We start from the raw sequence: 45598 nt of genomic DNA, 5'->3' as shown, positions 1-45598 counted from the left end.
CCGATCGCGGCATACGCCTTCCTCGGCGCGTCCGGAAGCACCGTCTACAGCCTTCCGCTCACGCAGGATCAGAACCTTCCGTGGCCGGGTTGGAGCACGGAGCGTCTCGTCGGCTCTTTGCCGTCGGGGACGGCGCTGCCGACTGCGGCGGACGCGGTGCAGTTGGTCGTCGAGGTCGACGGTCCGGGAGAGGTCTTCACCTGGATGACCAACGCCTTCGGGCAGCCGAACAACCGCTACATCGACACGACGACGCCAGCGGCGGATGTCATCCCGATCTCGCGCAGTGCTCACGTGCACACGGCGTGGGCGTTCACCGAGGTCGGCGACTATCGCCTGACGGTCACGCCGACGGCGACGACGACGGCGGGCGAGACGCTCACGGGAGCAGCGGTCACCTACCTCATCCACGTCGGACCGCTCGCGGATGCGGCACCGCGCGCGATTCAGGAACCCGTTCTCACCGGAGCGGCGGGCGTCGGCGAGACGCTCACCGTCGAGGCGGCGACCTGGTCGCCCACCCCGCACCGCGTCGAGACGACCTGGCTCGTCGATGGCGTGGTCATCCCGGGGGCGGCAGGCGCGAGCTACACGCCGACCTGGGCGGATCTCGGGCACGAGGTGTCGGCCCGCGTGTCGGCCACGATCTCGAACGCGAGGACGTCGGTCGAGACCACTCCGGTCGTGATCGTGCCGGGTACCGCTCCGCAGCACTCCGATGAGGAGCCCCTCACCGACGACGAGCTCGACGACGCCCCTCGGGGTTCGGTGACCGCTGGCGAGGACACGGTGACGTCGGGGACCCCGCTGAAGATCGGCGTCGGGATTGCGCGGGCGGGCGACTGGATGTCGGTCTGGCTGCACTCCGAACCGATCTGGCTCGGCTGGGCGCAGGCGGATGCCCAGGGTGATGTCACCGTCATGGTTCCGGCCGACGTCCCGCTCGGCGCGCACCGGATCGTGGTGAAGGACGAGTTGGGCGAGCCGGTCGGGTGGGCCCCGGTGACCATCGAGGCGCCCGTGGCCCCCCCGGGCGGCACGACGCCGATCGTGGCGCCGGCGAACCAGTGCGTCGCGGGAGCCACGATCCTCTCCTCCGGGCATGTCGACATCTCGTCACGCGTGGTCGGTGGCCGGTTGCAGACACTCGTCGGGGACGACACGACTGGTGCCCGGGTCTATCGGGAACCGTCAGGAACGGTGCTCTGGGTGAAGCCGAGCGCGGCGGTCCAGTTGCCCGCCGGGCTCTCCCAGGTCGGACCGGCCGGCTCGACGCAGTGGATCGCCCCGCAGTCTCAGACCCGCGATCTCGTCTGGCTGGGCTGGAGCACGGAGGCCCTCAACTCCGCGAACTCCGCGTCGCCGGTCACCTGGAGCATCACCGGCGTCTCAGGGCCCGGGGCGGTCAAGGTCTACACGACCGGCAGCTTCGGCGGCATCCAGTCGATGATCTTCAACGGCAGCGGCTCCACCGACATCCCCCTCGGCGTGCACGTGCACGCGAACTGGGCGTTCAGCGAGCCGGGGGTCTACCGCATCGCGATGACACAGTCGGTCGTGCTGGCGAGCGGGCAGCGCTCGTCCGACAGCGAGACCTTCACGATCGCCGTCGGTGACGTCGACCCGGCCTCGGCTGCGCGCGGCGGTTCCGGATGCGGCATCATCTCGGCGGCGCTTCTCGCCGACGACGAGATTGTCGACGGCGCGGCGGACGCCACGACGGCCGAGGCCGAAGCCGAGGGCGGAGTGCGTCCAGGGGCGAGAGACGGCGAGGAGCAGACCGGGGGAAGCATCCTGAGCGGCGACACCGCCGTGCCTGTTCTGCTCGGTGTGCTCGGCGGACTTCTCGTGCTCGCCACCGGTGCCGGCGGCTTCCTCCTGTGGCGACGGCGATCCGCCGCCGGCTGAGCTTCGCGATCGCGGCCGTGGCAGCAGTGGCTCTGCTGTCCGGCTGCGTCGCGAAGCCGGTCCTCTCGACTGCCGGTGACCGGTTGCGGGTGGTGACGACGACCGGGCTACTGGGTGACCTCGTCGCGCACGTCGGCGGGGACGAGGTAGAGGTCGCCGCGATCGTGCCCGATGGCGCGGATCCCCACAGTTATGAGCCGACGTTTCGGGATGCGCGGAACGTCGTCTACGCCGACGTGGCGTTCTCGAACTATGCGCTGCTCGAGGAACATTCGATCATCAAGACCCTCGACGCGAACCTGCGCGACGACGCGATGTCGGTGTCGCTCGCCGAGGAGGCCGTCAAATACGCCGCCGAGATCATCCCTCTCGTCGAGAACCTCAATCTCGACACGATCTGGCTCGGTCTGCGAGTGCGCGGCGAGGGTGGCCAGTACGGCGCGACGCGCGCCTCCGAGGTGGTGTTGACGGGCACCGACGTCGAGGGGCCGGGGGATCTTTTCGCCTACCTGACCGGCAGTTTCGGAGACACCGACATCTACCTCGACTCATCGGACGGGTTCGATGCCGCGAACGGATACCGCGACGACTCGGTGGCGTTGCCGGCCAACGCCCACACCCACCTATCGTGGGCATTCTCCGAGCCCGGCATCTACCGGCTCACGATGGAGGCGAATCTCAGGGTCGATGCCACCTCGCAGCCCATCCCGGTCGGGTCGGGCACCTACACGTTCGCGGTCGGAGTCGATCCCTCGCGCGCGGGCATCGATGACCCCGTCGTGCTCGAGTCGGGGCACGCCGACCTCTCTGTCGATCTCGACGACCGCGAACTCGTCGTCGTCCACGACCCGGAGGGCCATCACGGGCAATCGGTGCACGACAGCACTCAGGTGGTGATCTGGGTGCCGCCGAAGGCGCTCGACGAGATTCCGGCGGGGGCGCAGTTCCGTTTCCTCGGGCGTCCCGGCGACGACGTCTACCAACTGCCGCAGGCGGTCCTCGGCAAGCACGTCCACGGCGAGATCGACCCGCACCTGTGGCAGGACGTCCGCAATGCGATGGCCTACGTGCGCCTCATCCGCGACACGCTCGTCGGCGCCGATCCGGAGCACGCCCGGGAGTACACCGCGAACGCGGCCGCTTATCTCGCCGAGCTCGAGGCGACCGACGACTACGTGCGGGCGACGATCGCCGAGATCCCGGTGCCGTCGCGCCACTTGGTGACCACCCACGACGCCTTCGGCTACCTCGCCCACGCCTACGGGGTGAGCATCGCCGGCTTCGTCACCCCGAATCCCGCGACGGAACCGTCTCTCGCCGATCGCCGCAAGATCACCGAGACACTCCGCGCACTGGACATCCGCGCCGTCTTCTTGGAGCCCAACCTCGCCGCCCGGTCCTCGACCCTGGTGGAGGTGGCCACGCAGCTCGGGATCCAGGTGTGCTCCATCTACAGCGACACCTTCGACGAACGCGTCGACGGCTACGTCGAGATGATGCGCGCCAACGCCGAGTCCCTTCGCGACTGCCTCACCGAATAGGAGTCTCTTCATGCTCACTCGCCTTACCCCCGCGGTCGCCGCCGCGCTGACGGTCGTTCTCGTCGTCATCGGCCCGGCTGCGGCGCAAGACGATCCCGAACCCGACCCCAACCTCGACCAGCAGATCACCGACTCGCAGCCCATCGTCGACGGCGAAGCCGTGCTCGACGCGGGGCACGTCGATCTCGGCCCGCGGTACCTCGACGGCACCTGGACCCTCCTCGTGCATGACGATGTCGCCCGTGCCGAGGCGGGAGCGCAGAGTGTGTGGCGCCACCTCGAGCAGACGGTGCTGCAGGTCGCCGATGCCGCACGTCAGGTGGTTCCCGACGACGGGGCGTATGAATTCCTCGGTGTCGCGCCAGGGGACGAGGTCTTCGTGGTGCCGCAGTCTCAGAACCCGGATGTCATCTGGCTCGGCTGGAACACGCAGGATCCGGACGTGATGGCAACGATCGACCGCGGCGTGACACTCTCGCTCAGCGGAGTCGAGGGACCGGGCGACGTGCACGTGTTTCTGCAGTCGGGCGCCTTCGGAGACCCCGACCCGCTGTGGGATTCGCGGCTCGACGAGGCCCAGCCGCTCTGGGTCGATGTGAATACGCATACGCACGCCAACTGGGTCTTCACCGAGCCCGGGATCTACCTGATCCAGCTCACGGCCGAGGCGGACCTCCTCGACGGCAGCACCGTACGCGACACCCGCGAGTTGCGGTTCGCCGTGGGAAGCACCGACCCCTCGGATGCCCTCGCCGCGGTCTGGGCGGGTGGCGGGCCCACGATCGACGAGGATGCCGGAAGCGGGTCCGAGCCGGACGGCGCATCCGCTGACCCGCTCGTCGCGTTTCTCCTCGCCGCGATCGTGCTGGCTGCCGTGCTGGCTGCCGTGTTCATCGTGATCGCGGCGCGCTCGGGCGCGGCGAAGCGGCGTGGTCTCTCGCGCGAGTCGCAGTCGTGACGCCGGGCCAGGCAGCCCTCGTGATCGACGACGTGAGCGTCGAGCTGGCGGGCCGCCGAGTGCTGGAGCACGCGTCGCTGGGGGTGGCGCGCGGCGAGTTCGTAGGACTCCTGGGTCCTAACGGCGCCGGCAAGACGACACTGTTGCGCGCCGCGCTGGGGCTGATCCGGCCGGTGGGCGGTTCGGTGACGGTCGAAGGGCGGCCATCGCGACCCGGGCGCGCCGCCGTCGGGTACGTTCCGCAACGGCACGACGTCGCCTGGGACTTTCCGATCTCGGTGGCGGACACGGTGATGACCGGGCTCACCGGGCGCGTCGGGCTGTTCCGTCGCCCGGGCGCGACCGACTGGGAGGCGGTCGCAGACGCGCTCGATCGGGTCGCGATGTCCGACCTCGCCGATCGGCCCCTCGGGCAACTCTCCGGCGGTCAACGACAGCGTGTGCTTGTCGCACGCGCCCTGGCGCTTCGCCCGGCGGTCATGTTGCTCGACGAGCCGTTCACCGGGCTCGACGTGCCGACTCAGGAGCTGCTATCGGCGCTCTTCGCAGAGCTCGCCGCAGAAGGGCGAGCGGTGCTGATGACGACGCACGACATCGTCGGAGCTCTCGACGGCTGCGACCGCATCGTGCTGCTCAATCGCACCGTCGTTGCGAGCGGGACGCCGCGTGACCTCGCGCTCGACTCCGAGTTGTGGATGTCGACGTTCGGGGTCAACGCCGAGAGCTCGCTGCTGAAGGTACTGAGGGCCGTCGCGTGAACCCGATCGACTTCCTACTCGACCTGCTCAATCCCGACCTCGCCTTCCTGCCCAGGGCGCTTGCGATCGCTGTCATGTCGTCGGTCGTCTGCGGCGTCGTCGGATCGTTCGTCGTGCTGCGCGGAATGGCGTTCATCGGCGACGCCGTCGCCCATGCCGTTTTCCCCGGTCTCGCCGTCGCCTTCGTCGTCTCGGGCAACCTCGTGCTCGGCGGAACGATCGCGGGAGTCATCACCGCGGTACTCGTCGCGGTTCTCTCGCAGAACCGTCGACTGAAGGAGGATTCCGTGATCGGAGTGCTTTTCGTCGCCGCCTTCGCTCTCGGAATCGTCATCATCTCCCAAGCACCCGGATACGCCGGCAGTCTTCAGCAGTTCCTCTTCGGATCGATCACCGGCATCCCCGACAGCGACCTTGTCGTGGTCGCCGTCACCGGCATCCTCGTGCTCGGAATCGTCTTCTTGTTGCACAAGGAGTTCGTCACGATTGCGCTCGATCGGGAGTCGGCGCGCGCGCTCGGGGTTCCGGTGTTCGCACTCGACCTCGTGCTCTACGTCCTCGTCACCCTCGCGGTGGTGATCAGCGTGCAGACGATCGGCAACATCCTCGTACTCGCCCTCCTGATCGCTCCGGCGGCCACGGCCCGGCTGCTGACGGAACGGCTCGTCGTCATGATGGCGTTGGCGCCCGTCATCGGCGGCCTGGGCGCGCTGCTCGGGATCTATGTCTCCTGGTCATGGGATCTGCCGACCGGGGGCACGATCGTGCTCCTGCTCTCGGCGACCTTCCTCGCCGCGTGGCTTCTCTCTCCGCGGCACGGCCTTCTCTCACGTCGACTCAGGCGGCGAGTCCTCACGGCAGAAGTTCGGAACGTCGATGTAAGCGGCTAAGCGTCTCGACAGTCACTCGCACGCGATCCCGTCGTTGTCACGGTCGAGCTTCGGCGCGTAACCGGGTTCTCCTCGACGTATCGGCGCGGCCCCGGCGGCACGCGCGGCCGTGCAATTCTCGTAGTACGCGTAGCCTCCTCCCGCGACCGGTGCCGGACGGGGCTGCTCGGCGTAGAAGGTCGCGCCGCCCGCGGAGGTGAGCTTGGTTCCCGCGGCGGGCGATTGGCTCACGACGACGCCGCTTCCGCTCCCTGACGCTGTCACGCCCGCCGCGGCCAGTGTCGCTTCCGCGGACGTCGGGTCCATGCCGACGACACTGGGCATCACGAGTTCGGCAATGCAGGTCACCGCCGTGCCGATCGGCACGGGGTCACCCGCGGCGGGTGACTGGCTTGTCACAGTGCCTTTGCCGGAACATGTCGCCAAGAGCCCAACGGCTTCGAGAGCGGACGTCGTCGCGGTCACGGCCTGCGCGGTGCTTGGAGAGTGGAAGAGCCCCACAAGTCCAGGCATCACTGTCTTGGGCCAGATCAGATCGACGCGGATCGTCTGCTCGCACAGGATGGCCCGGCCGGATTCCGGCGTCAGTGACGCGACCGACCAGCCCGCCATCTGCTCCGCTGACGGCGGGCGCACGCCACGAAGCGCATCGGGGTTCTCGGGGAAGGTCGTCACGATCGTGGGATCGAGCGCGCATCCGTCTGCGGTCTCATCGAGCGCCTCGAGCACCGATACGAGCACCGGTGATTCAGGAGCGGGCACGGTGGTCAGGGGCGCGGTCAACACGAGTCCGACCTCGGATCCGGCATCGACACGTTGTGATGGATTCGTGAGCTGATCGCACACGATCCACGAGTCGTCGGGAGAGAGAGTCTCGTGCCGGAGTCGCGTGAAGATCGGGTCGAAGGTGAAGCCGGTGTCTTCCTCGAGCTCGGTCGCTCTCAGGGTCTCGGTATCGCCCGAGAATCCTTCGGGGACGCACCACACGTGAGCCTGCTTCTGGTGGAGGCAGTTCGCGCTCAGTGCCTGCCGAGCTTCCGAGAGCGTCATCCCGGTGAGGTCGGGGACGGTACGTCGAGCCGGCTCCACCTCGAGCCCGACCGCCGCTTCCGCAGGAACGACACGGTTCCCAGCGGTGGTCGACTGGTGGGAGATCACGTAGCAGTTCGGGTCCAGTGACGGATCCGGCGGCTCAGCGCCCTCGACGTGGATGTCCGATCGTTCCAGCTGCTCGATCCCGTCGGCGAGTGGCAGGCCGATCACATCGGGCATGACGACCCGGGTAGAGTCCCACGCCGCGTAGGCGCCGCCCATGCTGGAGAAGGCCAGGACGGGGACGAGGATCGCCGCAGGGAGAAACGCGCGGCTCCGGCGGAAGGCTCGCCACCGCCCGGTGATGACGGCGCCGGGGGTCGGAACCCGCGTGGCTGGCACGGAAGCCGTGGAGGCCGAGCGCGGGCGGCTCAAGAGTGGCGCCCGCGTCACAGGTCGCATTCGACGGATGCGACGCAGGACGGCCGTGAAACTCTGAACCAGGCGCGTCCGTCGCCCCCGCTCGAAGAAGGCAGCGACGAGCGGGGAAGGTCGGGCACCATGGTTGCATTCTGGCGGCGCCAAGCAGGATGCGATAGCGCTTCGCGCGGCTCTCCGGGCAGCTACCCCTGACGCTCAGGCGGAGGCGAGCACCTTCCGGGCGGTCGCCCGCGCCGAGATCGCGAACGCGATCAGCACGACACCGGCGATGATCGCGTAGATGCCGATGACGAGCACGAGCGCCGAGATCGCGTTCCCCGGACTCACCACTGCCATCACGGCGAGGGCGATGCCGAAGAGCACGCTCAGCGCGGCCGCCACGTACGCCCAGGTCTTGCGGCCGCCATCCGTCATCGCGTGGGCGGCGCGGAAACCGGCGACGCCGGTGACGATCGCCCAGAAGGCGATGAGGTAGATGACGATGAGGGCGCCGAAGACGCCGGTGAGCACGGGGAAGAGCGCGGCGACGATTCCGGCGAGCACCGAGAGGATGCCCTGCACGAGCAGCCAGCCCCAGCGCGACGAGCGGGAGCGCATCCGGATGGCGTGGGCGATGGTCGTGACGCCGTCGAGGATCGCGTAGACCGCGAACAGGATGGCGAGGGCGACGAGGGTCACGTCGGGGAAGGCGATCGCGAAGATGCCGAACAGCACGGCGAAGATGCCGCGCAGCAGGATCATCCACCAGATCGCTTTGCCGACGGCGGCGAATCCGGCGAGGTCGGGGGCGGCGTTCGTCGAGGAGCTCATAGCGCCGAGCCTAGCCACGCCCGTCCGGGGTGGTAAGACTCATCGCGTACTCGACGAAGGTGACTTTTCCGGGCGACGTGTCATCGACGTCGGCGTCGACCGACGCGCTCAACAGGTCGAAGAGTCCCTCGTTGACGAGGTCGAGTTGCGAGTGGGGCGCGGTGAGCGCGGCACCGGCCGACACCGCCGACAGCACCGCCGAGAGGTTGGCGGCATCCACGTGCGGGCGCACCATGCCGGCCTCCTTCATCTGTTCGATGAAGGAGGTCCGCATCCCGAACTCGGGGACGTAGGCGAAGCCGTGGGTCGAGCGCATGATCGTGTTGAGTCCGTCGCGGTCGGCGAGGTAGAGCGCGCGCACGAGGGGTCGCTCGTAGACGCCCGAGATCGTGTACCGATAGATGTGCGACAGCAGCCCGCCGCGCGGGTCGCGCTCGATGTCGTCGAGGATGTCGCGCCACAGCGCCATGAACTCGCGATTGAGCATCGACACGAGAAGATCCTCGAGGGATCCGAAGTGGGCGAGCACCTGATCCTCGGACATCGCCGCCTGCAGCGCGATCCGGGGGATCGACACCGCGTCGAAGCCGTCCTCGGTCACCAGATGGGATGCGGCGTCGAGAAGCTCGTCCAGCCCTGATTCGTCCACGTACGATCCTCTTCCCCCAACGCGTTTCACTCTACGGGTCGCCTCCTTCCCAGGCTGGCCTCAGAGGACGGGTCCACGGGTGGGGAGGCGGGTGATTCGCGGGTGTGGATATCTCGCAGAACGCCCGTGGTGCGTCGGTACGGTGGGGCCATGCGAAGGGTTGTCGGTGCGGTGGCGGTGCTCGGGATGCTCGCGCTCTCCGGATGCGGCGGCGGCGATCCGCTCCCCACGTTGCCGCCGACTCCCTCGTCCACCCCGGTGTTCGCGTCGGAGGAGGAAGCGCTTGCGGCGGCGGAAGCCGCATATTCGGCGTACTTGGAGATGTCGAACTTGATCTCCAGCGAAGGTGGAGTGGATCCGGAACGGATCGCGCCATTCGTGACGGCGGACCAGTTGTCTGACGAGCTAGACGGATTCGCATACTTCGCGGACAACGACATCCGTTCCGTCGGCAGTTCTCGCGTGACGCGAGTACTTCTCCAGCAGTATGGCGAGGTGCAGGGTGACGTGGAGATCACCTTCTACGCGTGCGTGGACGTCAGCAATGTCGTGATCGTGGATGGAGGCGGGAACGACGTAACGCCCGTAGATCGAGATTCGTTGGTCGCTCTCGAGGTTTCGATGACCGGAGACTCCGACCCTCTACTAGTTTCGGACAGCGACCAATGGTCAGATTCACAGTTCTGCTTCTCGTAGCGGCGGCTTTGGTCCTTGCGCCCGCGGGGTCTGCCGTCGCCGGGCCGAATGAGTGCGTGGGCTCTTCGGTCCTCGTCGGATGCCCGAACGTTGGCGGGAGTTCCAACGGCTCGTCCGTGACATTGACGGGTGACGCCTCCCAACCAGGACAACCCGGCAGCGGCTCCACGGGGAGCGGCGGAGCATCCGCTCCTCCCCAGATCCTCACTCCGGCGGCGCGCTGCTTCATCACCCATCAGGTCGACCCCTCCGCGTGCAACGCACCGGCAGAGGAGGAGGCGATCCCGACGATCACGATCCGCGACATCGCGACCTTCTTCCCGACCCCGGGGCGTCAGCGGATGGAACCCGACGGGTGGACGGTCGCCGGGCTCGACACGAACTTCTACGCGATCACCGGCGTGCACGTGGTGAATGGGACGCTGCTCGGGCGTCCGGCCGACGTGCGGTTCACCCCGACCTCCTACCGGTGGGCCTACGGCGATGGCACGGCGGCGACGAAGGGGACGAAGGGCGGCACCTGGGCGTCGCAGGGCGTCGCGGAGTTCGAGCCGACCCCGACCTCCCACGTGTACGAGCAGCTCGGGGATTACACGATCACCCTGTCGATCGTCTTCACCGCCGAGTACCGTTTCGCGGGCGGCCCGTGGCGGCCGGTCGTCGGCACCATCACGTTGCCGGCGAACGACCTGCACATCCGGGTCGGCACCGCGAAGACGGTGCTCGTCGAGCATGACTGTCTCGCCAACCCGTCGGGCCCGGGATGTTGACGCAACCGAAGTAGGCTCCCAGCGCGGCCATAACGGACGCACAGGATTCGGCGAGAAGCTGGCTCCGCCGAAAGGAGCACTCGATGTCCGAGTCAGACCCGAATTCCACCCCTCGCCCCGAAGCCGCTGCGCCCGAGGGAACCCCCGCGGCCACGCCCGCTACCCCCGCTCCGGACGCCTCCACGCCGACTCCGCCGGTCGCCTCGCCGCCCCTCGAGCCCCCGCAGGCCAGCACACCCCCGACCCCCTCCACCCCGGAGGCTGCCGCCCCCCGACGCATCGGAGCGGGCGCCCTCGTGGCCGTCGCCGCGGCCGCCGCGCTCGTCGGCGGCGCCTCCGGTGCCGGCATCGCCGCCTGGGCGGTCTCGACGAACGTCGCCGCCGACCAGAGCAGTGCCGAGCCGCAGACGATCACCGTCAACGACCCCGACTCGGTCAACGTCGTCAACGCCGTCGCCGCGAAGGCGGGACCCTCGGTCGTGACGATCGCGGTCAGCTCGCAGAGCGCCGCCGGTACCGGCTCCGGCGTCATCCTGAGCGAAGACGGCTACATCCTCACCAACAACCACGTCGTCACCCTCGACGGCGCATCGGGTGACGGCACGATCGAAGTCACCACCGCCGACGGTCACATCTACCAGGCCGAGATCGTCGGAACGGACCCGATCGTCGACCTCGCCGTGATCAAGCTCGTGGATGCCGACGGCCTCACCCCGATCGACTTCGGGGATGTCGACGCCCTCGACGTCGGCGACCGCGCCGTCGTGATCGGAGCCCCGCTCGGTCTGGCCAACACCGTCACCGACGGCATCATCAGCGTGCTCAACCGCAGCATCCAGATCGCCTCCTCCGCCGTCCCTGACGACGGAACCGACGACGGAACCGACGACGAGGGGTCGCAGGGGGGCCCGTTCAACTTCGACATCCCCGGGCAGGACACCACCACCAGCAGCGGCACGATCTCACTCCCGGTGATCCAGACCGACGCGTCGATCAACCCCGGCAACTCCGGAGGCGCGCTCGTCAACGACTCCGGCGAACTGATCGGGATCGTCGTCGCGATCGCCAGCGCCGGCGGGACGAGCACCACCGCCGGATCCATCGGGGTGGGCTTCGCCATCCCCGCCGACCTCGCGCAGCGCGTCGCCACCGAAATCATCGAGAACGGCACCGCGACCCACGGCCTGCTGGGGGCGACCGTGCGCGACGCGTCGAGCGCCGACGGCTCCACCGTCGGCGCCGTGATCGACGAGGTCACCGCCGGAGGTGCCGGAGCCGAAGCGGGCCTGCAAAAGGGCGACATCGTCACCGAACTCGACGGCGTGCAGATCACCGGAAGCGTCGACCTCACCGCCCAGGTGCGCCTCCACGGCGCCGGCGACGAGGCCGAACTGGTCTTCATCCGCAACGGCCAGGAGCAGACCGTGACGGTCACCCTCGGCGAGTATCAGGCGCAGTAGGTCGCACCATCGCGCGGGTCGACCAGGAGACGGGTCGGCCCGCGCGATAGGCTCGCGCCATGCCGAGCCGCCCGTCGTCCGGTGACTCGCCCACGCCCGTCTCCTACGTGATGCCCGTCCTCAACGAGGCGGGATACCTCGAGGCCGCCGTGGCGAGCATCGTCGCCCAAGACCACCCGGGCGAGTTCGAGATCGTGCTCGCCGTCGGCCCGTCGACGGATGGCACGGCCGACATCGTCGCCCGTCTCGCGAACGACGACCCCCGCATCCGTCTCGTCGAGAACGCGGGCATGGACATTCCGATCGGGCTGAACCTCGCGATCGCGGCGAGCCGGTATCCGATCATCGTGCGCGTCGACGCGCATACCGAGCTGGCGCCCGGCTACACGAGCCGCGCCGTCGCGACCCTCACCCGCACCGACGCGGCCAGCCTCGGCGGCGTGATGATCGCCACCGGCAGGCCCGGGCTGCAGGCCGCCGTCGCCCGGGCGTACAACAGTCGCTACGGTCTGGGCGGTGGGGCCTACCACGGCGAACAGGCGGCCGAAGGGCCGGCGGAGTCCGCGTACATGGGCGTCATGAAAGCGGATGCGCTGCGCGAGATCGGCGGTTTCGACGAGACCCTGCGCCGCGGCGAGGACTGGGAGCTCAACTACCGCCTCCGCCAGGCGGGTCACATCGTCTGGCTCGACCCGCAGTTGCGGGTGAGCTACTGGCCGCGCGACACTCTGCGCAAACTCCACCGCCAGTTCTTCGCGACCGGAGTGTGGCGCGGTGAACTCGTGCGTCGGCTCGGCGCCAGCAACCCGCTGCGCTTCTTCGCGCCTCCGATTCTGCTGATCTCGGTCGTGCTGTCGGCGGTGCTCCTCCCGCTGCACCTCACGGGCGTGCTGAGCGGCATCCTCGGCTGGATCCTCGCGCTCGCCTACCTCGGGCCGCTCGCCTACCTCGGCCTGCTCGTGGTCGCGGCGATCACGACGCCCGGGTCGCTCGCCGACCGGTTGCGGCTGATGGTCGTGCTCGCGACGATGCATCTGAGCTGGGGTGCGGGGTTCCTCGTCGGAGTGCTGCGCGGGGCACGGGATGTCGTCGACCGCTCCCGCACGGAGTCCTAGGGCAGCCAGCCCTCCGCGAGCATCCGCTCGACCACGCGCTGCCCGGCGGCGCCGTCGTCGCGCGGGGTGAAGCGCTCCCGCCACGCGGCCCGGCGCGCGGCGTACGGGGGCTGCCCGTCGGCGGCGGCGAGGATCGCCTCGCGCAGCTCGTCGCGCGTCGTCACGACCGGCCCCGGCGCCGACTCGAGCAGGTCGAAGTAGAAGCCACGGAGGTCGGTGCTGTAGTGCGAGAGGTCGGGGGTGAAGAACACGATCGGCCGACCGGTGCCGGCGAAGTCGAACATCACCGACGAGTAGTCGGTGACGAGCACGTCGGCGACGAGCAGCAGGTCGGCCATGTCGGGGTAGCTGGTGACGTCGACGAGGTTCTCGCCGAGCAGATCCTTCCCGTGGGCGAGGGTGCGGGAGTGTCCGCGGGCGAGCACGACGAAGCCGCTGCTTCCGTCGGAATCGGCCAGGTCCCGGGCGAACGCCGCGAGGTCGACGAAGTCCACCATCTCGGTGCGGTCGTCGCGCCAGGTCGGCGCATACAGCACCACGCGGGCATCCGCCGGGATGCCGATCGCCGCCCGCACCGCCGCCGCGCGCTCCGGGTCGTGCAGCACGTCGTTGCGCGGATACCCCTCCTGCCAGATCGGCTTTCGCATCGCGTAGGCGGAACGGAAGATCTCGGCGGAGTAGGGGTTCTGCGCGAGCAGCGCATCCCAGCGGTCTCGTTCGCGCGTCACCGCGATGCGGGTGCGGAACCCCACCTTCCGGTCGAGGGCGAGCTTCTTCAGCATCGTGCCGTGCCAGGTCTGCAGAACCTTCTGGTGCCGACGGCGGCGGTAGCGCTTGCGCACCCAGTCGTTGACGACGAGGGCGCGTGCCGAGGCGCGCACCCGCCACCACTCCCGCGATCCCTCGATGAGCCGCACCGCGCCGTCGGGCACCGCGACCGAGCCGTCGACGACGCTCCAGTACCGCGTGATGCCGGGGCGCAGCGCGGCGAGGGCGCGGTCGATGCCCAGCGGATTGCAGGATGCCGACTGACCGTAGAAGCTCTCGAGGAACACGGCGTCCTCGGGCGCCGGTCGCGAGTGCCGGTATTCCTGCTCGAGTCGCCGTTGGGCCACCGGGCCGCGCTCGTCGACCGTCAGCGGAGGGGCGACCGCGACGACGACGCCGCCGGCCCGGGATTCGATCGTCGCGCGGAACAGCTCGTGGTCGAGCACCGTCGACCCCGTCATCACGGTGCGCGACGACCAGCCCTCGTCGGTGGCGAGTTGCAGGCGGTAGCCGTCCGACGGCAGCGCGAGGTCGATGGCGCCCCACCGCGGCGCGAGCAGATCGAACTCCGCGACGGTGAGGTCGCCGAGCGGGGAGAGGATGCCCTCCACCCGGGCCCGTCGGCCTTCGAGCCGCGCCGCCGTCACGGGGCCCGAGATCGTGAGGCGCACCCTCGGCCCGTCCGTCGACTGGATCGCGACGATCGGCCGCTCCCGTACGGCGACCGCCGGGGCGTCGGCGCCGCGCGTGCGCGCGAGGATCTCGTCGAGCACCCGACCCGTCGCGCCGCCCGAGACGTCGACGTATTCGTCGCGGAGCCACGCGCTGTGCCGCAGGGCGGCCGGGTCGCCGTCGAGGGCGGTGCCGAGCAACTCGAGTGCACCCTCCCAGCCCGTGGTGTGCCGGCCGCCGCTGAACTCCCGGTAGGCGTCGTAGAGTCCGCGCCGCTTCGCATACGGTTCGAGGTCGGCGGCGAGGAACACGATCGGCCGGTCGAGCAGCGCGAAGTCGAACGCGATCGAGGAGTAGTCGGTGACGAGCACGTCGATCTCGGGCAGCACGGCGTTCACGTCGCGCACCCGGTCGGAGCCCAGCATCCGGATGCGGTCGCTGAGCGCCGGGCCGGCCGCGTAGTCGCCGGCACCGAGCGGATGGGCCCGCACGTAGAGCACGGCGTCTCGCGCGTCGAGCCACGCGGCGAGGGCCCGCCACTGCTCGGGCGTCGGGGTGGCGGGATCGGGATCGCCGTCGCGCCAGGTGGGTGCGTAGAGGATCGTGCGGGATCCCCCCGCCTCCAGCAGCGGCGCGGCCGGCGTCGTGAGGGCGTCGTCACGGGGATCGCCGGTCACGACGATGCGGTCGCGCGGCACCCCGAACGCCGACGAGATCCGGGCGGCGACCAGCTCCGAGGCGACCGGGAACAACCGGATGCCGCGGCCGGCGGCTCGGTACGCCCGGGCCACGACGGCGCGCACCAGGCGATGGTCGGGCAGGAACGAGACGCGCAGCGTCGCGGGGGAGTCGAGGTGCAGGCGCTTGAGCGGGATGCCGTGCCAGAGCTGCACCACGAAGCCGCCGCGCGTCGCGAAGCGGTTCACGTCGCCGAACCCGTGCGTGACGACGAGCACCCGGGCGCGGAGAGTCAGCCGGAAGCCGCGCCATCCGCTCTTCGGTGCGGCGTCGAGCCCGAGATCCTGCGCCTCGGCCAGTTCGGCGTCGGTCGTCGCGAGCCAGACCAGCCGGGTGCCGTCGTCGAGCCGTTCCCGCGCCGCCCGGTAGAGCGGCAGGGCGCCCTCACCCAGACCGATACCGGAGCCGAACACCCACAGCCGGTCGGTGCGGGGCACGACCAGGGTCGCGAGCGCCCCGAGCGCATACAGGGGGAGTCGCAGCAACTTGCGCGCGTTGCCGACTCCGAATGTGAATCTCGCCATGGCGGGAGTGCGGGACCCCTTCTCACCGCGCCATCGGCGGCACGGTCACGATTCTGTCACGGCGGCCCGGTGGTCCGGGGCCAGGGCGGACCGCGCGAGGTCGTGCTGGTTAGATCGACGGGGGAGGTTCCGATGGGACTGTTCGGTCGGCTGCTCAGCGACGCTCGCACGGCGATCAAGGTGCTCCGCAACGGGCTCCGCACCCGGCGGCGGCGCAACGAGGCGAACCGCTTCGCCGCCACCGACCCGCGGCCGATCCCCGGCAGCATCCAGATCGGCGTGTACTTCGCCGACACCCGGGTGAACCTGTACCAGATCCGCCAGTGGTACGCGCCGCTCGCCGAACTGGCGAAGCACCGCGGCGTCGCGATCATCGCCCGCAGCCCCGGGGCGTACCTCACCCTCCGCGAGGAGTCGCCGGTGCCGGTGCTGTACCTCCGCACGGTCACCGACATCGAGGGCTTCCTCGAGCAGCAGGACCTCGCGACGATGCTCTACGTCAACCAGAACATCAAGAACTTCCAGATGTTCCGCTACGGCCGGATGTGGCACGTCTTCATCAACCACGGCGAGTCCGACAAGATCTACATGACGTCGAACCAGTACAAGGCGTACGACTACGCCTTCGTCGCCGGTCAGGCCGCACTCGACCGGCTCGCGAAGAAGCTGTGGAACTACGACGTCGCGAACCGGGTGATCGCGATCGGACGTCCGCAGTCCGACCACCTCGTGGATCACGTGCCGTTCGCCGGCAACGGTCGCACCGTCGTGTTCTACGCGCCCACCTGGGAGGGCGACCGGCCGACGATGGCGTACGGCTCGATCGCGTCGCACGGCGTCGCGCTCGCCGAAGCGGTGATCGCCTCGCCCGGTCATCGGCTGATCTATCGGCCGCACCCGCGCAGCGGCGTGAACTCGCGCGAGTACCGCGAGGCGAATCAGCAGATCCAGCGCATGATCGCCGCCGCCGACCCCGCCGCCGGTCACCTGTTCGACGCAGGCGGCGAACTCGGCTGGCAGATCGCCGTCGCCGATGTGCAGGTCACCGACATCTCCGCGATGGTCTACGACCGTCTCGCCACCGGCAAGCCGCTCGTGGTGACGCGCCCGGCATCCCCGACCGCGGAGGTCGACGAGAGCGGCTTCCTCGCCTCCGCCGAATGGATGTCGACCGCCGACCTCGCCGACCCGCTCGGGTTCCTCGACCGGGTGATCACCGACGAGGCGTCGCGGTCGAACCTCGCCTTCTGGGCGAACCACCACTTCGGCGACACGACGCCCGGCTCGTCGACGGCGCGTTTCCACGCCGCGATCGACCTCCTCGTCGAGCGCTGGCAGGAGCAGGCCGCCACTCACGTCGACCAGCCCCGGGTCGAGCACGACGCTCTCGACGACGAAGACGACTCCGACGAGGAGAGCGTGCCGCAGGCTGACTAGCCCGCAGGGACGAGGAGCTTTCGTCGGTAGGCGAGACGCTTCTGAGTCTCGGTGATGCGTCGGGATTCGAACGGCAGCCGCTCGAGTATCCCGTGCACGCCTGCGGTGGAGTCGAGCATCCGATCGATCTCCTTCTCGGCGAGGGATTGACCCAGACCGATGTCGTTCGCGAATCGAAGAAGGACCCGGCGCGACAATCCGTCTGTGCGACCTTGGATCTCGAGAGCGAACGTCAGGTCGTCGTACAGCATCGTCGAAGGCAGGTCGTATGCGGGTGCGACGACGCGTTCCCCGTCCTCACGCTCGAGAACCGAGAGGTTCTTGGCGTGGAGATCGCCGTTGCCGGTGAGCCACGCGAACAGGACGTGACGGAAGACATCGCGCGCGGCGAAGGGCGGTGCTGTGGTTCGCCCGATCACCGCGAGGGCGACCTCCTCCATCGTCACGTTGTATTTGTCGGCCGGCCACCGATCCAGCAGCTGGCAGGCGTCTTCGACCGCGAGCCGACGCGGGTTGTCGCGCGTTCCGACTCGATCGAACCTCTCGACCAGCAATCCGGGCCGGTCGTCAGCATCGCGATACACGGACGCAGCTACGGGTCGAAGCCGCGCGGATTGCGCCAGGTCGATGAATGCCTTCTCGTTCTCGACCACGTGGGGAAACTCGGGGGGCGAGAGCTTGAGGATGTAGCGCATCCCGCCCCGCCGAACGGGGAGCGAGAGCACTCTCGCCGATACCTTCTCTTGAACTCCGGCGAGTCCCGCCGGATCGACGATGCCCGCATCACTGAGAAGGTCGGAGAAGAGTGTCTCCGAGAAGTCCTTCGCGACAGTGACAGCTGCCCTTCCCTCATCGGGAACCGACCCGGTCGGTACGACCTGAACATCCCCGACGGTGTCGCCACCGATGGCGAGAAGGAGTGACAGCTCGTCGTCGGCGGACGCTTTCAGGCTGCGCTGAAGGTTGGTGAGGCGACGCCCCTCCGGGAGAAGGCCCGCGAAGAACGGCGGGACGGCTCCGGCAGGCGTGAGACGAGGCTCGGCCGTCAACGGCAGAGTCGAGGCAACGGGAGGGCCGCCGCGGTTCAGGTAGACCTCGGTGTACCGGAACTCGACTCCATCGTTCCGTCGAATGAGGCGGGCAGCCAACGTGCCGCCCTTGTAGACGTCCGCGTCTGTCATCGATTCTCGATCGCGTGAACGACGTCGATCCCGAGCGCTGCCAAAACGCGGAGGACGATGTCGAGTCGGGTCGTCGTCTTGCCCGACTCCAGGGCGGAGATCGATCGGCGGGACACTTCGGCAAGGTCGGCCAGGTCTTGCTGAGTCGCGTCGAAGCTCTTTCGTCGCGCCGCGACGAGTTCGCCGAGCCGCAACGCGGCGGCGGCCAGCTCTTTCTCGTTCATCCGACTCCTTGTGCGCGATCGTGCACATTCTTGCGCTCTTCCGCGATCTTACGTCACTTGTGCATGATTTGAGCACGATCGTGCTCAAATTGAGCGATGCGTTTCGTGGTGGTCATCAGGTCCTCGGAATGTGCACGATCGTGCGCGCGCACCTATGGCGGCTACGAGGCGTCGAGTGACAGGGAGTTCTAACTCGCGGGCGGCAGCATCGGGAACTTGTCCCGGCCGCGGGGCAGAGCCTTCGGCTTGGGGGCCTTGGGCTGCTTCGGCGTTGCGAGCTCCTTGGGCTTCTTCGGCGGCTTGACCGCCTTCGGGGCGCGCGGGGCTTTCGGCGGCTTGACCACGGCATCCAGCGACTCGGGGAAGGCCGCCGGGGCCGGGCCGAACGCGGTGCGCGAGGAGTTGACGACCCGGCGGCCGAGCAGGTGGTTGCCGCCGCCGCCGACCACCGCGCCGATCCCGAACGGGATCATCCGGCCGACCACCGAGCTGCCCTGACTCACCGCGAACTTGCGCACGAACATCTTCTGCACCCGGTCGGCGACCGACGCGAACGCCGCCGACGGCAGGCTCTTGGTCACCAGTTCGCCCCAGAAGGCGCTGCGGGTCTGCGAGCCGCCGGCGACCTGGCCGGCGAACTGACGGATGAGGTCCTGGCCGCCGTTGCCGAGCATCATCGTCATCACGAGCGTGCGGGCGCGTTCCCGGTCGACGACCGCGATGCCGTGGATCTCGGTGACCGACTGGGCGAAGAGCGCGGTCGCCTCGAGGAACCCGGCGGTCTCCACTCCCGAGAGCACGACCGACGTGGCGATGCCGACCGCGGGAATCGCCGCCGAGGCCCCGACGAGCGCGCCCCCGGTCGTCACCGCAGTCAGGTAGCGCCGTTCGAGGATGGCGATGATCTGCGTCGGGGTGGCGTCGGGGCGTCGCGATCGGATGCTGCGGATGTGGGCGAGCACGACCGGCCGCTGCACCGACAGGAGCGCGTCGAAGCCCCGCTCCGCCGTCGACGGGATGCGGGGAGCGGCAATCGGTTCGAGCTCGTCGGCCATGTCCGATCACCGTACTTCAGGCGATGGGGCTGCAGTCAGCCCTTGACGCCGGAGGCTGCAGTCAGCCCTTGACGCCGTAGTCGTCGTTGTACCGCTTCACGACATCCGTGATCGGGCCGTCGAGCACGAGTCGACCCTTGTCGAGGTACAGCCCCCGGGTGCAGAACCGCAGCAGATCCTTCTCGCTGTGCGAGACGAAGAACAGGGTGCGACCGCCGGCCAGCAGCTCCTCGATGCGGGTGTAGCACTTCGCCTTGAACGCCGCGTCGCCGACGGCGAGCACCTCGTCGACGAGGATGATCGGCTCCTCGAGCCGGGAGATGACGGCGAACGCCAGCCGCACCTTCATCCCGCTCGAGAGGTGCTTGTAGGGGGTGTCGACGAACTTCTCGAGCTCGGCGAACGCGATGATCTCGTCGAACCGCTCGGCGATCTCGCGCGCCGTCATGCCGTGCAGGCCCGCGGTGAGGTTGACGTTGTCGCGCACCGTGAGGTCGTTCACGAAGCCGCCGGTGATCTCGATGAGCGGGGCGACGCCGCCGTCCACCGTCACCGTCCCTTCGTCGGGCAGCATCACCTGGGCGACCAGCTTCAGCAGGGTCGACTTGCCCTGCCCGTTGCGTCCGACGACGCCGATCGCCTCACCCGGCGCGACGTCGAACGTGAGGTCGCGCAGCGGCCAGAATTCGTCGGGCTTGCGGCGACGGGTGCGCCCGGCGAAGAGATCCTTGAAGCTGCGACGGGCGGCGCGATTGCGCGTGAATCGGATGCCGAGGTCGCGCACGCGGATGGCGCCCTCCACGGGGGTGCTCACCTAGATCTCCTTCAGCACACGCCGGATGCTGGCGCGGTAGACGAGGAAGCCGACGATCAGGAAGAGCACCGTCATGGCGGCGCTGATCGCGACCGCGAACCAGTCGAGCTCCTCCGGGAAGAACGCCGCACGGTAGAGCGAGAAGATGCCGGCGAGGGGGTTGAAAGCCCCCCAGAACTGCAGTTGCTCGGGCAGATCGCCGAGGCCGTCGATGATCGGCGACGCGTAGAAGAGGAACCGCAGCACCAGTTTCACGGCGCGCTCGAGGTCGCGGAAGAACACGACGAGCGGGGCGACGAGAAGTCCGATGCCGAGCGTCAGAGCGGCCTGAAGCGGGATGGCCAGCAGCCACCAGAGGGCTTCGACATGAAGGGTCGCGCCGGCGAAGATCACGAACAGCGCGAGCACCGGGATGCTGGCGACGAACTCGATCCCCTTGCTCAACACGAGCCGCGCCACCCAGATGGTGCGCGGGATCGTCGTCGACCGGATCAGCTTCGCTTCTCGGGTGAAGGCCCGGGTGCTGTCGGAGACCGCGCCGGTGAACCACATCCACGGCAGCAGCCCGGCGAGCAGGAACACGATGTACGGCTCATGCCCGACCCCGCGGCCGAAGACGACGGTGAAGACGAACCAGTAGATCGCCGCCATGACGAGCGGATCGAGGATCGACCAGAGGTAGCCGAGCGCACTCGTCGAGTAGCGCACCTTCAGGTCGCGCGTCGTCAGGATCCACAGCGAACGCCGGTAGCGCTCGAGCGGCGACCACCGTCTGCGCGCCTCAGGGCGTGCGGCGGCGTCGGTGGTCACGCAGCAACATTAGTCGCGCACGCGCGGCTCTCCTCAGACGAAGAGGTTGGCGCGCTCGAGGTCTTCGGCGAAGTCGATCTCGACCGCGTACAGGTCGGAGATGTCGACGGGCTGGAAGCGGAGGGCATCCTGCTCGATCGCGAGTTCGATCCCGCGCTCGAAGTAGTCCTGGTCGGCGACCTTCGACAGGTGACGGATCAGCGCCGCCTTGTCGTCGCGCGCGACGAAGTTGATGCCCACGGCCTCACCGAGTCCGCCGACGACGGTCTTCGACAGCTCCTTGATGTGGCCGTTCGCGTCGGTCGTGTACTTGACCTCTTCGTCGGACACCTTCGCGGTGTTGACGCTCACGAAGCTCTGGTTGCGGGCGACGAGATCGCCGGCGCGCACGAGGGCTTCGGGGTCGAACACGACGTCACCGTTCATCCACAGCACGCCGCCGTCCTTCGACGCCTGCAGTGCGCGGAGCAGCGACTTGCTCGTGTTGGTCTGGTCGTAGCGCTCGTTGTAGACGAACGTGGCGTCGGGGAAGGCCTCGACGATGTGCTCCAGCTTGTAGCCGACGACGATCGTGACGGCCACATCGGCGCCGAAGGCCTGATGGATGTTGTCGAACTGCTGCTGCATGATGCTGCGGCCGTCGCTGAGTTCGGTGAGGGGCTTCGGCAGCGAGCGGCCGAGACGGCTGCCCATGCCTGCGGCGAGGATCACGATCTGCGTCGTCATGGTCCGGTTCTCCTAAACGGTGGTGCCCGTCGAATGAAACGAGCGAGGGGGGGCCGCGCGATGAGGTGAACATTCACCTGCTGTTCACCGCGCGACCTTGTGCAAGACACCCCGTTGTGTCCCTGGATTCTATCGGCGGGCCTGTGGAAAACCCCAGGTGGTTGACACGACCGTTCCCGGATCGTGATGAAACTCCCTCGGAACTGCGGTTGATACGGTGGGTCCGTGGAATCAGACCGCGACGCCCCTCCCGCGGCCCGAAAAGGCCCCGGCGGGCGCTCGGCGGCGGCGCGTCCCGGAGGGGCACGTGGCGCGAGCAGCGCCAACTCCCGGCCCCCGGTCGCGATGACCGTCGAAGTCGTCGAGCCGGAAGTGATCGAGCCCGAGGCTGTCGACGGCCCTCCGGTCGTCGAGACGGAGGCGGCATCCACCGACCTGGCGGTGCGCACACCCAAGGCGGTCAAGCAGGCGCGCAAAGCGACCCCGCAGCCGGTCACGGCATCCGGAGCCGCGCTCTCGGTGCGCAACCTCTCGAAGCGCTTCGGCAGTCACCTCGCCGTCGACTCGGTCGACCTCGAGATCTCGGCCGGCACGTTCTACGGCTTCGTCGGCCCGAACGGCGCGGGAAAGACCACCACTCTCGCGATGATCACGGGGCTGCTGCGCCCCGATTCCGGCGTCGTGCGCATCCACGGAGCCGACGTCTGGCGCAACCCGGCCGTCGCCAAGAAGTCGCTCGGCGTGCTGCCCGACCAGTTGCGGCTCTTCGATCGGCTCACCGGCGCCGAGTTCCTGCACCACGCCGGCGCGCTGCGCGGACTCGACCGCGAGACGACCTCGCGCCGCATCGACGACCTCGTCGCCGGATTCGGACTGCGGCACTCCCTCGACCGTTTCGTGTCCGACTACTCCGCCGGCATGGTGAAGAAGATCGCGATCGCCGCGGCCATGATCCACTCGCCCCGCCTGCTCGTGCTCGACGAGCCGTTCGAATCCGTCGACCCCGTGTCGGCGGCGTCGGTCATCGCGATCCTCAAGAAGTACGCGGATGCCGGCGGCACCGTGCTGCTGTCCAGCCACAGCATGGGCCTCATCGAACGCACCTGCGACGCCGTCGCGATCATCGCCGCGGGCCGGATGCTGGCGGCCGGCCCGCTCGCGGAGGTGCTCGACGGCGAGAGCCTCGAGACCCGGTTCGTCGAGCTCGCGGGAGGCGCGACCGCCGTCGAGGGGATGGAGTGGCTGCAGAGCTACTCCGACTGATGCCCGCATGATCGTCGAACTGCTGCGCCTCAAGCTGCGCCTCCTGATCAACGGCTTCCGTGAGCCGCGCACCGCCGCCTGGGCGGGCTTCGGGGTCGTCCTCGCCGCCGCCACCGTCGCGCTGCTCTGGACCGGAGCGTCGCTCGCCACCGAACTCGACGCCGTGACGCGTCACCGGGTCGTCGTCGTCACCGGGGTGCTGGTGTCGCTGGCCGCCTTCTTCCTGCCGCTCGTCGTCGCGCGGTCGCAACTGCTGCATCCTCGGGCCCTCTGGCTGTTCGGCTTCGGCCCGCTGTCGATCGCGGGTGCGGTGCTGTTCACGACGCTCATCGGACCGGCCCTGTTGCTCGTCCCGATCGCCCTCTCCCCGCTCTGGCTGTGGGAGGGTGCGGCGTCGACGACGGCGGCCATCGCCGTGCCGTTCATCGTGCTCGAAGGGCTGCTCGCCGCGCGGATCGGCGTCGTGATCGGCGCGGTGCTGCGCTATCGCCCCGCCGTCAACGCCCTCATCCGGCTCGTCGCCGTGCTGCTGCTGCTCGCCGGACTCGTCGTGATCGCTGCGCACCTCGCCCCGACCATCGCTGCGCTGCTGCCGGGGGCGTGGTGGCAAACGGTGCTGCCGATCGTCGTCGCCCTCGCCCCGCTGCGTCTCCCCGCGATCACGGACGTGCTCACGGCACTGCCGCTCGGCGCGTTCTGGCGCGCGCCGTCGCACGAGGCGGCGGGCGACGCGGCCCTCGTCCAGCAGGACTTCGGCCTCGGCGTCCTCACCATCCTCGTGCTGCTCGTCGTGTGGCTCTTCACCCTCGCGTTCCAACTGCGGCCCACGCGGCGACGCCCGCGCGAACGCGCCGCCTACGTGCCGGGGTGGTTCCGCCGGCTGCCGTCGACCCCGGTCGGCGCCGTCGCCGCGCGCAGTTTCACCTACTGGGCCCGCGACCCGCGCTACCGCATCGCGCTCGTGCTGCTGCCGGTCATCCCGATCGTCACCCTCTCCGCCTTCGCGATCGTCGGCATCCCGCTGTCGATCTCGTCGCTCATCCCGCTGCCGATCATCGTGCTGCTGCTGGCCTGGGGCACGCTGCACAACGACGTCGCCTACGACTCCACCGGGATCTGGGCGCACCTCACCGCGCAGATCCGCGGCGTCGACGACCGGATCGGCCGGATGCTGCCGGTCCTCGCGATGGGCATCCCGGTCGTGCTGATCGGGACGCCGCTCACCGCGTGGGGGCACGGCGACTGGATGATCGCGCCCGCCGTCCTCGGAGTGTGCGGCGCGCTCCTCCTCGGGGGCGTCGGCATCTCGAGTGTGATCTCCGCGCGATTCCCGTACCCCGCGACGCGGCCGGGCGACGCCCCGTTCCAGCAGCCGCAGGTGACCGGGTCCAGCGGCAGCGGCACGCAGGCCGGCTCCCTGTTCCTCATCCTCCTGGTGGCCTCCCCGGCGATCGCGGCGACGGTGTTCCACGTGCTCGGCGTCCCCGGCCCCTGGGTGTGGATCGCCCTCGTCGCCGGACTCGTCGCCGGCGCCGCCGTGCTGGTGCTCGGCATCCGGGTGGGCGGTGCCACGTTCGACCGTCGCGCGCCGGAGCTGCTCGAGTTCGCGGTGCGGCACTGAGCCCGTGCGGCGCTGAGCCCGTGCGGCACTGAGCCGTCGGTCGTACCCTGGAGTCATGGCTGACCTGGATCGCGGACCCGACACCGTCGGGGGCGGAACCGACACCCTCGACCGCGAGTTGGAGAAGCTCCTCGAGGACACCCAGCTCGAGGACGGCGACCACGAGCGCTTCTCGCACTACGTGCAGAAGGAGAAGATCCTCGAGAGCGCCCTCACCGGCAAGCCCGTGCGCGCCCTGTGCGGCAAGAAGTGGATCCCCGGTCGCGACCCCGAGAAGTTCCCCGTCTGCCCCGACTGCAAGAAGGTCTACGAGCGCCTGAAGGCCTGACCGCTCCCGCCGTCGGCTCCTCCCCGGGGTCGCGGGCGCACGAGTGCTCCCATTTGGGATCACTCGTGGCGACCGTGATCGCTTTGTGAACCACGATCGCCGTGTGAAACCGTTCCGCGTGGCCGCCGCTCGAGCAGCCGGGATGTCGGAGAGTCGGCTTCGGTCAGCGGAATTCGCCGCACCGTTCCACGGCATCCGGGCGTCTCACGGGGTCGAGCACGACCCCGAGGCTCTGGCACGCGCCTACGCCGTCAAGATGAGGCGGGATGCCGTCTTCTCGCACCTGACCGCCGCGCAGCTCCTCGGCCTTCCGCTCCCGGTGCGGTTCGGCGCCTCCCCGGTGCACGTGGCCGTTCCGACGGAGACGGCGCCGGTGCGCGGACGTGGTGTCGTCGGACATCGTCGGATGTCGACTGCTGCCGCACTCGACATCCGAGGTCTGCGGGTGCTCGCACCGGTTGACACCTGGATCACCCTGGGACCGATCCTCGCGCTCCCCGACCTCGTCGCTGTCGCGGACGCGATCGTCACCCCTCGCCGCGACCGGCCCGCGTGGGCCACGATGGACGATCTCGCGGCAGGTCTTGCGGTCGATCTGCGGGCGAGAGGGCGGCGGCGCCTTGTCGACGCACTCGGGTTCGTCCGAGTCGGCTCGGCGTCGCGGCCGGAGTCGCTGCTGCGGGTGCTTCTCCGTGCGGGCGGCCTGCCGGAGCCGCGGATCAATCACCGACTCGGCGGGCTGCCGTTCGTCGTCGACCTCGCCTGGCCCGACATGCGCTTCGGAATCGAGTACGACGGCGCACACCATCGCGCCGCGCCTCAGTTCGGGGCAGACCTGAGGCGGCAGGAGATCATCCACGATGACGAGTGGCTTCTGATGCGCGTCCAGAAGGAGGACCTCTTCGGCGATCCTCGGGGCGTCATCGAACGTGCGCGACGGCGGCTAGCGACGCGCGGGTTCGTCGTGCCGCTCCGTGAGATCTCGCAATCCGTGTTGCCGCGGCCATGAGTGATCCATTTTGGGATCACTCATGCGCGGGGCGACGCGGTCGACGCGGGGCGACGCGGGCGACGCGGGGCGGGGCGGGTCAGACGTAGACGGTCGGGATGACGGGCTCGCCGCGCGAGAGAGCGAACGCCGCGAGGGGGAGTTCCGCGATCGCAGCGAGGTGGTGCTCGCGGGCGGCGGCCACCCCGTCGGCCCCGAGGTGGGCGGGGTGGACGACGCCGTCGGTGACGAGGTCGACGAGCAGCCCGCGGCCGGGCTTCGGGTCGGATTCGGGTTCTTCGACGTACACGGTCTCCTCGACGGCGACCCCGTGGGAGAGGGAGCGCACCGCGACCTTGCGCCCGGCGACGGTGGCCTTGCCGTCCGACCGCTTGCCGACCGGCCGCCACTCGCCGGAGGGCGTTTCGACGGCGACGAGCTTGTAGACCATCCCGGAGGCGGGGGAGCCCGAGCCGGTGACGAGCGAGGTGCCGACGCCGTAGGAGTCGACGGGCGCGGCCCGGAGTGCGGCGATCGTGTACTCGTCGAGGTCGTTGGTGACGGTGATGCGGGTGCCGGTGGCCCCGAGCTCGTCGAGCTGGCGGCGGGCGGAGGCGACGACGGTCGGCAGGTCGCCCGAGTCGATGCGGATCGCGCCGAGCGAGGTGCCCGCCACCCGGATCGCCGTGGAGATCCCGTCGGTGATGTCGTAGGTGTCGACGAGCAACGTGGTGCCGGATCCCATCGCATCGACCTGCGCCCGGAACGCCTCCTCCTCGGAGTCGTGCAACAGCGTGAACGCGTGCGCGGCCGTCCCCATCGTCGGCACGCCCCAGGTGCGCCCGGCCTCGAGGTTCGACGTCGCCGCGAACCCGGCGATGTAGGCGGCGCGGGCGGCGGCGACGGCGGAGCGCTCCCCGGTGCGGCGCGAGCCCATCTCGGCGAGCGGGCGTCCGTCGGCGGCGGCGACCATCCGTGCGGCGGCGGAGGCGACCGCCGAGTCGTAGTTGAGGATGCTGAGCGCCAGGGTCTCCAGGATGACGCCCTCCGCGAAGGAGGCCTCCACGACGAGCAGCGGCGAGCCCGGGAGGTACACCTCGCCTTCGCGGTAGCCGGCGATCGACCCGGTGAAGCGGTAGTCGGCGAGCCAGTCGAGCGTCGGAGCCGACACGACGTCGTGCGACCGCAGCCACGAGAGCTCGTCCTCGCCGAACCGGAACGAGGCGAGCGCGTCGAGCAGCCGCCCGGTGCCGGCGACGACACCGAACCGGCGCCCGGCCGGCAGGCGCCGCGTGAACAACTCGAACACGCACCGCCGATCGGCCGTCCCGTCGCGCAGCGCCGCGTCGATCATGGTCAGCTCGTAGCGGTCGGTCAGGAGCGCGCTCGTCATGACGTCGAGCCTAACGGCGAGGCGTCGAGCCGATCCGCGGCGAGTACCCTGGCAGGATGCCCGCCACCGACGCGCCGATCGGCGTCTTCGACAGCGGCGTCGGCGGTCTCACCGTGGCCCGGGCGATCCTCGACCAACTGCCGCGCGAGTCGATCCTCTACGTGGGCGACACGAAGCACTCGCCGTACGGTCCGAAGCCGATCGCCGAGGTGCGCGCGTACGCCCTCGAGGTGCTCGACGATCTCGTGGCCCAGGGCGTGAAGGCGCTCGTCATCGCCTGCAACACCGCGAGCGCGGCGATGCTGCGGGATGCCCGCGAGCGTTACGAGGTGGCGTTCGGCATCCCGGTGGTGGAGGTCATCCAACCGGCGGTGCGCGCCGCCGTGCGCGCGACCCGCAACGGGCGGGTCGGGGTCATCGGCACGGTCGGCACGATCCAGTCCCGCGCGTACGACGACGCGTTCGCCGCGGCCGACGTCGAGCTCTTCACCCGCGCGTGTCCGCGGTTCGTCGAGTTCGTCGAGGCGGGCGTCACGAGCGGGCCCGAGTTGTTCGCCGTCGCCGAGGAGTACCTCGCCCCGCTGAAGGACGCGGGCGTCGACACCCTCGTGCTCGGCTGCACGCACTACCCGCTCATGTCGGCCGCCATCCAGTACGTCATGGGGCCGTCGGTGCGCCTGGTGTCCAGCGCCGAGGAGACGGCGGCGGATGTCTACGGCCGCCTCGTCTCGCTCGGCATCGAGCGCTCCGATCCCGCGCCGCCGCGCCACGCCTTCGAGTGCACCGGTGACGACAAGCCGGCATTCCTGAGACTCGCCCACCGCTTCCTCGGCCCCGAGGTCTCGCACGTCGAGACGTTCGAGACCGCCAGCATCCCGATTCAAGGAGTCACGACATGACCGACACCCTCCGCGCCGACGGCCGCACCCCCGACCAGTTGCGTCCGATCACGATCGAGCGCGGCTGGAGCTCGCAGGCCGAGGGCAGCGCGCTCATCTCGTTCGGCGGCACCAAGGTGCTCTGCACCGCGTCGTTCACCAACGGGGTGCCGCGCTGGCTGACCGGCAAGGGCAAGGGCTGGGTGACCGCGGAGTACGCGATGCTGCCGCGCGCGACCAACGACCGCAACGACCGGGAGAGCGTGAAAGGCCGCATCGGCGGTCGCACGCACGAGATCTCCCGGCTCATCGGCCGCGGGCTGCGGCCGATCATCGACATGAAGGCGCTCGGCGAGAACACGATCGTGATCGACTGCGACGTGCTCCAGGCCGACGGCGGCACCCGTACCGCGGCGATCACCGGCGCCTACGTCGCCCTGCACGACGCGGTCGAGTGGGGCCGCGAGAAGGGCTTCATCGCCAAGAACGCGAAGGCCCTGATCGGTTCGGTGTCGGCGGTCAGCGTCGGCATCATCGACGGAGTGCCGATGCTCGACCTGCCCTACGTCGAGGACGTTCGCGCGCAGACCGACATGAACGTCGTCATGACCGGGTCGGGACTGTTCATCGAGGTGCAGGGCACCGCGGAGGGCGCGCCGTTCGACAAGGCCGAACTCGACGCGCTGCTGGCGCTCGCCACGTCGGGCAACGCCGAGCTCGCCCGCATCCAGCAGGCGGCGCTGGCGTCGTGACGACGTTCGTCCTCGCGACGCACAACGCCCACAAGGTCGACGAGCTGCGCCGCATCCTCGGCGACCGGCTCGGCGACCACGAACTCGTCGCCTACGACGGTCCCGACGCGATCGAGGATGCCGACACCTTCGAGGGCAACGCGCTGATCAAGGCGCGGGAGGCGTTCGCGCACACGGGTCTGCCGGCGCTCGCCGACGACTCCGGGATCGCCGTGGATGCGCTCGACGGCGCCCCCGGCATCCTCTCCGCGCGCTACGCCGGAACCCGCGACGACGGTGACAACCTGCGGCTCCTGCTGCAGGACCTCGAGGGCGAACCGAACCGGGCGGCGCGATTCGTCTGCGCCGCCGCCCTCGTCGACGCCGACGGCGAGTACGTCGTGCGCGGCGAGTGGCCGGGCACGGTGCTCACGGAAGCCGCGGGTGCGGGCGGGTTCGGCTACGACCCGATCTTCCGCCCCGACGGCGAGACCCGCAGCGCCGCCGAGCTGAGCCCCGCCGAGAAGGATGCCGCGAGCCACCGGTTCCGCGCGTTCGCGCTTCTCACCGCGGAGCTGCGTCGCCGCCACGGCTGAGACCGACAACCATTCCCGACACCACCGCGGACGCGGCCGGGCAGGGAGAATGGATGCCATGGCGCACGACCACGGGCACGACCACGCGTCGTCGACCCGCACGCGCCTGGCGATCGCCTTCGCGATCATCGCCGTAGTGCTCGTCGTCGAGGTGTTCGGCGCCTGGCTGTCGGGGTCGCTCGCCCTCCTCGCCGACGCGGGGCACATGGCCAGCGATGCCATCGGCCTCCTCGTCGCGCTCGTCGCGAGCGTCTGGGCGACCCGTCCCGCGACCGACCGGCACACCTTCGGCTTCCGACGTCTCGAGGTGCTCGCGGCACTGTTCAACGGGGTGCTGCTCACCGTCGTCGCGGTCGTCGTCGCGATCGAAGCGGTGCGCCGGCTGACCGAGGCCGATCCGCACGCGCCGGACGGCATCCCGATGCTCGTCGTCGCGGGCATCGGCCTGCTCGCCAACGTCGCCGCCTACCTCGTGCTGCGCGGCGGCGACCGCCGGTCGATGAACATGCGCGGCGCGACCCTCGAGGTGCTCGGCGACCTGTTCGGCTCGATCGCGGCAGTGGTCGCCGGGGTCGTGCTGCTCACCACCGGGTTCGCCGCCGCGGACGCCATCGCGTCGCTCGTCATCGCCGCGCTGATCGTGCCGCGCGCGGCGCTGCTGCTGCGCGATGTGGTGCGGGTGCTCACCGAGTCCGCGCCGCGGGAGACCGACGTCACCCTGATCCGCGAGCACCTGCTGGAGACCCCCGAGGTCGTCGCGGTGCACGACGTGCACGTCTGGGCGATCACCTCCGGCGCCCCGGTGTTCAGCGCGCACGTCGAATGCGAGGAGGCGGTGTTCGCCGAAGGCCGGGCCGGGTCGATGCTCGAGCGGCTCGGGGAGTGCCTGAGGGGGCACTTCGACGTCGAGCACTCGACCTTCCAGTTGGAGCCCGCCGGGCACTCCGAGCGCGAGGAGCCGGCTCATCGCTGAGCAGCCGCCGGCGTCGCTGAGCACGGTCGCCGAGAACTACCTCAAGGTCATCTACAGCCACACCGAGTGGCAGCCGGACGCGATGACGTCGTCCCAGCTCGCCGCGCGGCTCGGGCTGGCGCCGTCGTCGGTCACCGAGATGGTGCGCAAGCTCACGGCGCAGAATCTCGTCGAGCACGCGCGGTACGGCACGATCGTGCTCACCGCCACGGGTCGCGCCGAGGCGCTCAGGATGGTGCGCAAGCACCGGCTCATCGAGACCTGGCTGGTGCGCGAGTTCGGGTACGGCTGGGACGAGGTGCACGACGAAGCCGAGGTGCTTGAGCACGCCGTCAGCGACCGGTTGCTCGACGCGATCGACGTGCGACTCGGGCATCCGGCGGCGGATCCGCACGGCGATCCGATCCCGGCCGCCGACGGCTCGGTGCCCGCGCTCGACGGCGTGCTCGCCTCCGCTCTGGCTGCGGGGGAGCGCGGGCGGGTGCTGCGCATCAGCGACCGCGACCCCGACGTGTTGCGGCTGCTCGCGGCCGAGGGCGTCGGGATCGGCTCGGTGGTCGAGGGCGCGCAGCTTCCGGATGCCGTGGCCGGGCACGTCTGGGTGGCGCGAACCGCCTAGCTGGGGTTACATTTTTCGGGCCACCGAAATATTCGGTCGACCGAAAGATCCTGCCTTGCCTGAACCGGCCACGTCGAAGTCGACGCCCACGCCCTCCGCGCGTCCGCACGCGCTCCTGCCGCTGCTCGGGCCCGCGATGGTCGCCGGGGTCGCCTACCTCGACCCGGGCAACGTCGCCAGCAACATGAGCGCGGGGGCCGAGTACGGCTACCTGTTGGTCTGGGTCGTCGTGCTCGGCAACTCGATGGCGTGGCTCATCCAATACCTCTCCGCCAAGCTCGGCATCGCCACCGGTGAGAGCCTGCCCGGGCTGCTCGGGCAGCGCTTCCGCACGAAGGCCGGGCGGTACGCGTACTGGATCCAGGCCGAGCTCGTCGCGATGGCAACCGACGTCGCCGAGGTGCTCGGCGGAGCGATCGCGCTCTCCCTGCTGTTCGACCTGCCGCTGCTCGTCGGCGGCGTCATCACCGGGATCGTCTCGATGCTGCTCCTGCTGCTGCACAGCCGTCGGGGCTCGAAGCCGTTCGAGCGCGTCATCACCGGGCTCGTCGTGATCATCGCCGTCGGGTTCTGCGCCGGCATCCTCTTCGCCCCCGTCGACGGCGGGTCGGTCGTGGAGGGGCTCGTGCCGCGCTTCGAGGACTCCGGCTCGGTGCTGCTCGCGGCCTCCATCCTCGGGGCCACCGTCATGCCGCACGCGATCTACGCCCACTCGGCCCTTACCCGCGATCGGTTCGGCTTCGTGCCCGAGGGTCGCGTGCGGCAGCTGGTGCTGCGCGCGACCCGCATCGACGTCACCGTCGCCCTCGTGATCGCCGGCACGGTCAACGTCGTCATCCTGCTGCTCGCCGCGGCGACCCTGCAGGGAGTGGCGGGCACCGACACCCTCGAGGGCGCGCACGCGGCGATCGGCTCCGCTCTCGGGCCGATCGTCGCCACGATGTTCGCCGTCGGGCTGCTGGCCTCCGGCCTCGCGTCGACCTCCGTCGGCGCCTACGCCGGGGCCGAGATCATGAGCGGGCTGCTGCACGTGCAGATCCCGCTCGTCGTGCGGCGGGTCGTCACGCTCATCCCGGCGCTCGTCATCCTGATCATCGGCGTCGACCCGACCCTCGCGCTCGTGCTGAGTCAGGTGGTGCTGTCGTTCGGCATCCCGTTCGCGCTCGTGCCGCTCGTGCGGCTCACGATGCGGCGCGACCTGCTGGGGGAGTCGGTGAACCGCTGGTGGACGACGGTGCTCGCCGGGATCGCGGCCGTGCTGCTGATCACCCTCAACGTGACGCTGCTGGTGCTGGTGGCGACTGGCGCGTGACCCCGAACCGACTCAGGCCTTCGGCTTGCCGGTCTGACCCTCTTCGAAGATGTCGGGCATCGCCTCGGTGTCGCTGAGCGGGCCGTCGAGTCCGAGCTTGCGGGCCTTGCGCGCCTTCAGCACCGAGCGGATGTAGTGATAGGCCGTCGGCACGATCGCGCAGGCGACGGCGAAGAGCAGGATCAGGTCGATGTACTCGGTGACGAAGTCGGCCAGAACCGGGATGTAGCCGAGCAGGAAGCCGGCGAAGGTCAATCCGCCGCCCCAGATGATGGCGCCGATCGCGTTGTAGAGGGAGTACTTGCGATAGTTCATGTGGCCGACGCCCGCGGCGATGGGGGTGAAGGTGCGCACGACCGGCACGAAGCGCGCGATGATCACCGCGAGCGGGCCGAAGCGGTCGAAGAACTTGTTGGTGCGGATGACGTTCTCCTTCGAGAACAGACCGCTCTCGCGGCGCTCGAAGATTCGCGGACCCGCCTTGTGCCCGATGAGATAACCGACCTCACCGCCGAGGAAGGCGGCGACCGCGATGCTGAGGCAGACCAGCCAGATCGGGATCAGGATGCCCGCCTGCGAGGCCGTCATCGTGCCGGTGAAGGTGAGCAGGCCGGTGATCACCAGCAGCGTGTCGCCGGGGAGGATGAAGCCCACCAGAAGCGCCGTCTCGGCGAACACGATGAGGCAGACCACGAGCAGCGCCCACGGGCCTGCGGCCTGGATGATGGCGGCCGGGTCGAGCCACGGGATGAGTCCGGAGGCAGCGGCGGGAATGCGGTCGAGCATGGGGCTCCAGTCGTCGGTCGCGAACGATCGGCGGATACGTTCCGCTCAGCGTAGCCGTCAGCGCTGGACAATCCCCGGGGGCAACCCCCCGTCTCGCAAGGATTCAGGTAACCTGAAATCTCTCGACGAGGAGACCATGTGACCCACCCGCTCTGGAATCCCGGGCTCGACACTCGCCCGTGGGCGCTCACCCAGCAGCTGCAGCTCGCCGAGTTCGGCCGCCTCCTCGACCGGCTCGCGGCCAACGAGGCGTGGGCGGCGAGACTCCCTGCCGGTCGGACCTACGCCCACCTCGATGACCTCCTCGACGTGCCGTTCACGCTCAAAGAGGATCTGCGCGCCGCCCAGGCCGACATCACGCCCGCCCGCCCGCTCGGCGCCTTCCAGAACGCCCCGACCCGCGACCTCGTGCAGGTGACCTCCTCGTCGGGTACCACCGGAGCGCAGACCTTCTTCGGGCTGACGCGCACCGACTGGGGCCGCTGGAAGGACCGCATCGGCAACGCCTACCGCACCGCCGGGGTCGGTCCCGGGGATGTCGTCGCCCTGACCACCGGCATGGCGATCGTCGCCGGCGGCCTGCCCTACGCCGACGGTATCCGCGAAGCCGGGGGAGTGCTCGCCTGGATCGGCGGGCAGACGACGCCGCGAATGGCGTTCGGGATGCAGCGCCTCGCCGTGAACGTGCTCGTGTCGACGGCATCCTTCGCCACCCACTTCGCCGACCGCACCACCGACGAGCTCGGGGTGCCCGCCCCCTCGCTCAGCGTACGCACCGTCATCGCAGGCGGTGAGCCCGGAGCCGGGGTGCCGCACATCCGGCAGGGGATGCTGGATGCCTGGGGCGCCACGCGGGTGTCGGAGTTCATGGGTCTCGCCGACGTGCTGCCCGCGATGTGGGCGGAGTGCGAGGTCGGTAACGGGATGCACTTCACCGCCGCTCCCGACGTGCTCGTCGAGCTGATCGATCCCGACACCCTCGCGCACGTGCCGTGGGAACCCGGAGCGACGGGCGAGGCGGTCTACACGACGCTGTCGCGCGAAGCCTCCGCCGTCGTGCGGTTCCGCTCGCGCGACCAGCTGCTCGTCACCGGGGTCTCGTGCCCCTGCGGTCGCACGGCGCCGACGATGCGCTGCGTCGGCCGTACCGACGACATGCTCATCTACAAGGCGATGAACGTCTACCCGTCGGCGATCCGCGAGGTCGTGCTCGATGTCGCCTCGCCCGTGCTCTCGGGCACGATGCGCATCCGCAAATCCTCCGCCGCGCAGGTGCGGTTCGACGACGACATCCCGCTCGAGGTCGAGCTGCGCGACGGCGTCACGGCGGCGGAGGCGTCGGCGGTGCTGCGGGAGGCCGCCGAATCCGTGCGAGAGAAGTTGCGCGTGCGCGTCGCCGTGGAGCCCGTCGGGTTCGGAGTCATCCCGGTGTCGGATTACAAGAACGCGCTCGTGTACGTGCCCTGATCTCGGCCTTTTGCCCGAAATGGCCTCATCGTTCGGCGTGAAGGGGCATTTCCGGGCGAATAGCCCCTATCGAAGCCGTCGCAGCAGCACCGCGACGTCTTCGAGGTGGGCCGAGTGGCCGTCAGGCCCCGTCGCGGCACGTTCGCGGTGCTCGGCGAGCACGACCTCCCAGTCGTCGCCGAGGTCGAGCGCGGCGACCTCGGCGTCGGCGTCGAGCAGCAGTTCGTCGAGGTGCGCATGCTCCGACCACGGCGGCGGTGCCGCATGCGACACGATCGCGAGATGGCCGCCCGCGGCGACGTGAGCGGCGACCCGCTTCAGGATGTCGGTGCGCGGCAGCTCTTCGCGGGAGTGGAAGAAGGATGCCGTGACCAGGTCGATCTCGCCGTCCGGTTCCCAGGTGGAGAGGTCGTGGGTCTCGAAGCTCGCCCGGTCGTCGACGCCGGCCTCGACGGCGACCCCGCGCGCGCGGGTGACGGCGGTCGGCGAGATGTCGACGCCGAGCACCGTCCACCCCTGGCGGGCGAGCCAGATCACGTCGGCCCCTTCGCCCGACCCGAGGTCGACGGCGCGTCCGGGGGTGAGAGGGGTGACGACATCCACGAGGGTCGGGTTCGGGTTGCCGGACCAGCGCTGCGGGGCCTCGGCGTAGCGGAACTCCCAGGCCTCGGCGGGGGTGACTGGGGAGGGTTCGGCGTGCTCGTGGCTCATTCTTCGAGGGTAGGGGCGCGCGCTCGGCACCGCCGGGCTCCGGCGCACACCCAGGTGAACGATGTATCGTCAGGTATCGTTCGGCGCTCATCCGGGTGCCCGACCGCGAAGGAGAACCTCATGCGCACGACCTCATCGTCCGGCTTCGACCTCTGGGAGACCGTCGAGAACCTGCGCGACTCCTTCGCCCCGCGGATGCCCGGCCGCATGGCCCGCGGTGACGTGCGCACCGCGATCCTCACCGCGCTCACCGAAGCGCCGATGCACGGCTACCAGATCATCCAGGCCGTCGAGGCGCGCTCCGGCGGCACCTGGAAGCTGAGCCCGGGATCGGTGTACCCGACGCTGCAGCTGCTCGCCGACGAGGGACTCGTCACGGCCGAGCAGGTCGCCGAGCGGAAGGTCTACTCGCTCACCGATGCCGGCCGCGCGGTCGCCGACGAGTCCTCCGCCGCCACCCCGCCGTGGGAGAGCCGCATGGCGCGCGACGTCGAGGGCGTGAAGGCGCTGTCGACCTCCGGCGCGAAGCTTGCGCACACGCTCACCCAGTTCGCGCACGGCGCGACGCCCGAGCAGACCGACCAGGCCGTCGCGGTCATCGACGAGGCGCGGCGCAAGCTGTACGCGATCCTCGCCGAGAGCTGACCGGGATGCCGGCTGCCGCCCCGCCTCGCGCCGGGGCCGCTCGCGCACGCTACCGCCGCATCCTGCGGTTCGCCGCGCGCGCCTTGGCTCAGGCGTGGTGGTTCGAACTCGTCTTGCCGCGCCTCGGCCTGCGACGCTTCGCCGCCCGCGGACGCGTCGCCCGACTGCAGAAGCTGGCCCGCCGCTTCCACGCCCTCGCCCTCGAACTCGGCGGGCTGATGATCAAGGTCGGCCAGTTCATGTCGTCGCGCCTCGACGTGCTGCCGCCCGAGATCACCCGCGAACTCGAGGGGCTTCAGGACGAGGTGCCGGCCGAGCCGTTCGCCGGCATCCGCGCGCTCGCCGAAGCGGAACTCGGGATGCCGCTCGCCCTCGCCTTCGCGACCGTCGAGGAGCAGCCCATCGCCGCCGCCTCGCTCGGTCAGGCGCACCGCGCCCGTCTGTCGCCGCTGCTGGCCGAGGAGTTCGGGTTCACCGATGTCGTGCTCAAGGTGCAGCGTCCCGGCATCGGCGAGATCGTCGACGTCGACCTCGCCGCGCTGCGCAAGATCGCCGGCTGGGTGTCGCGGGTGAAGTTCGTCTCGAAGCGCGCCGACGCCCCGGCCCTCGTCGAGGAGTTCGCGACGACGAGTCTCGAAGAGATCGACTACCTCAACGAAGCCGCGAACGCCGAACGGTTCGCGGCCGACTTCGCCGACGACGACCGGGTCGGCACGCCGACCATCGTCTGGGAACGGTCGAGCCTGCGCGTGCTCACGCTGTCCGACGTCACCGCGATCAAGATCACCGACGCCCCGGCCCTCGTCGCGGCCGGCATCGATCCCGGCGAGGTGTCGGCGGAACTCGCGCGCGTCACGTTCCAGCAGATGTTCGTGAACGGCTTCTTCCACGCCGACCCTCATCCCGGCAACATCTTCGTCACCCCCGGCGTCGACGGCGCCCCCTGGCGACTCACCTTCATCGACTTCGGGATGATGGGCGAGATCTCCGACGACCTCCGCGACGGTCTCGTCACCTTCCTGCTCGCGGTGGTCGCGCGCGACGGGCGCGGACTCGTGAGCGCGATCGAGCGCCTCGGCGTGCTGCTCCCGGGAGCCGATACGACGCAGCTCGAGCAGGCGATGAGCGAACTGTTCGGCCGCTACGGCGGGATGGGCGTCGCCGAGCTGCAGCGCATCGACCCGCGCGAGTTCGAACGGTTCGCCGTGCGTTTCGGCGAGACGATCCGCAGCCTGCCGTTCCAGCTGCCGAAGAGCTTCCTGCTGCTGCTGCGCACCATCTCGCTCATCTCCGGCGTGACGAGCGCCCTCGACCGCGACTTCAACATGTGGGATGCCGTCGACCCGTTCGCGCGCACCCTCACCTCTGGCGCCGGCGCGGGCGCGCTTCGCGGCCTCGGCCGACAGGCGGTCACCCTCGCGTCGACGCTCGCGCGGCTGCCTGGACGACTGGATGCCCTCGCCGATCGCATCGACCGCGGCCAGGTCGCCGTGCGCGCCCCCGATGTCGAGCGCCGCATCCGAGGCGTCGAGAACGCCGTCGGGCGGGTCGCTGCGGCGATCGTCTTCGCGGCGCTGCTGCTCGGCGGGGTGCTGCTACGTGCCGACGACGTGGTGCTGTCGTGGGTGCTGATCGGTGTCTCCGTGGTGCCCGGGCTGATCGCGACTATCCCGCGTCGCAGGTGACTCCTCGCTCGTCAAGTGATGGTGATCGGTCGACGAGACGAGCAGCGTGGTACGACGAAGCGGGCTCAAAGGATGATCGCGGTCACTAGGCGTCAGATCTTCCCACTCAGGCCGAAACGCCATCCAGCTCGCGCACATTGCCGACTCCAGCACTCTGCGCGGGGAGCCTCACGGCGATACTTATCGCTTCACCTTTGCTCATCACATACTCCATGAACATCCCGACTCGGACATCCTGGTGAAGGTCGTCAGGGCCGAAGTGATCGCTATGCCGCGGTGTGCCAACGGGCATGTCTTCGATAGCGGCGAGGAGTATCCGATTGCCCCTGGCTTCGACGAACATGTTGACGCAGCCACCCACTTGCTGAGCGCGGTGCATTACAACCGACATCAGTTCGTGATCGAGTGCGAAGATCACGGGCTTAGTGCCGTCGGCGGCCGTCACTAGCTGATCGCCGCGGCCGTTGAGTGCGATGTCGCGCATGACGCGCCGGGCAAGTTCCCGGCGCCGCTCTTCGTCGGTGATCTTGGCGATCATTGACGCCACCGTCTTTCGTGCTCTTCTACGTTGTCGAGGATGTGGTTGTAGGAGTCTTCGTATGTGCGTGGTACGTCTTCCTCGGAGTGTAGCGACTCCATCTGCGTCGGCTCCCCGATCTTGACCCCAGTTCTAGTGAAGTGGTGAACGTGAACCGTGCCGTGGGAACAGTCGATGCGGACCACTTTGCGCCAGTCACCAGAGTCGAATACCTCATGTGTCATGGCGTAGTAGACGATCTTGTTCCTCACATACGACAGCACTTGCACGATACGAGTCGTCGCCGAGATCGGCATCGGAATCGTGTCAGTGCGGTCGCAGTCCTCCCTCTTTGGCGGAAGCCACTTCAGCTTCTCTGTTTCCTGCGCTGAAACTTTCTTGGCCGCTCGAGCGCTATCGAGGGCTCGCCCGCGCGCATGCTTGTCGGCCATAAGCACCGCAGCCTACCGACTTCGAGGCCTGCCAGCACCGCACGCCCGTTTCGCGCTCCCACGACTGAACGCTCTCACGAACGGCACCGCGAAAGCGGACCGGAAATCACCCTGTGGATAGGTCGTCTCACGCGCCTATCCAGCGACAAGTTCGGCGCCGACGTTGGCGGGTCCGACACGTCCTAGATCCGGCAGGCGCACCGCGGGTACGACAGCTCTGCCGTCTCCGCTGGGTCTAGCCGTAGTATGGGGAAACTGCAAGTTTGCACTTTCCCCATATAGGCGAAGATGAGAACCAAAGAAGCTCTGCAACGGATTCTTGACGGATCGACGGCGCACGATCTCGAGACCGAACGACTCGATTTCAAGAGGGAGTCGCACTCCCGCGATGACACGGCTCGAGACATTGCCGACGCGGCCGTCTGCTTCGCGAATGGCCAGGGTGGGATTGTCGTGCTGGGGGTCGCCGACAAGGTCGCGGGTTCCGATGCTCTGCTAGGGACGGAGATGGAGCCGTCAGCGCTTCGGCAGCGCATCTATGAGCTGACCGAGCCACCTCTTGATGTCGTGGCGCGAGTGCTCCGGTTCGAGGAGGCGCGGCTTCTGGAGATCGTCGTGCAGGAGGGCCTAGACGTTTACCAGGTACGAGGCAAAGTTCCTACCCGTAGGTTCGAGGCCCAGTGCTTGCAGATGACGCCCTCTGACGTCAGCCGGCTGCACGAAGATCGTCGCGGTTCCGACTGGAGTGCGGTCGACAGCGGCCGGCCGAGCACAGATATCGAGCCCGGTGCGGAGCTACTACTGCGTTCCTTGGTTCGGGGCGCGCCAGCTGCACCACGTGATGTGAACCAGATGTCGACCGTCGACCTGCTTCGGTCGATGTCGTTGTGTCTCGATAACGGAAACCTCAACCGTGCTGGGGAGATCATGCTCTGCGCCCCGCGGGGAGGCGAAGAACTCCTCGTGTATCAGTACCGAGAGTCCGCTGGTGGGGAGGTGCGCGCCGGACGTCGCTGGACCACCCCGCTCCTCGTCGCGTTCGTTGAAGCGAGAGCAATGATCGAGGCACGCATCGACTCGACCCCCGTCAACCTCCCCTCGGGTCAGCAGATACAGATCCAGGACTACCCGCAGGCGGCGATCCGTGAAGCCCTCGCCAACGCGCTCATGCACGGTGACCACCGCGAGCGACGACCCGTATACATCGAGCACTCGCCGGAGTTGCTTACTGTTCGATCCCCTGGCCCGCTTGTCGCTGGGATCTCGCCGACAAACATTCTCACTCACCCACCCAAGGCACGATTCCCGGCACTCGCGGAGGCGATGCGGGCCTGCGGGCTCGCAGAAAAATGGGGGCAGGGAGTTGACCGCATGTACCGCGAGATGATTCGGAGCGGGAGAGCGGCGCCGACCGTCGAAGTGGTGGAGGGCCGTGAACCTGAAACGTCGGTCCGTTTCATGGGTGGCCCGCCTAACGCGCGGATCGCCAAGTTCATCGCTACGCTCCCAGAAAGCGAGCAAGAGGATACGGATGCTCTCCTCGTCGTGGCGACTTTAGCGAGTCGGCGCACGATCAACGCCGAACAGCTCTCTTCGGTCGTCCAGCGTGACGCCGAGACAGCGCAGGCCGTGCTCGCCCGGCTCTCGCAAGGCGTCGCTGAACTCGTCGAGCCAACGCCCCGTTCAGTGGGTCGCCGGCATCCTGATTATCGACTTCGCGCTGCCGCCATCGCCGCCCTAGGGCCGGCCCTCTCCTACCAGTCTCGACCAAAAGCTGACAGCGATCGGAAGGTCTACGCGCACGTGCGAGAGTACGGGTCGATCAATAATGCCGCCGTGCAGCGCATGTTCGACGTGGACGTCTACGCCGCACGAGACCTCCTTCGGGATCTCGTCGGACGCGAAGTACTTATGCGAATCTCCGAGCAAGCGCGGGGACCGGGGGTCAAGTACGGAGCCGGTCCGAAATTCCCATCGCGGAAGGGCGAGTCGAGGCCCCTCCCGCCGTCGCCGACTGTGCCACTTATCACGCTCCAGGAGTTGGACTTCGGCCCAATCGAGTAGCCCGACCCAGGGCTGGGCCAGCGCGACGTCCCATCGTTCGTGCGGAAGGTGGGACTCGAACCCCGCCCCACCGGCACGACCGCCACGTCGTTGCGCGCCGCGTCGGAACCGGCGCGGCGGGGACCCCGGTGCGCGGTCTCGCCCACCGTGCGCACGTGCCGCCGCCCCGCAGAGGCGGGTCGACGTCGCGTGCGGAAGGTGGGACTCGAACCCACACGTCTTTCGACACAGGAACCTAAATCCTGCGTGTCTACCATTTCACCACTCCCGCGAGGAGCGGCTTCAGTCTACGAAGCCGCCGCGACAGACTGGGCGAGTGGATCCCCTCGACGCGCTCACCGAGATCGCCTACCTGCTCGAGCGCGAGCGGTCGTCCCGGTACAAGTCGAAGGCGTTCCGCACGGCGGGTGCCGCGATCGCCGATCTCGACCCCGCCATCCTCACCGACTCGGTGCGGCTGAAGGCGGTGCCGGGCATCGGGGATTCCACGTTCAAGGTCATCCAGCAGGCGCTCGCCGGCGACGTGCCCGACTACCTCGCGCGGCTGCGCGCCGACAACGGACCCAAGCCTTCCGAGCTGCGCGCTAAGTTGCGCGGCGACCTGCACTCCCACTCCGAGTGGAGCGATGGGCAGACCCCGATCGACGCGATGGTCGCCGCGGCCCTGCGCCTCGGCCACGAGTACCTCGCGCTCACCGACCACTCGCCGCGGCTCACGATCGCGCGCGGCCTCTCGGTCGAGCGGCTCACCGAGCAGCTTGGGATCGTCGAAGGATTCCGCGACGACCGCTTCACCCTGCTGAAGGGCATCGAGGTCGACATCCATGAAGACGGCTCGCTCGACCAGACCGACGAAATGCTGGGGAAGCTGGATGTCGTCGTCGCGAGCGTGCACAGCAAGTTGAAGTCCGACCCGCGCGAGATGACGAAGCGGATGCTGGGCGCCATCCGCAACCCGCACACCGACGTGCTCGGGCACGTGACCGGGCGGCTGGTCGAAGGATCGCGGGGCAAGCGACCCGGCTCGACGTTCGACGCCGCGGCGGTGTTCGCGGAGTGCGCCGAGCGCCGGGTGGCCGTCGAGATCAACTCGCGCCCCGAGCGGCAGGATCCGCCCGACGAGCTCATCCAACTGGCGCTGGACGCCGGGTGCCTGTTCTCGATCGACTCCGACGCGCACGCACCCGGGCAGCTGTCGCTGCTCGACTACGGTGCGGAGCGGGCCGAGCGGATGGGGGTTCCAGCGGAACGTATCGTCACGACGTGGCCGCTCGCCGACCTGCTGGAGTGGACGGGTCGGTAGCCGCGTCGGCGAGTTCGGCGCCGACGGGACCGAGCAGCATCCGCCACATCCAGGACACCGCCGTCTCGACGGGTGGACGCGGATCCTGTGCGAGCCAGGCTTCGAGCACGCCGAGCACGGAGCCGGTGAGCCCTGCGGCACGAACCTCGGCCGGGATGTCGTCGAGCGGCGGCGCCTCGACCGTGGCTACGGCGGCGGAGGCGATCGCGAGCACGCGTGACCGAAGGCGGGCGACTGCGACGGGGGAGCCGTGGCTGCCGAAGACTCTCGCGTAGACGGCGGCGTTCTCTTCGATGTGCTTGAGGTAGCCGATCAGGATCGGCGGCGGCTCGGGCGTGATCTCGCGGAAGACGGGCAGGTCGGCGCCCGCCACTTCCGCGACCGCATCGATCGCGTCCGCAAGCAATGTGTCTTTGTCGGCGTAGTGCTGGTAGAAGCTGCTGCGGTTCACCCCGGCGCGTTCGGCGATGTCGGCGACCGAGATCTCGTCGAGTCCGCGCTCGCGCGCGAGGTCGAACAGGGCCTGTTGCAGGCTCTGGCGAGTGCGCGCGATGCGGGGGTCCACAGTCCGAGTCTGGCAGCCGTACCCCGGACACGTCGGGTTCCCTCTCCGTTACCTGCGAGTTCTCCGACAATCGTCCGTTTTCCAACAGGTGTCGGATAATCTCGAGCGAGCCCGACGACGTGCGTCCCACATCCTGCACCTCCTGTTCGAAAGGCTCTTCCGTGGCTCGACTGCTCGCTCGGCTCGGCTCCTTCTCCACTCGACGCCCCTGGCTCGTCATCATCGCCTGGGTGGTCGCGCTCGCCGCCGCCGGCGGTGCCTACCTGTTCAGCGGGGGAGCGCTCGCGAGCGGGTTCAGCATCCCGAACACCCCGACCCAGCAGGTCACCGACAAGCTCAGCACCGAGCTCGACGGCGTCGGCGGGGCGGTCGGAACGGTCGTCTTCCAGACCGACGGGGATGCGGCGCTCACCGCCGACCAGCAGGCCGAGATCAGCGAGGTGCTCGCGACGATCGGCGACCTCGACGGCGTCTCGACCGTGGTCGACCCGTTCACGACCCTCGAACAGCAGACCGACACCGAGCAGCAGCTCGCCGACGGCGCCACGCAGCTCGAGCAGGGCCGCGCGCAGCTCGACGCCGGGCAGGCCCAGCTGGATGCCGCGCGCGCCCAGGCCGAAGCGGCCGGCGCCGCCGACGCGCTCGCCGCGCAGTTCGCCGACCAGCAGGCGCAGATCGACGACGGGCGCGCCGAACTCGCGACGCAGCAGGAGCAGCTCGATCTCGCCACCACGCTCTTCGACTACGCGAGCGAGATCCGCACCGTCAGCACCGACGGCGCGACCGCGGTCGCCGCGATCGTCTTCGACGACACCCTCACCGACCTCGCCCCCGAGGTGAAGGAAGCCGTCGCCGCCGAACTCGAAGGCGCCGACATCGACGGCGTCACCGTCGACTACTCCAGTGAGATCGCGAACAACCTGGAAGGCATCCTCGGAATCGGCGAGGTCATCGGCCTGCTCGCCGCCGCCCTCGTGCTCGTCGTGATGCTCGGGGCGCTCATCCCGGCCTCGCTGCCGCTCGTCTCGTCGATCATGGGCGTCGGGGTCGGCGTCGCCGGCTCGCTCGCCTTCTCAGGGGTCGTCGAGATGGCCTCCGTCACCCCGGTGCTCGGCGTCATGCTCGGCCTCGCCGTCGGCATCGACTACACGCTGTTCATCGTCAACCGGCACCGTCGGCAGTTGCGCGACGGCGCCGAGGTGAACGCCTCCATCGCCCTCGCGAACGGCACCGCCGGCAACGCCGTCGTCTTCGCCGGCGCCACCGTCGTCATCGCGCTGCTCGCGCTCAACGTCACCGGCATCCCGTTCCTCGGAGTCATGGGCACCGTCGCCGCCGCGTGCGTGCTGATCGCGGTGCTCGTCGCCGTCACCTTCACCCCCGCGCTCTTGCGCCTCGTCGGGATGCGCGTGCTCAGCAAGCGCGCGCGGGCGAAGATCGGTCACCCCGACCACGTCGCGAAGGCTCCGAAGCCGATGCCGACCTGGCGCGCCATCGTCGCGGTCGTCGCGGCCGTCGGCATCCTGCTGGTCGCCGCGATCCCCGCACTGTCGCTGCGCCTCGGCCTGCCCGACGGGTCGAGCGAACCCGAGGACTCCACGCAGTACCGCGCCTACTCGATCGTCGCCGACGAGTTCGGGGCCGGCACCAACGGCACCCTCGTCGTCGTCGCGGAGCCCGAGACGGCGATCGACGCCGACGATCAGAACGCCGTGCTCGCGCTGCAGGTGCAGATCGAAGACGTGCTCATGGCGCAGGACGACGTCGTCGCGGTGTCGCCGGCCGGGGTCGCCGAGGACGGCGAACTGCTCGCCTTCCGCGTCGTACCGAGCGACGGCCCGTCGAGCGTCTCGACCGAGGAGCTCGTCGGCGCGCTGCGGGCCCTGTCGCCGCTCGAGACCGCCGACTACGGCACGATCGAGCTCGGCGTCGCCGGGGCCGCGAGCGGCAACATCGACATCTCGCAGACGATCGCCGAGGCGCTTCCGCTGTACCTGGCGATCGTGATCGGACTGTCGCTGCTCATCCTGGTGCTCGTGTTCCGGTCGATCCTCGTGCCGCTCATCGCCACCGGCGGATTCCTGCTGTCGCTGTTCGCCGCCCTCGGCGCCGTCACCGCGATCTACCAGTGGGGCTGGCTCGGCGAGGTGTTCGGCGTGCACGACCCGGGGCCGGTGCTGAACTTCGCCCCGATCATCCTCACCGGCGTGCTCTTCGGCCTCGCGATGGACTACCAGCTCTTCATCGGCTCGGGCATGCGCGAAGCATTCGTACACGGGATGCCGGCCCGCACCGCCGTCGTCGCCGGCGTGCAGGGCGCGCGCGCCGTCGTCATCGCCGCCGCGATCATCATGATCTCGGTGTTCGGCGGCTTCGTCTTCAGCCACCTCGCGATGATCCGGCCCCTCGGGTTCGGGATGGCGGTCGGCGTGCTGTTCGACGCCTTCGTGGTGCGACTGCTGCTCATGCCCGCGCTCATGCACCTGCTCGGCCGCGCGGCCTGGTGGCTGCCGAAGTGGCTCGACCGCATCCTGCCCGATGTGGATGTCGAGGGCGCCTCGCTCGAGCGTCCCGCGCTGCCGGCCGGCGTGCACGCGGTGCCCGTGGGGCCGCGTCGCGGGGGGACCTCGGGCTCGCGCACTCCGGTTCGCCGCCCCTAGTCGCACGGGGGCGGAGGCGGCATCCGTCCGCCGAGCCGAAGGAGCGGGGACCCCTACCCCGATC

General features: G+C 69.4%; 42 protein-coding genes and 1 tRNA gene. 26 read left to right on the top strand and 17 right to left on the bottom strand.

Features of this window, described 5'->3' with window-relative positions; genetic code table 11:
* From ACILQS_RS03810 to ACILQS_RS03790, 5 genes are all read left to right on the top strand, one after another.
* The coding region (locus tag ACILQS_RS03810) for a TIGR03773 family transporter-associated surface protein (RefSeq protein WP_395638773.1) at window positions 1-1908 on the top strand (1908 nt) is incomplete at its 5' end.
* Window positions 1881-3449, top strand: coding sequence for an anchored repeat ABC transporter, substrate-binding protein (locus tag ACILQS_RS03805; protein WP_395638772.1), 1569 nt, complete (start codon window positions 1881-1883; stop codon window positions 3447-3449). The genes ACILQS_RS03810 and ACILQS_RS03805, both read left to right, overlap by 28 nt.
* Before the next feature lie 10 nt (window positions 3450-3459).
* The gene (locus tag ACILQS_RS03800) at window positions 3460-4407 is read left to right on the top strand and encodes a choice-of-anchor M domain-containing protein (RefSeq protein ID WP_395638771.1); all 948 of its coding nucleotides are present in this window, start codon (window positions 3460-3462) and stop codon (window positions 4405-4407) included.
* A gap of 20 nt (window positions 4408-4427) precedes the next feature.
* Window positions 4428-5165 (top strand): anchored repeat-type ABC transporter ATP-binding subunit, encoded by a 738-nt coding sequence (locus ACILQS_RS03795; protein ID WP_395638770.1) that lies wholly within the window; start codon window positions 4428-4430, stop codon window positions 5163-5165.
* Window positions 5162-6055: an anchored repeat-type ABC transporter permease subunit gene (locus tag ACILQS_RS03790; RefSeq protein ID WP_395638769.1), complete on the top strand. Its 894-nt coding sequence runs from the start codon at window positions 5162-5164 to the stop codon at window positions 6053-6055. Before ACILQS_RS03795 ends, ACILQS_RS03790 begins: the two co-directional genes overlap by 4 nt.
* Before the next feature lie 12 nt (window positions 6056-6067).
* Here ACILQS_RS03790 and ACILQS_RS03785 read toward each other — a convergent pair whose 3' ends face one another.
* The 3 genes from ACILQS_RS03785 to ACILQS_RS03775 all read right to left on the bottom strand — a co-directional run bounded on the left by ACILQS_RS03785 (window position 6068) and on the right by ACILQS_RS03775 (window position 8987).
* Window positions 6068-6838: a PASTA domain-containing protein gene (locus tag ACILQS_RS03785; protein WP_395638768.1), complete on the bottom strand. Its 771-nt coding sequence runs from the start codon at window positions 6836-6838 to the stop codon at window positions 6068-6070.
* Between the two features lie 885 nt (window positions 6839-7723).
* Window positions 7724-8338 carry an HdeD family acid-resistance protein gene (locus ACILQS_RS03780; protein WP_395638767.1) on the bottom strand — a complete coding sequence of 205 codons (615 nt, stop codon included), beginning with the start codon at window positions 8336-8338 and terminating at the stop codon, window positions 7724-7726.
* A 10-nt stretch (window positions 8339-8348) separates the two neighbouring features.
* On the bottom strand, window positions 8349-8987 hold the full coding sequence (locus ACILQS_RS03775) for a TetR/AcrR family transcriptional regulator (RefSeq protein ID WP_395638766.1): 639 nt from the start codon (window positions 8985-8987) through the stop codon (window positions 8349-8351).
* 150 nt (window positions 8988-9137) lie between these two features.
* Between ACILQS_RS03775 and ACILQS_RS03770 the strand changes: the two genes are divergently transcribed.
* The 4 genes from ACILQS_RS03770 to ACILQS_RS03755 all read left to right on the top strand — a co-directional run bounded on the left by ACILQS_RS03770 (window position 9138) and on the right by ACILQS_RS03755 (window position 13028).
* The gene (locus ACILQS_RS03770) at window positions 9138-9683 is read left to right on the top strand and encodes a hypothetical protein (RefSeq protein ID WP_395638765.1); all 546 of its coding nucleotides are present in this window, start codon (window positions 9138-9140) and stop codon (window positions 9681-9683) included.
* A gap of 116 nt (window positions 9684-9799) precedes the next feature.
* The gene (locus ACILQS_RS03765) at window positions 9800-10453 is read left to right on the top strand and encodes a PKD domain-containing protein (protein WP_395638764.1); all 654 of its coding nucleotides are present in this window, start codon (window positions 9800-9802) and stop codon (window positions 10451-10453) included.
* 83 nt (window positions 10454-10536) lie between these two features.
* Complete coding sequence (locus tag ACILQS_RS03760) at window positions 10537-11913, top strand: S1C family serine protease (RefSeq protein ID WP_395638763.1); 1377 nt, start codon at window positions 10537-10539, stop codon at window positions 11911-11913.
* Between the two features lie 59 nt (window positions 11914-11972).
* A complete protein-coding gene (locus ACILQS_RS03755) occupies window positions 11973-13028 on the top strand; it encodes a glycosyltransferase family 2 protein (protein ID WP_395638762.1) in 1056 nt (351 codons plus the stop codon).
* Here the strand turns inward: ACILQS_RS03755 and ACILQS_RS03750 are convergent.
* Window positions 13025-15730: a CDP-glycerol glycerophosphotransferase family protein gene (locus ACILQS_RS03750; RefSeq protein ID WP_395638761.1), complete on the bottom strand. Its 2706-nt coding sequence runs from the start codon at window positions 15728-15730 to the stop codon at window positions 13025-13027. The two genes, ACILQS_RS03755 and ACILQS_RS03750, sit on opposite strands and share 4 nt — an antisense overlap.
* Window positions 15731-15862: 132 nt before the next feature.
* Here ACILQS_RS03750 and ACILQS_RS03745 point away from each other — a divergent pair, with 132 nt between their 5' ends.
* Entirely contained in the window at window positions 15863-17167 is a 1305-nt protein-coding gene (locus tag ACILQS_RS03745) for a CDP-glycerol glycerophosphotransferase family protein (RefSeq protein ID WP_395638760.1), read from the top strand.
* Here ACILQS_RS03745 and ACILQS_RS03740 read toward each other — a convergent pair.
* The 6 genes from ACILQS_RS03740 to ACILQS_RS03715 all read right to left on the bottom strand — a co-directional run bounded on the left by ACILQS_RS03740 (window position 17164) and on the right by ACILQS_RS03715 (window position 21977).
* The gene (locus ACILQS_RS03740) at window positions 17164-18348 is read right to left on the bottom strand and encodes a type II toxin-antitoxin system HipA family toxin (protein ID WP_395638759.1); all 1185 of its coding nucleotides are present in this window, start codon (window positions 18346-18348) and stop codon (window positions 17164-17166) included. The genes ACILQS_RS03745 and ACILQS_RS03740 overlap by 4 nt on opposite strands.
* Window positions 18345-18572: a helix-turn-helix domain-containing protein gene (locus ACILQS_RS03735; RefSeq protein ID WP_395638758.1), complete on the bottom strand. Its 228-nt coding sequence runs from the start codon at window positions 18570-18572 to the stop codon at window positions 18345-18347. Before ACILQS_RS03735 ends, ACILQS_RS03740 begins: the two co-directional genes overlap by 4 nt.
* Before the next feature lie 188 nt (window positions 18573-18760).
* Window positions 18761-19627: a hypothetical protein gene (locus ACILQS_RS03730; protein ID WP_395638757.1), complete on the bottom strand. Its 867-nt coding sequence runs from the start codon at window positions 19625-19627 to the stop codon at window positions 18761-18763.
* Window positions 19628-19688: 61 nt separating this feature from the next.
* Window positions 19689-20441: an ABC transporter ATP-binding protein gene (locus ACILQS_RS03725; RefSeq protein WP_395638756.1), complete on the bottom strand. Its 753-nt coding sequence runs from the start codon at window positions 20439-20441 to the stop codon at window positions 19689-19691.
* Window positions 20442-21251, bottom strand: a complete 810-nt coding sequence (locus ACILQS_RS03720) for an ABC transporter permease (RefSeq protein WP_395638755.1) — start codon at window positions 21249-21251, stop codon at window positions 20442-20444.
* Window positions 21252-21284: 33 nt separating this feature from the next.
* Window positions 21285-21977: an NTP transferase domain-containing protein gene (locus ACILQS_RS03715; RefSeq protein ID WP_395638754.1), complete on the bottom strand. Its 693-nt coding sequence runs from the start codon at window positions 21975-21977 to the stop codon at window positions 21285-21287.
* Window positions 21978-22202: 225 nt separating this feature from the next.
* Between ACILQS_RS03715 and ACILQS_RS03710 the strand changes: the two genes are divergently transcribed.
* The 4 genes from ACILQS_RS03710 to ACILQS_RS03695 all read left to right on the top strand — a co-directional run bounded on the left by ACILQS_RS03710 (window position 22203) and on the right by ACILQS_RS03695 (window position 26198).
* Window positions 22203-23240: an ABC transporter ATP-binding protein gene (locus tag ACILQS_RS03710; protein ID WP_395638753.1), complete on the top strand. Its 1038-nt coding sequence runs from the start codon at window positions 22203-22205 to the stop codon at window positions 23238-23240.
* Window positions 23241-23247: 7 nt separating this feature from the next.
* Complete coding sequence (locus tag ACILQS_RS03705) at window positions 23248-24861, top strand: hypothetical protein (protein WP_395638752.1); 1614 nt, start codon at window positions 23248-23250, stop codon at window positions 24859-24861.
* 55 nt (window positions 24862-24916) lie between these two features.
* Complete coding sequence (locus tag ACILQS_RS03700; protein ID WP_395638751.1) at window positions 24917-25189, top strand: DUF3039 domain-containing protein; 273 nt, start codon at window positions 24917-24919, stop codon at window positions 25187-25189.
* A gap of 103 nt (window positions 25190-25292) precedes the next feature.
* Entirely contained in the window at window positions 25293-26198 is a 906-nt protein-coding gene (locus ACILQS_RS03695; protein ID WP_395638750.1) for an endonuclease domain-containing protein, read from the top strand.
* Window positions 26199-26277: 79 nt separating this feature from the next.
* On the opposite strand, the gene ACILQS_RS03690 is transcribed toward ACILQS_RS03695, so the two are convergent.
* A complete protein-coding gene (locus ACILQS_RS03690; protein ID WP_395638749.1) occupies window positions 26278-27570 on the bottom strand; it encodes a nicotinate phosphoribosyltransferase in 1293 nt (430 codons plus the stop codon).
* A 56-nt stretch (window positions 27571-27626) separates the two neighbouring features.
* Between ACILQS_RS03690 and murI the strand changes: the two genes are divergently transcribed.
* The 6 genes from murI to ACILQS_RS03660 are packed head-to-tail and all read left to right on the top strand — an operon-like array spanning window position 27627 to window position 32679.
* On the top strand, window positions 27627-28469 hold the full coding sequence (gene murI / locus ACILQS_RS03685) for a glutamate racemase (RefSeq protein ID WP_395638748.1): 843 nt from the start codon (window positions 27627-27629) through the stop codon (window positions 28467-28469).
* Window positions 28466-29200: a ribonuclease PH gene (rph, locus tag ACILQS_RS03680; RefSeq protein WP_395638747.1), complete on the top strand. Its 735-nt coding sequence runs from the start codon at window positions 28466-28468 to the stop codon at window positions 29198-29200. The genes murI and rph overlap by 4 nt, the downstream gene beginning before the upstream one ends.
* Entirely contained in the window at window positions 29197-29775 is a 579-nt protein-coding gene (rdgB, locus tag ACILQS_RS03675) for an RdgB/HAM1 family non-canonical purine NTP pyrophosphatase (protein ID WP_395638746.1), read from the top strand. The genes rph and rdgB overlap by 4 nt, the downstream gene beginning before the upstream one ends.
* 58 nt (window positions 29776-29833) lie before the next feature.
* Window positions 29834-30748 carry a cation diffusion facilitator family transporter gene (locus tag ACILQS_RS03670; protein ID WP_395638745.1) on the top strand — a complete coding sequence of 305 codons (915 nt, stop codon included), beginning with the start codon at window positions 29834-29836 and terminating at the stop codon, window positions 30746-30748.
* Entirely contained in the window at window positions 30741-31367 is a 627-nt protein-coding gene (locus ACILQS_RS03665) for a metal-dependent transcriptional regulator (RefSeq protein WP_395638774.1), read from the top strand. The genes ACILQS_RS03670 and ACILQS_RS03665 overlap by 8 nt, the downstream gene beginning before the upstream one ends.
* 55 nt (window positions 31368-31422) lie before the next feature.
* Window positions 31423-32679 carry an Nramp family divalent metal transporter gene (locus ACILQS_RS03660; RefSeq protein ID WP_395638744.1) on the top strand — a complete coding sequence of 419 codons (1257 nt, stop codon included), beginning with the start codon at window positions 31423-31425 and terminating at the stop codon, window positions 32677-32679.
* Window positions 32680-32691: 12 nt separating this feature from the next.
* On the opposite strand, the gene ACILQS_RS03655 is transcribed toward ACILQS_RS03660, so the two are convergent.
* Complete coding sequence (locus tag ACILQS_RS03655; RefSeq protein ID WP_395638743.1) at window positions 32692-33465, bottom strand: DedA family protein; 774 nt, start codon at window positions 33463-33465, stop codon at window positions 32692-32694.
* A 138-nt stretch (window positions 33466-33603) separates the two neighbouring features.
* Between ACILQS_RS03655 and ACILQS_RS03650 the strand changes: the two genes are divergently transcribed.
* A complete protein-coding gene (locus ACILQS_RS03650; RefSeq protein ID WP_395638742.1) occupies window positions 33604-34932 on the top strand; it encodes a phenylacetate--CoA ligase family protein in 1329 nt (442 codons plus the stop codon).
* Between the two features lie 66 nt (window positions 34933-34998).
* Here the strand turns inward: ACILQS_RS03650 and ACILQS_RS03645 are convergent, their stop codons facing one another.
* The gene (locus tag ACILQS_RS03645; RefSeq protein WP_395638741.1) at window positions 34999-35643 is read right to left on the bottom strand and encodes an SAM-dependent methyltransferase; all 645 of its coding nucleotides are present in this window, start codon (window positions 35641-35643) and stop codon (window positions 34999-35001) included.
* Window positions 35644-35763: 120 nt separating this feature from the next.
* Here ACILQS_RS03645 and ACILQS_RS03640 point away from each other — a divergent pair, with 120 nt between their 5' ends.
* Together ACILQS_RS03640 and ACILQS_RS03635 are read left to right on the top strand one after the other, a co-directional pair.
* Window positions 35764-36288: a PadR family transcriptional regulator gene (locus ACILQS_RS03640; protein ID WP_395638740.1), complete on the top strand. Its 525-nt coding sequence runs from the start codon at window positions 35764-35766 to the stop codon at window positions 36286-36288.
* Between the two features lie 5 nt (window positions 36289-36293).
* Window positions 36294-37973, top strand: a complete 1680-nt coding sequence (locus ACILQS_RS03635) for an ABC1 kinase family protein (RefSeq protein WP_395638739.1) — start codon at window positions 36294-36296, stop codon at window positions 37971-37973.
* 106 nt (window positions 37974-38079) lie between these two features.
* On the opposite strand, the gene ACILQS_RS03630 is transcribed toward ACILQS_RS03635, so the two are convergent.
* Both ACILQS_RS03630 and ACILQS_RS03625 read right to left on the bottom strand, forming a co-directional pair.
* Window positions 38080-38511, bottom strand: coding sequence for a hypothetical protein (locus ACILQS_RS03630; protein ID WP_395638738.1), 432 nt, complete (start codon window positions 38509-38511; stop codon window positions 38080-38082).
* Window positions 38508-38942: a hypothetical protein gene (locus ACILQS_RS03625; RefSeq protein ID WP_395638737.1), complete on the bottom strand. Its 435-nt coding sequence runs from the start codon at window positions 38940-38942 to the stop codon at window positions 38508-38510. The genes ACILQS_RS03630 and ACILQS_RS03625 overlap by 4 nt, the downstream gene beginning before the upstream one ends.
* A gap of 288 nt (window positions 38943-39230) precedes the next feature.
* On the opposite strand from ACILQS_RS03625, the gene ACILQS_RS03620 reads away from it, so the two are divergent.
* Window positions 39231-41006 carry an RNA-binding domain-containing protein gene (locus ACILQS_RS03620; protein WP_395638736.1) on the top strand — a complete coding sequence of 592 codons (1776 nt, stop codon included), beginning with the start codon at window positions 39231-39233 and terminating at the stop codon, window positions 41004-41006.
* A 190-nt stretch (window positions 41007-41196) separates the two neighbouring features.
* Here ACILQS_RS03620 and ACILQS_RS03615 read toward each other — a convergent pair.
* A tRNA-Leu gene (locus ACILQS_RS03615) sits at window positions 41197-41277 on the bottom strand.
* Between the two features lie 45 nt (window positions 41278-41322).
* Between ACILQS_RS03615 and ACILQS_RS03610 the strand changes: the two genes are divergently transcribed.
* Window positions 41323-42309, top strand: a complete 987-nt coding sequence (locus tag ACILQS_RS03610) for a PHP domain-containing protein (RefSeq protein ID WP_395638735.1) — start codon at window positions 41323-41325, stop codon at window positions 42307-42309.
* Here the strand turns inward: ACILQS_RS03610 and ACILQS_RS03605 are convergent.
* On the bottom strand, window positions 42263-42874 hold the full coding sequence (locus tag ACILQS_RS03605) for a TetR/AcrR family transcriptional regulator (RefSeq protein ID WP_395638734.1): 612 nt from the start codon (window positions 42872-42874) through the stop codon (window positions 42263-42265). The genes ACILQS_RS03610 and ACILQS_RS03605 overlap by 47 nt on opposite strands.
* Before the next feature lie 161 nt (window positions 42875-43035).
* Between ACILQS_RS03605 and ACILQS_RS03600 the strand changes: the two genes are divergently transcribed.
* A complete protein-coding gene (locus ACILQS_RS03600) occupies window positions 43036-45534 on the top strand; it encodes an MMPL family transporter (protein WP_395638733.1) in 2499 nt (832 codons plus the stop codon).
* Window positions 45535-45598 lie beyond the last annotated feature (64 nt).

The organism is Pseudolysinimonas sp., from assembly GCF_044239695.1.
Taxonomy (GTDB): domain Bacteria; phylum Actinomycetota; class Actinomycetes; order Actinomycetales; family Microbacteriaceae; genus Pseudolysinimonas_A.
This window is presented reverse-complemented; position numbering and strand designations above follow the sequence as displayed.

Bases quoted from the DNA above. Each gene is read 5' to 3' on its own strand.
- ACILQS_RS03800 (WP_395638771.1), top strand. From the start codon at position 3,460: ATGCTCACTCGCCTTACCCCCGCGGTCGCCGCCGCGCTGACGGTCGTT.
- ACILQS_RS03780 (WP_395638767.1), bottom strand. From the start codon at position 8,338: ATGAGCTCCTCGACGAACGCCGCCCCCGACCTCGCCGGATTCGCCGCC.
- ACILQS_RS03770 (WP_395638765.1), top strand. From the start codon at position 9,138: ATGCGAAGGGTTGTCGGTGCGGTGGCGGTGCTCGGGATGCTCGCGCTC.
- ACILQS_RS03760 (WP_395638763.1), top strand. From the start codon at position 10,537: ATGTCCGAGTCAGACCCGAATTCCACCCCTCGCCCCGAAGCCGCTGCG.
- ACILQS_RS03755 (WP_395638762.1), top strand. From the start codon at position 11,973: ATGCCGAGCCGCCCGTCGTCCGGTGACTCGCCCACGCCCGTCTCCTAC.
- ACILQS_RS03750 (WP_395638761.1), bottom strand. From the start codon at position 15,730: ATGGCGAGATTCACATTCGGAGTCGGCAACGCGCGCAAGTTGCTGCGA.
- ACILQS_RS03745 (WP_395638760.1), top strand. From the start codon at position 15,863: ATGGGACTGTTCGGTCGGCTGCTCAGCGACGCTCGCACGGCGATCAAG.
- ACILQS_RS03740 (WP_395638759.1), bottom strand. From the start codon at position 18,348: ATGACAGACGCGGACGTCTACAAGGGCGGCACGTTGGCTGCCCGCCTC.
- ACILQS_RS03735 (WP_395638758.1), bottom strand. From the start codon at position 18,572: ATGAACGAGAAAGAGCTGGCCGCCGCCGCGTTGCGGCTCGGCGAACTC.
- ACILQS_RS03730 (WP_395638757.1), bottom strand. From the start codon at position 19,627: ATGGCCGACGAGCTCGAACCGATTGCCGCTCCCCGCATCCCGTCGACG.
- ACILQS_RS03715 (WP_395638754.1), bottom strand. From the start codon at position 21,977: ATGACGACGCAGATCGTGATCCTCGCCGCAGGCATGGGCAGCCGTCTC.
- ACILQS_RS03705 (WP_395638752.1), top strand. From the start codon at position 23,248: ATGATCGTCGAACTGCTGCGCCTCAAGCTGCGCCTCCTGATCAACGGC.
- ACILQS_RS03700 (WP_395638751.1), top strand. From the start codon at position 24,917: ATGGCTGACCTGGATCGCGGACCCGACACCGTCGGGGGCGGAACCGAC.
- ACILQS_RS03690 (WP_395638749.1), bottom strand. From the start codon at position 27,570: ATGACGAGCGCGCTCCTGACCGACCGCTACGAGCTGACCATGATCGAC.
- murI (WP_395638748.1), top strand. From the start codon at position 27,627: ATGCCCGCCACCGACGCGCCGATCGGCGTCTTCGACAGCGGCGTCGGC.
- rph (WP_395638747.1), top strand. From the start codon at position 28,466: ATGACCGACACCCTCCGCGCCGACGGCCGCACCCCCGACCAGTTGCGT.
- ACILQS_RS03670 (WP_395638745.1), top strand. From the start codon at position 29,834: ATGGCGCACGACCACGGGCACGACCACGCGTCGTCGACCCGCACGCGC.
- ACILQS_RS03655 (WP_395638743.1), bottom strand. From the start codon at position 33,465: ATGCTCGACCGCATTCCCGCCGCTGCCTCCGGACTCATCCCGTGGCTC.
- ACILQS_RS03645 (WP_395638741.1), bottom strand. From the start codon at position 35,643: ATGAGCCACGAGCACGCCGAACCCTCCCCAGTCACCCCCGCCGAGGCC.
- ACILQS_RS03640 (WP_395638740.1), top strand. From the start codon at position 35,764: ATGCGCACGACCTCATCGTCCGGCTTCGACCTCTGGGAGACCGTCGAG.
- ACILQS_RS03635 (WP_395638739.1), top strand. From the start codon at position 36,294: ATGCCGGCTGCCGCCCCGCCTCGCGCCGGGGCCGCTCGCGCACGCTAC.
- ACILQS_RS03630 (WP_395638738.1), bottom strand. From the start codon at position 38,511: ATGATCGCCAAGATCACCGACGAAGAGCGGCGCCGGGAACTTGCCCGG.
- ACILQS_RS03625 (WP_395638737.1), bottom strand. From the start codon at position 38,942: ATGGCCGACAAGCATGCGCGCGGGCGAGCCCTCGATAGCGCTCGAGCG.
- ACILQS_RS03620 (WP_395638736.1), top strand. From the start codon at position 39,231: ATGAGAACCAAAGAAGCTCTGCAACGGATTCTTGACGGATCGACGGCG.